Origin of the sequence: Streptomyces sp. NPDC093586 (assembly GCF_044764905.1) — a bacterium.
Lineage (GTDB): Bacteria > Actinomycetota > Actinomycetes > Streptomycetales > Streptomycetaceae > Streptomyces.
The window spans coordinates 57,385-113,808 of the sequence record NZ_JBIWJA010000009.1; the positions used below are offsets into that span (position 1 = coordinate 57,385).

The 56,424-nt window shown below is 72.0% G+C and carries 49 protein-coding genes, 2 tRNA genes and 1 pseudogene (2 of these 52 cut by a window edge); 30 read left to right on the forward strand and 22 right to left on the reverse strand.

Features of this window, described 5'->3' with window-relative positions; all coding sequences use genetic code 11:
- The 4 genes from ACIRFH_RS12450 to ACIRFH_RS12465 all read left to right on the forward strand — a co-directional run.
- On the forward strand, positions 1–406 hold the 3' portion of the coding sequence (locus ACIRFH_RS12450) for a molybdenum cofactor biosynthesis protein B (RefSeq protein WP_403519607.1). The gene continues 134 nt to the left of window position 1, outside the view; the window shows 406 of its 540 coding nt (coding positions 135–540); its start codon lies off the left edge, out of view; it ends in the stop codon at positions 404–406.
- Positions 407–432: 26 nt separating this feature from the next.
- Positions 433–1,065 (forward strand): GNAT family N-acetyltransferase, encoded by a 633-nt coding sequence (locus ACIRFH_RS12455; RefSeq protein ID WP_403519609.1) that lies wholly within the window; start codon positions 433–435, stop codon positions 1,063–1,065.
- A 173-nt stretch (positions 1,066–1,238) separates the two neighbouring features.
- Entirely contained in the window at positions 1,239–2,456 is a 1,218-nt protein-coding gene (gene glpR, locus ACIRFH_RS12460) for a gephyrin-like molybdotransferase receptor GlpR (protein ID WP_403519611.1), read from the forward strand.
- A gap of 85 nt (positions 2,457–2,541) precedes the next feature.
- A tRNA-Ala gene (locus ACIRFH_RS12465) sits at positions 2,542–2,615 on the forward strand.
- A 303-nt stretch (positions 2,616–2,918) separates the two neighbouring features.
- Here ACIRFH_RS12465 and ACIRFH_RS12470 read toward each other — a convergent pair.
- Complete coding sequence (locus tag ACIRFH_RS12470; RefSeq protein ID WP_403519613.1) at positions 2,919–3,404, reverse strand: GNAT family N-acetyltransferase; 486 nt, start codon at positions 3,402–3,404, stop codon at positions 2,919–2,921.
- Positions 3,405–3,472: 68 nt separating this feature from the next.
- Here ACIRFH_RS12470 and ACIRFH_RS12475 point away from each other — a divergent pair, with 68 nt between their 5' ends.
- Positions 3,473–4,276, forward strand: coding sequence for an exodeoxyribonuclease III (locus ACIRFH_RS12475; protein WP_403519615.1), 804 nt, complete (start codon positions 3,473–3,475; stop codon positions 4,274–4,276).
- Here ACIRFH_RS12475 and ACIRFH_RS12480 read toward each other — a convergent pair.
- Positions 4,264–4,902, reverse strand: coding sequence for a MerR family transcriptional regulator (locus tag ACIRFH_RS12480; RefSeq protein ID WP_403519837.1), 639 nt, complete (start codon positions 4,900–4,902; stop codon positions 4,264–4,266). The genes ACIRFH_RS12475 and ACIRFH_RS12480 overlap by 13 nt on opposite strands.
- Positions 4,903–5,088: 186 nt before the next feature.
- On the opposite strand from ACIRFH_RS12480, the gene ACIRFH_RS12485 reads away from it, so the two are divergent.
- The 4 genes from ACIRFH_RS12485 (at position 5,089) to ACIRFH_RS12500 (ending at position 8,739) form a co-directional block, all read left to right on the forward strand.
- Complete coding sequence (locus ACIRFH_RS12485) at positions 5,089–6,618, forward strand: flavin-containing monooxygenase (protein WP_403519616.1); 1,530 nt, start codon at positions 5,089–5,091, stop codon at positions 6,616–6,618.
- Positions 6,615–7,559 carry an alpha/beta fold hydrolase gene (locus ACIRFH_RS12490; protein ID WP_403519618.1) on the forward strand — a complete coding sequence of 315 codons (945 nt, stop codon included), beginning with the start codon at positions 6,615–6,617 and terminating at the stop codon, positions 7,557–7,559. The genes ACIRFH_RS12485 and ACIRFH_RS12490 overlap by 4 nt, the downstream gene beginning before the upstream one ends.
- Positions 7,556–8,449: an SDR family oxidoreductase gene (locus ACIRFH_RS12495; protein ID WP_403519620.1), complete on the forward strand. Its 894-nt coding sequence runs from the start codon at positions 7,556–7,558 to the stop codon at positions 8,447–8,449. Before ACIRFH_RS12490 ends, ACIRFH_RS12495 begins: the two co-directional genes overlap by 4 nt.
- 86 nt (positions 8,450–8,535) lie before the next feature.
- A complete protein-coding gene (locus ACIRFH_RS12500) occupies positions 8,536–8,739 on the forward strand; it encodes a hypothetical protein (protein WP_403519622.1) in 204 nt (67 codons plus the stop codon).
- Between the two features lie 120 nt (positions 8,740–8,859).
- Here the strand turns inward: ACIRFH_RS12500 and ACIRFH_RS12505 are convergent, their stop codons facing one another.
- A complete protein-coding gene (locus ACIRFH_RS12505) occupies positions 8,860–12,405 on the reverse strand; it encodes a S41 family peptidase (RefSeq protein ID WP_403519624.1) in 3,546 nt (1,181 codons plus the stop codon).
- Between the two features lie 150 nt (positions 12,406–12,555).
- On the opposite strand from ACIRFH_RS12505, the gene ACIRFH_RS12510 reads away from it, so the two are divergent.
- From ACIRFH_RS12510 to ACIRFH_RS12530, 5 genes are all read left to right on the forward strand, one after another.
- Entirely contained in the window at positions 12,556–13,155 is a 600-nt protein-coding gene (locus ACIRFH_RS12510; RefSeq protein WP_403519626.1) for a TetR/AcrR family transcriptional regulator, read from the forward strand.
- Between the two features lie 120 nt (positions 13,156–13,275).
- Positions 13,276–15,510 (forward strand): MMPL family transporter, encoded by a 2,235-nt coding sequence (locus ACIRFH_RS12515; protein WP_403519628.1) that lies wholly within the window; start codon positions 13,276–13,278, stop codon positions 15,508–15,510.
- A 166-nt stretch (positions 15,511–15,676) separates the two neighbouring features.
- A complete protein-coding gene (locus ACIRFH_RS12520) occupies positions 15,677–16,186 on the forward strand; it encodes a YbaK/EbsC family protein (protein ID WP_403519630.1) in 510 nt (169 codons plus the stop codon).
- Between the two features lie 576 nt (positions 16,187–16,762).
- Positions 16,763–17,110 (forward strand): DUF1330 domain-containing protein, encoded by a 348-nt coding sequence (locus ACIRFH_RS12525; protein ID WP_403519631.1) that lies wholly within the window; start codon positions 16,763–16,765, stop codon positions 17,108–17,110.
- A 131-nt stretch (positions 17,111–17,241) separates the two neighbouring features.
- A complete protein-coding gene (locus ACIRFH_RS12530; RefSeq protein ID WP_403519633.1) occupies positions 17,242–17,517 on the forward strand; it encodes a DUF1876 domain-containing protein in 276 nt (91 codons plus the stop codon).
- A gap of 43 nt (positions 17,518–17,560) precedes the next feature.
- On the opposite strand, the gene ACIRFH_RS12535 is transcribed toward ACIRFH_RS12530, so the two are convergent.
- The 4 genes from ACIRFH_RS12535 to ACIRFH_RS12550 all read right to left on the reverse strand — a co-directional run bounded on the left by ACIRFH_RS12535 (position 17,561) and on the right by ACIRFH_RS12550 (position 21,660).
- Positions 17,561–18,745, reverse strand: coding sequence for a serine hydrolase domain-containing protein (locus ACIRFH_RS12535; RefSeq protein ID WP_403519839.1), 1,185 nt, complete (start codon positions 18,743–18,745; stop codon positions 17,561–17,563).
- A 123-nt stretch (positions 18,746–18,868) separates the two neighbouring features.
- Complete coding sequence (locus tag ACIRFH_RS12540) at positions 18,869–19,618, reverse strand: energy-coupling factor ABC transporter ATP-binding protein (RefSeq protein ID WP_403519635.1); 750 nt, start codon at positions 19,616–19,618, stop codon at positions 18,869–18,871.
- A 205-nt stretch (positions 19,619–19,823) separates the two neighbouring features.
- On the reverse strand, positions 19,824–20,585 hold the full coding sequence (gene cbiQ, locus ACIRFH_RS12545; protein WP_403519637.1) for a cobalt ECF transporter T component CbiQ: 762 nt from the start codon (positions 20,583–20,585) through the stop codon (positions 19,824–19,826).
- 1 nt (position 20,586) lies between these two features.
- A complete protein-coding gene (locus ACIRFH_RS12550) occupies positions 20,587–21,660 on the reverse strand; it encodes an energy-coupling factor ABC transporter permease (protein WP_403519639.1) in 1,074 nt (357 codons plus the stop codon).
- Between the two features lie 191 nt (positions 21,661–21,851).
- Between ACIRFH_RS12550 and ACIRFH_RS12555 the strand changes: the two genes are divergently transcribed.
- Entirely contained in the window at positions 21,852–22,229 is a 378-nt protein-coding gene (locus ACIRFH_RS12555; protein ID WP_403519641.1) for an SsgA family sporulation/cell division regulator, read from the forward strand.
- Positions 22,230–22,529: 300 nt separating this feature from the next.
- Here ACIRFH_RS12555 and ACIRFH_RS12560 read toward each other — a convergent pair whose 3' ends face one another.
- On the reverse strand, positions 22,530–24,152 hold the full coding sequence (locus tag ACIRFH_RS12560) for a penicillin-binding transpeptidase domain-containing protein (RefSeq protein WP_403519643.1): 1,623 nt from the start codon (positions 24,150–24,152) through the stop codon (positions 22,530–22,532).
- 200 nt (positions 24,153–24,352) lie between these two features.
- A complete protein-coding gene (locus ACIRFH_RS12565) occupies positions 24,353–26,098 on the reverse strand; it encodes a dolichyl-phosphate-mannose--protein mannosyltransferase (RefSeq protein ID WP_403519645.1) in 1,746 nt (581 codons plus the stop codon).
- A gap of 97 nt (positions 26,099–26,195) precedes the next feature.
- Here ACIRFH_RS12565 and rsmI point away from each other — a divergent pair, with 97 nt between their 5' ends.
- From rsmI to ACIRFH_RS12590, 5 genes are all read left to right on the forward strand, one after another.
- Entirely contained in the window at positions 26,196–27,044 is an 849-nt protein-coding gene (rsmI, locus tag ACIRFH_RS12570; protein ID WP_403519647.1) for a 16S rRNA (cytidine(1402)-2'-O)-methyltransferase, read from the forward strand.
- A 241-nt stretch (positions 27,045–27,285) separates the two neighbouring features.
- A complete protein-coding gene (locus ACIRFH_RS12575; RefSeq protein WP_403519649.1) occupies positions 27,286–27,729 on the forward strand; it encodes a hypothetical protein in 444 nt (147 codons plus the stop codon).
- Positions 27,730–27,782: 53 nt separating this feature from the next.
- The gene (locus ACIRFH_RS12580; RefSeq protein ID WP_403519651.1) at positions 27,783–28,676 is read left to right on the forward strand and encodes a TatD family hydrolase; all 894 of its coding nucleotides are present in this window, start codon (positions 27,783–27,785) and stop codon (positions 28,674–28,676) included.
- 101 nt (positions 28,677–28,777) lie between these two features.
- Positions 28,778–29,638: a 16S rRNA (adenine(1518)-N(6)/adenine(1519)-N(6))-dimethyltransferase RsmA gene (gene rsmA / locus ACIRFH_RS12585; protein WP_403519653.1), complete on the forward strand. Its 861-nt coding sequence runs from the start codon at positions 28,778–28,780 to the stop codon at positions 29,636–29,638.
- A gap of 7 nt (positions 29,639–29,645) precedes the next feature.
- Positions 29,646–30,575, forward strand: coding sequence for a 4-(cytidine 5'-diphospho)-2-C-methyl-D-erythritol kinase (locus ACIRFH_RS12590; RefSeq protein ID WP_403519655.1), 930 nt, complete (start codon positions 29,646–29,648; stop codon positions 30,573–30,575).
- On the opposite strand, the gene ACIRFH_RS12595 is transcribed toward ACIRFH_RS12590, so the two are convergent.
- Positions 30,553–31,149: a Uma2 family endonuclease gene (locus ACIRFH_RS12595; protein WP_403519657.1), complete on the reverse strand. Its 597-nt coding sequence runs from the start codon at positions 31,147–31,149 to the stop codon at positions 30,553–30,555. The two genes, ACIRFH_RS12590 and ACIRFH_RS12595, sit on opposite strands and share 23 nt — an antisense overlap.
- 155 nt (positions 31,150–31,304) lie before the next feature.
- Between ACIRFH_RS12595 and ACIRFH_RS12600 the strand changes: the two genes are divergently transcribed.
- The 4 genes and pseudogenes from ACIRFH_RS12600 (at position 31,305) to ACIRFH_RS12615 (ending at position 38,080) form a co-directional block, all read left to right on the forward strand.
- Positions 31,305–33,119 carry an ABC-F family ATP-binding cassette domain-containing protein gene (locus tag ACIRFH_RS12600; RefSeq protein ID WP_403519659.1) on the forward strand — a complete coding sequence of 605 codons (1,815 nt, stop codon included), beginning with the start codon at positions 31,305–31,307 and terminating at the stop codon, positions 33,117–33,119.
- Positions 33,120–33,355: 236 nt separating this feature from the next.
- Positions 33,356–35,083 (forward strand): annotated as a pseudogene (locus ACIRFH_RS12605) (PQQ-binding-like beta-propeller repeat protein); the annotation flags it as partial.
- 148 nt (positions 35,084–35,231) lie between these two features.
- Positions 35,232–37,169: a PQQ-binding-like beta-propeller repeat protein gene (locus tag ACIRFH_RS12610; RefSeq protein WP_403519661.1), complete on the forward strand. Its 1,938-nt coding sequence runs from the start codon at positions 35,232–35,234 to the stop codon at positions 37,167–37,169.
- 236 nt (positions 37,170–37,405) lie between these two features.
- Entirely contained in the window at positions 37,406–38,080 is a 675-nt protein-coding gene (locus ACIRFH_RS12615) for a LuxR C-terminal-related transcriptional regulator (RefSeq protein ID WP_403519663.1), read from the forward strand.
- A 568-nt stretch (positions 38,081–38,648) separates the two neighbouring features.
- On the opposite strand, the gene ACIRFH_RS12620 is transcribed toward ACIRFH_RS12615, so the two are convergent.
- Entirely contained in the window at positions 38,649–38,954 is a 306-nt protein-coding gene (locus ACIRFH_RS12620) for a hypothetical protein (protein ID WP_403519665.1), read from the reverse strand.
- Positions 38,955–38,975: 21 nt separating this feature from the next.
- Positions 38,976–40,655: a sodium:solute symporter family protein gene (locus ACIRFH_RS12625; protein ID WP_403519667.1), complete on the reverse strand. Its 1,680-nt coding sequence runs from the start codon at positions 40,653–40,655 to the stop codon at positions 38,976–38,978.
- Positions 40,656–40,832: 177 nt separating this feature from the next.
- On the opposite strand from ACIRFH_RS12625, the gene galT reads away from it, so the two are divergent.
- From galT to galK, 3 genes are read left to right on the forward strand one after another with little or no spacing between them, the layout of a single operon-like run.
- Positions 40,833–41,894: a galactose-1-phosphate uridylyltransferase gene (gene galT, locus ACIRFH_RS12630; RefSeq protein WP_403519669.1), complete on the forward strand. Its 1,062-nt coding sequence runs from the start codon at positions 40,833–40,835 to the stop codon at positions 41,892–41,894.
- Entirely contained in the window at positions 41,891–42,853 is a 963-nt protein-coding gene (gene galE, locus ACIRFH_RS12635; protein ID WP_403519671.1) for a UDP-glucose 4-epimerase GalE, read from the forward strand. The genes galT and galE overlap by 4 nt, the downstream gene beginning before the upstream one ends.
- A 44-nt stretch (positions 42,854–42,897) precedes the next feature.
- Positions 42,898–44,070 (forward strand): galactokinase, encoded by a 1,173-nt coding sequence (gene galK / locus ACIRFH_RS12640; protein ID WP_403519673.1) that lies wholly within the window; start codon positions 42,898–42,900, stop codon positions 44,068–44,070.
- Here the strand turns inward: galK and ACIRFH_RS12645 are convergent.
- Positions 44,054–44,509, reverse strand: a complete 456-nt coding sequence (locus ACIRFH_RS12645) for a GNAT family N-acetyltransferase (protein ID WP_403519674.1) — start codon at positions 44,507–44,509, stop codon at positions 44,054–44,056. The genes galK and ACIRFH_RS12645 overlap by 17 nt on opposite strands.
- Before the next feature lie 291 nt (positions 44,510–44,800).
- On the opposite strand from ACIRFH_RS12645, the gene ACIRFH_RS12650 reads away from it, so the two are divergent.
- Complete coding sequence (locus ACIRFH_RS12650; protein ID WP_403519676.1) at positions 44,801–45,574, forward strand: LuxR C-terminal-related transcriptional regulator; 774 nt, start codon at positions 44,801–44,803, stop codon at positions 45,572–45,574.
- Between the two features lie 54 nt (positions 45,575–45,628).
- Here ACIRFH_RS12650 and tamR read toward each other — a convergent pair whose 3' ends face one another.
- Positions 45,629–46,126: a MarR family transcriptional regulator TamR gene (gene tamR, locus ACIRFH_RS12655; protein ID WP_403519677.1), complete on the reverse strand. Its 498-nt coding sequence runs from the start codon at positions 46,124–46,126 to the stop codon at positions 45,629–45,631.
- 118 nt (positions 46,127–46,244) lie between these two features.
- Between tamR and ACIRFH_RS12660 the strand changes: the two genes are divergently transcribed.
- The gene (locus tag ACIRFH_RS12660) at positions 46,245–47,057 is read left to right on the forward strand and encodes a trans-aconitate 2-methyltransferase (RefSeq protein ID WP_403519679.1); all 813 of its coding nucleotides are present in this window, start codon (positions 46,245–46,247) and stop codon (positions 47,055–47,057) included.
- A 149-nt stretch (positions 47,058–47,206) separates the two neighbouring features.
- Here ACIRFH_RS12660 and ACIRFH_RS12665 read toward each other — a convergent pair whose 3' ends face one another.
- The gene (locus ACIRFH_RS12665) at positions 47,207–47,881 is read right to left on the reverse strand and encodes a TetR/AcrR family transcriptional regulator (RefSeq protein WP_217143726.1); all 675 of its coding nucleotides are present in this window, start codon (positions 47,879–47,881) and stop codon (positions 47,207–47,209) included.
- A complete protein-coding gene (locus ACIRFH_RS12670) occupies positions 47,878–48,888 on the reverse strand; it encodes an acyl-CoA desaturase (RefSeq protein WP_403519681.1) in 1,011 nt (336 codons plus the stop codon). Before ACIRFH_RS12670 ends, ACIRFH_RS12665 begins: the two co-directional genes overlap by 4 nt.
- Positions 48,889–49,179: 291 nt before the next feature.
- Between ACIRFH_RS12670 and ppc the strand changes: the two genes are divergently transcribed.
- The gene (gene ppc, locus ACIRFH_RS12675) at positions 49,180–51,921 is read left to right on the forward strand and encodes a phosphoenolpyruvate carboxylase (protein WP_403519683.1); all 2,742 of its coding nucleotides are present in this window, start codon (positions 49,180–49,182) and stop codon (positions 51,919–51,921) included.
- Positions 51,922–52,033: 112 nt separating this feature from the next.
- On the opposite strand, the gene pth is transcribed toward ppc, so the two are convergent.
- From pth to ACIRFH_RS12705, 6 genes are all read right to left on the reverse strand, one after another.
- The gene (gene pth / locus ACIRFH_RS12680; RefSeq protein WP_403519685.1) at positions 52,034–52,636 is read right to left on the reverse strand and encodes an aminoacyl-tRNA hydrolase; all 603 of its coding nucleotides are present in this window, start codon (positions 52,634–52,636) and stop codon (positions 52,034–52,036) included.
- Between the two features lie 93 nt (positions 52,637–52,729).
- A complete protein-coding gene (locus ACIRFH_RS12685; RefSeq protein WP_239766082.1) occupies positions 52,730–53,320 on the reverse strand; it encodes a 50S ribosomal protein L25/general stress protein Ctc in 591 nt (196 codons plus the stop codon).
- A 210-nt stretch (positions 53,321–53,530) separates the two neighbouring features.
- Complete coding sequence (locus tag ACIRFH_RS12690) at positions 53,531–54,505, reverse strand: ribose-phosphate diphosphokinase (RefSeq protein ID WP_403519687.1); 975 nt, start codon at positions 54,503–54,505, stop codon at positions 53,531–53,533.
- 133 nt (positions 54,506–54,638) lie between these two features.
- Entirely contained in the window at positions 54,639–56,087 is a 1,449-nt protein-coding gene (gene glmU / locus ACIRFH_RS12695; RefSeq protein ID WP_403519689.1) for a bifunctional UDP-N-acetylglucosamine diphosphorylase/glucosamine-1-phosphate N-acetyltransferase GlmU, read from the reverse strand.
- A 121-nt stretch (positions 56,088–56,208) separates the two neighbouring features.
- Positions 56,209–56,282 (reverse strand) — tRNA-Gln (locus tag ACIRFH_RS12700).
- Positions 56,283–56,290: 8 nt separating this feature from the next.
- Positions 56,291–56,424, reverse strand: partial view of a hypothetical protein gene (locus ACIRFH_RS12705; RefSeq protein ID WP_403519692.1) — the final stretch only. It continues 733 nt past the right edge of the window; only the last 134 of its 867 coding nucleotides appear in the window; its start codon lies off the right edge, out of view; the stop codon is at positions 56,291–56,293.

Sequence of the window (56,424 nt, forward strand, 5' to 3'; positions counted from 1 at the left end):
CTTCGGCTTCGCCGTGGACGGCCCGCAGGTGGTCCCCGACGGCGACCCCGTCGAGGCCGTCCTGCGCGCGGGCGTCGAGGCGGGCTACGACGTGATCGTCACCACCGGCGGCACCGGCGTCTCGCCCACCGACCGCACCCCCGAGGCGACCCGGGCGGTGATCGGCCACGAGGTCCCCGGCATCGCGGAGGCCATCCGGGCGTACGGCCGCGACAAGGTGCCCACCGCGGCGCTCTCCCGGGGCCTGGCCGGGGTGGCGAACGGGACGCTGATCGTCAACCTCCCCGGTTCCACCGGCGGGGTGAAGGACGGCCTCGCGGTCCTGGAGCCCCTGCTGAAGCACGCCGTGGACCAGCTCCGCGGCGGTGACCACCCCGGTTCCGGCGTCGGCGGGGGTGCGAGCTGAACAGCCCCTCCTGGCCGGTCGAGCTGGTGGACGGCGACATCGTCCTGCGGCCCATAAAGATGCGCGACCAGCGGGCGTGGCGCGAGGTCAACCGGCGCAACCGCGACTGGCTGCGCCCCTGGGAGGCGACCATTCCGCCGCCCGCGCCCGGCGGCGCCCTCGCGCACCGTCCGACGTACCGCCAGATGGTCCGCCATCTGCGGTCCGAGGCGAACGCCGGCCGGATGCTGCCCTTCGTCATCGAGTACCAGGGGCGGCTGGTCGGCCAGTTGACGGTGGCCGGGATCACCTGGGGCTCGATGTGCTCCGGTCACGTCGGCTACTGGGTGGACGAGGCGGTGGCCGGGCGCGGGGTGATGCCCACGGCCGTCGCGATGGCCGTGGACCACTGTTTCCGCACCGTCGGCCTGCACCGCGTCGAGGTCTGCATTCGCCCGGAGAACGGGCCCAGCCGACGGGTCGTGGAGAAACTCGGATTCCGCGAGGAGGGCCTCAGGCCCCGTTATCTCCACATCGACGGCGGATGGCGCGACCATCTCGTGTTCGCGCTCACCGCGGAAGAGGTACCGGAGGGGCTGCTGCGGCGCTGGCACCGCTCACGGGAGCGCGGTACGCGCAACAGCCCGGGCAATCCGGGCCCGGCCGAGCGCCGGAATTGAATAAACGTTCGAATTTGATCGGATCGCGACCATGCGGAATGGGGATAATTCGCGAACCCGACAGTCTGCTGGTCGTACCAGTCGTAAAAAAAGTTCGAAATATCAGCCGGATCGTGCGACACACCGGCCCAATTGGCGGATGGCCCCATGCAAACCCCTCTACCGTGTGAGGCGTGAGCAGCAGCGGCCTCATCTACGCAGTCATCGTCGGGGCCTGGGCCGCCTACTTGGTGCCGATGTGGCTCCGTAGGCAGGACGAGCTGAACGAAGCCCGTCCGACGGAACGCTTCAGCACCGCCATCCGGCTGCTGTCCGGACGGGCGGGCATGGAGCGCCGGTACGCCAAGGACCTGCGGTCGCGCTCCGCCGACGACGCGGAGCCCGACGCCGACGCCCCGGACGCCGTCACCGAAACGGTGGACGTCCGGGCCTTCGCCGTGTCCAGAACCCTCCGGCACACCCAGCCGGTGCCGCAGCACACGGCGGAGCGCTCCGCACCGGCCCGCGCCGAGACGGACGAGCACGCCGACCGCGACGGACCCGCGCAGGCCGATGAGTCCGGTGCGGCGCCCGCCCGCGAGCGGGTGCCGGCCGCCCGGCGCGCCCCCGTCTCACCGGCGGCGGCCCGTGCCCGGCGCATGAAGGTGCTCGCCCGTCGTCGGCGCACCACCGTGATGCTCTTCCTGGCCTTCACCCTCGGCTCGGTCGTCGCCGCGGTCGGCGGACTGGCGTTCCTGTGGGTGCCCGGCGTACCTGCGGTGCTGCTCAGCGCCTACATCGCCTACCTGCGGTCCCAGGAACGCCGCCGGTTCGCCTTCCACATGGACCGCCGCCAGGCCGAGGCCGCCGCCCAGCGGCTGCGCGAACGCCAGTCGCGCCGGCGTACCGCCGCCGACGTCACCGGCGACCCCGACGCCGAGGAACCGGACGAGACGCCCGACGCCGCGCCCGACCCCGGACTCTCCGCGCTCGCCGCGGACCGCCGGGCACTGGTGGAGCAGACCGACCACGCCGAGTGGGTCGACCAGCAGCGCGAACGGCAGCGGCGGCCCGGCCAGGGCGACAGCTGGGACCCCGTGCCCGTCCCCCTGCCCACCTACGTCACCGCGCCGGTCGCCCCCCGCGCCACCCCCGACGTGGACCTCGCGGCGCCCGACGCGTGGAGCTCCGCCCGCTCCAGCGCCGTCGCCCCGGACCGCACGGAGCAGCGGGACGCCGCCGCCCGGCCCGCACCGGACGGCCCCGCCGACCACGCCGAGGACCGGCCCGAGGGCACCGGCCGCGGCGGCGCCCGCCGCGCCGTGTCCGCCCGCCGCGCCCGCGAGCGGGGCCGGACACCGCTGTTCGACCAGTACGAGGACGGCGACCGCCCCCGCGCGGCCAACGAGTAGCGCGCCCGGACCCCGCCCCCGCCCCGGCTCCGGGAAGGGATTTTTGAGCAGGCCGGTCGGGGTGCTAAAGTTTCACTCGTTGCAAGGGCCTGTGGCGCAGTCCGGTAGCGCACCTCGTTCGCATCGAGGGGGCCAGGGGTTCAAATCCCCTCAGGTCCACGCAGCATGAAGCCCCTGTCAGTGGTTACTGACAGGGGCTTCATCGTGTTCCCGGGAGCCGCGCCGGACCCCGGTCCGGTGCGCCGCCGTCGGTCGCCCGGCCGCCGTCCGTTGCGTACCGCCTGCTGACGGAACGCGGTTGGGCCGTACCGGTCCCGGTGCTCGCGATGCCCATGTCGCCCGCCGCCCCCACCCGCCCGGTGTCCACCGGGCCCACGAAACCCCGACGGGGCCCTCCGGGCCGGTGCGGCAGGGGCGAGAGCTGGGGAGGGGGCCGGGCCTGCCTCCCCTCCCCGATGGGTCCTACGGGGTCCGGAGGGCCTTCGCGTAGCAGAGGCTCTCCTCGTGGAAGCGGTAGTAGCCGAACTTCTCGCAGGGCTCGTAGCCGCTGGAGAGGTACAGGGCGACGGCCTCGGGCTGCTTGGTGCCGGTCTCCAGGACCATGCGGACCCGGCCGGCCGCGCGGGCGTCCTCCTCCAGGGCGGCCAGGATGCGGCGGGCCAGTCCCCGGCCGCGCATCTGCTCGATCACGAACATCCGCTTCAGCTCGGCGTCCCCGTCCAGATTGCCCTCGTCGTTGGCGTCCTGACTGCGCCAGCCGCCGGAGGCGACCGGGACGTCGTTCTCGTCGTACGCGATCAGGTAGAGGCCGTTCGGCGGCGCGAAGTCCGCGGCGTCGAGGTGCGTGGCGTCGCCGCCGTCGCCGTAGCGGAGGTCGTACTCGGCCTGGACCTCGTCGTTCAGCTTCACGGCGTCGGGGTGGTCGAAGGCGACCCGGCGTATGTTCATTCTTCCTACCGTAAATCGATGCGCATTCCGGAGACGGACATCGTCCAGTGTGCCGGTATCGTGCCCGGATGCTCACCGTGACCTCCGCAAACGTGAATGGTCTGCGCGCCGCCGCGAAGAAGGGCTTCGTGGAATGGCTCGCCGACACCCCCGCCGACGTGCTGTGCCTCCAGGAGGTACGGGCCGAGCCCCAGCAGCTGCCCGAACACGTCCGTACGCCCGAGGGCTGGCACGTGACGCACGCCCCGGCCGCCGCCAAGGGCCGCGCCGGCGTCTCCCTCTACAGCCGCCGCGAGCCGGACGCCGTGCGCGTCGGCTTCGGCTCGTCGGAGTTCGACACCAGCGGCCGGTACGTCGAGGCCGACCTGCCGGGTATGACGGTCGCCTCCCTCTACCTGCCCTCCGGCGAGGTCGGCACGGAGCGCCAGGACGAGAAGGTCCGCTTCATGGACGAGTTCCTCACCTACCTCAAGGGGCTGCGCGAGCGGGCCGCCGCCGAGGGGCGCGAGGTCGTGGTCTGCGGCGACTGGAACATCGCCCACCGCGAGGCCGACCTGAAGAACTGGCGCGCCAACAAGAAGAGCTCCGGGTTCCTCCCGGAGGAGCGGGAGTGGCTGGGGCGGGTCCTCGACCCGGCGGACGGCGGATACGTGGATGTCGTACGCGCCCTGCACCCGGACGTCGAGGGGCCGTACTCGTGGTGGTCGTACCGGGGGCGGGCCTTCGACAACGACACGGGATGGAGGATCGACTACCACGTGGCCACCCCGGGGCTGGCCGCCAGGGCCGTCAAGGGGTACGTCGAGCGGGCCGCCACGCACGCCGAGCGCTGGTCGGACCACGCGCCGGTGACCGTCGTCTACGGGCCCTGACCCTCGTCGGACCGCTTCCCCAGCCGGCGGTCCAGGGCCAGGGAGAATTCCGCCTCCACCACGCTGCGGGCCAGGGGACGCAGGCGGTGGAGGTCCTGTTCGGGGGCGTGGCGCAGGATCAGGTCGGCGAAGAGCGAGGCGAGGGCGTCGGCGTGGTCGCGGACGCGTTTGCCGGCGTCGAGGACCTCGGCGAGGGGGATGCCCTCGCGGACCAGGGCGGAGGAGACGTCCAACAGGCGGCGGCTGATGTGGACGAGTTCGTCGCCGTCGGTGCCGAGGTAGCCCAGCTCCATCGCGGCGGCGAGGTTCTCCGGGGTGACCTCGCCCTCGAAGCGGGCGGCGAGTTCCTCGGGGGTGAGGCGGACCGGGGTCTCCTCGGTGGGCTCGCCGATGCCGAGCAGGTCGCCGACGTCGCGGCCGTGGTCGAAGGCGTCGGCGAGCTCGGCGATGCCGTTCAGGGTGTGGCCGCGTTCCAGAAGGGCCGCGATGGTGCGCAGACGGGCCAGGTGGTGGTCGTCGTACCAGGCGATGCGGCCCTCGCGGCGGGGCGGCGGGATCAGTCTGCGTTCGCGGTAGAAGCGCAGGGTGCGCACCGTGATGCCGGCCAGCCGGGCCAGTTCCTCCATGCGGTACTCGCGCGGGGCGTCGGGCCGTCCAGCGTCTCCAGCGTCTTCTGCCACGCCGGAAGCCTATGTCGTACCGCCGGTAACTTTCCTTGCCGCACCCCCTACCCATCAGTACGGAGCTGCTCTACCCTCCCCATTGCGCCAGTGTTCACTGGCGGAGTTCTAGTGACGCGTGGAGGCTTCGGGATGGCCGAGCACGAGCAGGTTCACGAACACGTGCGGGTGGCGGTGATCGGGTCGGGCTTCGGCGGGCTGGGGGCCGCCGTGCGGCTGCGCCGCGAGGGGATCACCGACTTCGTCGTCCTCGAGAGGTCCGACAGCGTCGGCGGCACCTGGCGGGACAACAGCTACCCGGGGTGCGCCTGCGACGTGCCGTCCCACCTGTACTCGTTCTCCTTCGCGCCCAACCCCGAGTGGCCGCGCGCCTTCTCGGGGCAGCGGCACATCCGCGCGTACCTGGAGCACGTGGCCGACACCTTCGGGCTGCGCCCCCACCTCCGCTTCGGCTCGGAGGTGAAGCGGACGGCGTGGGACGGCGAGAACCTGCGGTGGGAGATCGAGACCGCGAGCGGGAACCTCACCGCCGACGTCGTCGTCTCCGCGACCGGCCCGCTGTCCGACCCCAAGGTCCCGGACGTCCCCGGTCTCGACACCTTCCCCGGCAAGGTCTTCCACTCGGCCCGCTGGGACCACGACTACGACCTCACCGGCAAGCGGGTCGCCGTGATCGGCACCGGCGCCTCCGCCATCCAGATCGTGCCGTCCATCCAGCCGAAGGTCGGCCGCCTCACCCTCTTCCAGCGCACCCCGGCCTGGGTGATGCCCCGCATGGACCGGCCGATCAGCGGCGCCGAGCGCGCCCTGCACCGGGCGCTGCCCGTCACCACCAAGCTGCGCCGCGGCCTGCTGTGGGGCATCCGGGAACTCCAGGTGCAGGCCTTCACCAAGCACCCCGAGGAGCTGGGCTTCGTCGAGAAGATAGCCAAGCTCAACATGGCCGCCGCGATCAAGGACCCGGCCCTGCGTGCGAAACTCACCCCCGACTACCGCATCGGCTGCAAGCGGATCCTGCTGTCGAGCACCTACTACCCGGCGCTCGCCCGGCCGAATGTCGACGTGGTCGCGAGCGGTCTCGTCGAGGTCCGCGGCAGCACCCTCGTCGCCGCCGACGGCAGCGAGGCCGAGGTCGACGCGATCATCTTCGGCACCGGCTTCCACGTCACCGACATGCCCATCGCGGAGCGGGTCGTCGGCGCGGACGGGCGGACCCTCGCCGAGACCTGGAAGGGCGGCATGGAGGCCCTGCGCGGCGCCTCGGCGGCCGGCTTCCCCAACTTCATGACGGTCATCGGGCCCAACACCGGCCTCGGCAACTCGTCGATGATCCTCATGATCGAGTCCCAGCTGAACTACCTGGCCGACTACCTGCGCCAGCTGGACGTCCTCGGCGGCAAGGTCGCCCTCGACGCCCGCCCCGCCGCCGTGCGGGGCTGGAACCACCGGGTGCAGGAGCGCATGAAGCGCACCGTGTGGAACACCGGCGGCTGCACCAGCTGGTACCTGGACCCGAGCGGCCGCAACACCACCATCTGGCCCGGCACGACAGCCGAGTTCCGGCGCGCGACGCGGCGCGTGGACCTCGCCGAGTACGAGGTGCTGCGCGCCCCGGCCGCCCGGAGGGCCCCCGCCGCGAAGAGCGCGGAGGTGGGTGCGTGAGCCGCCTCGCGCACGTCGCCGCCGGCCCCTACGCCCCGCCCCGGCCCGCCCGCGAGCTGACCGTCACCTCCGCCGACGGGGCCCGGCTGCACGTCGAGGTGCACGGCCCCGAGGACGCCCCCGCGGTCGTCCTGGCGCACGGCTGGACCTGCTCGACCGCCTTCTGGGCGGCGCAGATCCGCGCCCTGTCCGACGGCCACCGCGTCATCGCCTACGACCAGCGCGGCCACGGCCGCAGTCCGGTGAGCCGGGTGTGCGGCACCGACGCCCTCGCCGACGACCTCGAGGCCGTCCTCGTGGCCACGCTGGCGCCGGGCGAGCGGGCGGTGATCGCCGGGCACTCCATGGGCGGGATGACGGTCCTGGCCGCCGCCGGGCGGCCGGCGCTGCGCGAGCACGCCGCGGCCGTCCTGCTGTGCAGCACGGGCAGTTCGCGGCTGGTGGCGTCCGCGACGGTGCTGCCGCTGCGGGAGGGCCGGGTGCGCACCTGGCTGACCCGGCGGATCCTCGGCTCCCGGGTGCCGCTCGGGCCGGTCACGCCGCTCGCCCTCAAGGTCCTCAAGTACGCCACGATGGGCCCGGGTTCGGCCCCGCACATGGTCGAGGCGTGCGCCCGTATCGTCCACGCCTGCCCGAGCACGGCGCGCCACGCCTGGTCGCGGGTGCTCGACCTGCTCGACCTCGACCACGCCGTACGGGAGTTGACGGTGCCGGTCGAGGTGGTCGTCGGGACCGCGGACCGGCTGACCCCGCCCGTGCACGCCCGCGCGCTGGCGGCGGCACTGCCCGACTGCGTGGGTCTGACCGAGCTGGCGGGGCTCGGTCACATGACGCCGGTGGAGGCGCCGGAGCTGGTCACCGGGAAGATACGCGCGCTCGCCGCCCACATAACCGCCGCGTCCGCGACGACGGACGCCGTACACGCCGAGGAGAGCGCATGAACAGGGTGAGCCTGGAAGGACGCGTCGCCGTCGTCACCGGGGCGGCACGGGGGGTCGGGGAACTGCTGGCCCGCAAGCTCTCCGCGCGCGGGGTGAAGGTGGCCCTGGTCGGCCTGGAGCCGGACGGCCTCAAGCAGGTCGCGGCGCGGCTGCACACCGAGAGCGAGGTCTGGCACGCCGACGTCACCGACCACGAGGCGATGGCCCGGGTCGCCGGTGAGGTCGAGGAGCGGTTCGGCAGGGTCGACATCGTCGTCGCCAACGCCGGTGTCGCCACCGGCGGTCCGTTCGCCGACTCCGACCCGGAGTCCTGGCGGCGGGTCATCGAGGTCAACCTGATCGGCTCGGCGGTGACGGCCCGTGCCTTCCTGCCGGCGCTGACGAAGAGCCGCGGCTACCTGCTCCAGATCGCGTCCCTGGCCGCCATCACGCCCGCCCCGATGATGACCGCCTACTGCGCCTCCAAGTCCGGCGTGGAGGCGTACGCGCACAGCCTGCGGGCCGAGGTCGGCCACCGGGGCGTGAAGGTCGGCGTCGGCTATCTGTCCTGGACCGACACCGACATGGTGCGCGGCGCCGACCAGGACGACGTCATGCGGGAGCTGCGGCAGCGGCTGCCGTGGCCGTCGAACAAGACGTATCCGCTGGGCCCGGCGGTCGACCGGCTCGTGGAGGGCATCGAGCGGCGCGCGGCGCACGTCTACGGGCAGTGGTGGCTGCGCGGCATGCAGGGGGTGCGCGGGTACCTGCCGGCCGTCATCGGCACCGTCGGCCAGCGGGAGATGCGGCGCTTCGCGGACCGGCTGGACGGCATGCGCACGGGGCTGGTCGGGGCGGGCGGAGCGGCCGACGAACAGCACCGGACGACCTCGGCTACGGATCGTCACTGATCGACATGCGCAGGGTCACCACCCGTGTGAATCTGATCGGGCCCGGCCGATCCGGCCGGCCCGAAACACCACAGGAGTGAACCCACATGGGTATCAAGGACCAGTTCCAGGACAAGGCCGAGCGTATGCAGCAGCAGGGCAAGCAGCGTGCCGAGCAGGGCAAGCAGCGCGCCGAGCAGGGCAAGGACCAGATGCACGGCCGCGACCGCCGTCGCGGCGACGACGAGACGGACCCGGCCTCGCGCCGCCGTGACGCGGACGAGCGCTTCGAGGAGAGCTACGACGCCTGACGCGCTCCGGCGCCGAGCCGAGAAGGCGCCCTCCGTCACGGCGGAGGGCGCCTTCTCCGTGCGCCGGTGCGGGGCGTCGCCCCCGGGCCGTTCCTCCCCGGGCCGTTCCTCCCCGGGCCGTCATCCCCGCGGCGGCAGCGGCGGCCGGGAGCGGTCCGGTACGTCGTCGTAACCGGGCGGTGCCGACGGCGGGTTGGTCTCCAGCATCTCCAGCGCGCGCCGCACCGCCTCCTCCAGTACCGGGTAACGGCCCTCCGCCCAGTCCAGCGGGGTGCGCAGCACCTCCACGTCGGGGGCGACGCCGTGGTTCTCCACGGACCAGCCGTACGCGTCGAACCAGGCCGCGTTCATCGGCACCGTGATCACCGTGCCGTCGCCCAGGCGGTGCCGGCCGGTCATGCCGACCACTCCGCCCCAGGTGCGCTGCCCGACCACGGGGCCGAGGCGCAGCAGTTTGAAGGCGGCCGTGATCATGTCGCCGTCGGAGGACGTCGCCTCGTCGGCGAGCGCCACGACCGGCCCGCGCGGGGCGTTGGAGGTGTACGACACCGGCTGGGCGTCGCGCGTCAGGTCCCAGCCCAGGATCGTGCGCGTCAGCTTCTCGACGACCAGTTCGCTGATGTGCCCGCCCGCGTTGCCGCGCACGTCCACGATCAGCGCGGGCCGGGACACCTCCATGCGCAGGTCGCGGTTGAACTGCGCCCAGCCGGAGCCGCCCATGTCGGGGATGTGCAGATAGCCGCAGCGTCCGTCGCTCAACCGCCGTACCACCTCGCGGCGTTTGGCCACCCAGTCCTGGTAGCGCAGCGGGCGCTCGTCGATCAGCGGGACGACGGCGACCCGGCGGGCGGGGCCCGTGCCGTCCTCGGCCGGTGCGAAGGTCAGCTCCACGGTCGTCGCGCCCGCGCCGGCGAGCAGCGGGAAGGGACCCGCCGCCGGGTCGACCGGGCGGCCGTCCACGTGGGTGAGGACGGCACCCTCGCGGATGCCCGTGCCGGCCAGCGGGGAGCGGGCCTTGGAGTCGGAGGAGTCGCCGGGCAGGATCCGCTTGACGATCCAGCGGCCGTCCCGGCACACGAAGTTGGCGCCGAGCAGGCCCTGCCAGCGCTGATAGTGCGCCGGGCCCTCGTTGCGCCGGGCGGCGACGACGTAGGCGTGCGAGGTGCCCAGTTCGCCGAGGACCTCGCGCAGGAGGTCGGCGAACTCGTCCGGGGAGGCGACCCGTTCGACCAGCGGACGGTACTGCGCCAGCACCGCGTCCCAGTCGATGCCGCACATGCCGGGGTCCCAGAAGTAGGCGCGGGTCAGGCGGCCGGCCTCGTCGTACGCCTGGCGCCACTCGGCGGCCGGGTCGGCCTCGTGCAGGATGCGGCGCAGGTCGATCCAGGTGGTCGAGTCCCCGTCGCCCGGCTCGGTCGCCGGTACGGCGCGCAGGTCGCCCTCGTCGAGCACGACCAGCCGGGTGCCGTCGCCGCTGACCCGGAACCAGTCGAGGTGGCCGACCAGTTCGGACTTCTTCGCCTTGGCGAGGTTGAAGTGCTCCAGGGTGGGGCGCTCGCTCGGGTCGTCCGGGTTGGCGAAGGTCTCGCCGAGCGCGCCGGAGATCGGCCAGCGCAGCCAGACCAGGCCGCCGCCCGCGACCGGGTGCAGCGCCGAGTACTTGGAGGCGGCCACCGGGAACGGCGTCACCCGCGCTTCCAGCCCTTCCGTCTCCACGGTCACCGGGCCGCCGGCCTCGTCCTCCACCGGGTCCAGACCGCCGGCGGCCGGGCGGCCCTCCGGGTTCAGCGCGAAGGGGGAGGGGGTCGCCGACGACAGCGGCACCAGGTAGGGGCGGCAGCCCAGGGGGAAGGACAGGTCCCCGGTGTGCACGTCGTACACGGGGTCGAAGCCGCGCCAGGACAGGAACGCGAGATAGCGGCCGTCGCTGGTGAAGACCGGGTTCTCGTCCTCGAAGCGGCCGTTGGTCACGTCGATGACGACCGGCCCGTCCGGTTCGTCGATGTGGGCCACCTTGATCTGCCGCAACGAGCGCCCGATCCCCGGGTGGGACCACGTCAGCCAGGCCCCGTCCGGGGAGAAGGCGAGGTCGCGGACGGGGCCGTTGTCCGACCGGACCAACTCGGTGACGACGCCGGGGGCGGTGCTGTCCGGGGTGCCCGGGCCGCCGGTGCCGGCGGCTGCGGGCGTCCTGTCGTCCGGGCCGCCTGCGCCGGTGGTCGCTGTCGTCCCGTCGTCCGTGCCGTCCGTGCCGTCCGTGCCGGCGGTCGTCGCCGTCCCGTCGTCCGGGAGGCCCGTACTGCCGGCGCCCGTGTCCTCGCCGTTCGCCTCCGTGCCCGTGCCCGTGCCCGTTCCCGCGGCCCCGGGGTCCGGGCCCCCGCCGTCGGCATCCGTCCCGGCGGCCGCCTCCAGTGCCTCGGCGGCCCCCGTCTCCTCCGAGACGTCGAGCAGCAGCAGCCGTCCGTCGTGCGAGGCGATGGCGAGGCGCTCGCCCGCCGGGTCCGAGACCAGCTCCAGCACCCGGCCGAGCCTGCCGGAGGCCAGCCGCCGGGGCGCGCGGCCCCCCGTGGCCCGCGGCAGGTAGGAGATCTCGACGGCGTCCTCGCCGTCCGCGTCCGTGACGTACGCGACCCGTCCGCTGGCCCCCAGCATCTCGGGGAGCCGGACCCGTACGCCCGGGGTGTCGGCGAGGGTGCGCGCCGGGCCGTCGCGGTGGGTGAGCCAGTACAGGCTGCCGCGGACGACGACGGCGCTCGCGCGGCCCGTCTCGTCGACGGCGAGGCCGCCCACGTTCTGGGCGGCGGGCACCTGGTACGTGCGCCGTCCCGCGCGCGGTCCGCTCAGCCGGACGTCGAGGCGGCGCGGCACCGAGCCGGGCGAGAGGTCGTCGACGATCCACAGGTCGCCCGCGCACTGGTACACCACGCGCGTGCCGTCGCTGGCGGCGTGACGGGCGTAGAAGGCGTCGTGGTCGGTGTGACGGCGCAGGTCGGAGCCGTCGTGGGCGCACGAGTAGAGGTTGCCGACGCCCTCGTGGTCGGAGAGGAACGCGATCCGGCCACCGGTGAACATGGGCGAGTGGAGGTGCCCGCCGAGGTCCGCGAGCAGCCGCTGCCCGTGCAGCCACAGCCGGCCCGTGGCACCGCCCCGGTAGCGCTTCCAGGCGGCGGGTTCGTGCGGCGGGGTGCCGGTGAGAAGGAGTGTCCTGCGCTCGCCGTCCAGGTCGGCGACCTGGATGTCGGCGACCGGCCCCCAGGGCAGCTTGCGGCCGGGATCGCCGTCGGGGGAGATCTTGTAGGCCCAGGTCAGGTGGGAGAGGGGTTCGCCGTGGGAGGCGACGGCGAGGACGGCGCTGCCGCCGTCGGGCTCGGGGGGCGTCCAGCCGCAGACGCGGGTGTCGAGGCCGCCCCAGTGGGTGAGCCGGCGTCCGGGTCCGCCGTCGACCGGCACGAGGTGGACCTCCGGCACCAGGGTGCGCCAGCTGGTGTAGGCGATGTGGCGGCCGTCGGGTGAGAAGCGCGGGTGGCCCGCCTTGGCGCGGTCGACGGTGAGCCGCCAGGCGCGGCCCGGGCCGTCGAGATCGGCGAGCCAGAGGTCGTCCTCGGCCACGAAGCACAGCCGGTCACCACTGAGGTGGGGAAGGCGCAGATAACTCATCCCTCCCATGCTTTGCCGCGCCCGGGGCACCGGCAACTTATGGGGAGCTGACAACCGTGACCCACCACACGAACGAAACCGTTTCGTTTCGCTAGGGAGCCGGTGTAGATTCCTCCCGTACGAAACGGTGCCGTTCCGAACGGAGAGGGGGAGAGCGAGATGGCCGAGGCCGCCACCGCGCGCCGCAGTCGGATCACCCCCGAGCGCGAGGCCGAGCTGTACGGCGCCGTGCTCGACCTGCTCCGGGAAGTCGGCTACGACGCCCTCACCATGGACGCCGTGGCCACCCGCACCAGGTCCAGCAAGGCGACGCTCTACCGCCAGTGGGGCGGCAAGGCCGAGCTGGTCGTCAAGGCGGTCCGGCACGACAAGCCCGGCGCCGCCGCCGACATCGACACCGGGTCGCTCCGCGGCGACCTGCACGCCCTGCTGGCCCGCGAGGACGACTGCACCATGGAACAGAACTCCGCGCTGATGCGGGGCCTGGCCATGGCCCTGCACCAGAACCCGGACCTGCGCCAGGCCTTCCGGGAACAGCTCATCGAACCCGAGACGGTGGAGTTCGGGCGGATCCTGCGACGCGCGATCGACCGCGGGGAGGTCAGAGCCGACTGTCCGGCGCTGGACTTCCTCGTGCACATGATGGTCGGCGGTTTCGCCACGCGCACGCTGCTCGACGACCAGCCGCCGACCCGGGCCTTCCTCGTCTCCTACATCGACGCCGTGATCCTCCCCGCTCTCGGCGTCCCCGTCTCCTGACACGTCCCCCGGCCAGGCCCGCCTGAGCCGCCTCCGAGCCCCAGCTGACGTCACCGCTCACGTCGTCGGGCTGATCATTCCTGCCCTGAAGACCCACGACCTGACCGGGAGTACGCCCTCGTGGCCACATTCCTCTACAAACTCGGCCGGCTCGCCTTCCGGCGACGGCACCTCGCCGCCCTGATATGGGTGGCGCTGCTGACGCTCGCCGGTGTCGGCGCGGCCAGCGCCCCGTCCGCCGGCAACTCGTCCTTCTCCATCCCCGGCACCGAGGCCCAGAAGGCCTTCGACCTGCTCGAACAGCGCTTCCCGGGCCAGAGCGCCGACGGGGCGACCGCACGCGTCGTCTTCAAGGCACCGGCCGGCCAGAAGATGACGGACGCCGGCCACAAGGCGACCGTCGAGAAGACCGTCCACACGCTGTCGGACGGCTCCGAGGTCGCCTCCGTCGCCGACCCCTACCAGTCCAACGCCGTCAGCAAGGACGGCACGATCGCCTACGCCTCGGTGAAGTACGACGTCTCCGGCATGGAGCTGGAGGAGTCCACCAAGGACGCCCTGGAGGACGCCGCGCAGCAGGCGCGCGACGCCGGGCTGACCGTCGAGATCGGCGGCGACGCGCTCCAGGCGGTCCCGGAGACCGGTTCGACGGAGATCATCGGCATCGCGATCGCCGCGGTCGTCCTCGTCATCACCTTCGGTTCGCTGATCGCCGCCGGACTGCCGCTGCTCACCGCGCTGATCGGCGTCGGCATCGGCGTCTCCTCGATCACCGCGCTGGCCGGTGTGCTGGACCTGGGCTCCACCACCTCCACCCTGGCGATGATGATCGGCCTCGCGGTCGGCATCGACTACGCCCTGTTCATCGTCTCCCGCTACCGCGCGGAACTCGCCGAGGGCCGCGAACGCGAGGAGGCGGCCGGCCGGGCCGTCGGTACCGCGGGCTCCGCCGTGGTCTTCGCCGGCCTCACCGTGATCATCGCGCTCGTCGGCCTCGCGGTAGTCAACATCCCGATGCTGACCAAGATGGGCGTCGCCGCGGCCGGCACGGTCGCCATCGCGGTCCTGATCGCCCTCACGATGATCCCCGCGCTGCTCGGCTACGCGGGCCGCCGGGTCAAGCCGGCCGGTGAGAAGAGCAAGCTGCTGGGCGGCGCCCGCGCCGCCCGCAAGAAGGAGGCCGGCGAGCCCGCCAAGGCCAACATGGGCACCCGCTGGGCGAGCTTCGTCGTCCGCCGCCCCGTCGCCGTCCTCCTGCTCGGCGTCGTCGGCCTCGGTGCCGCCGCGGTCCCCGCGGCCTCCCTCCAGCTGGGCCTGCCCGACGACGGCTCCCAGCCGACGTCCACCACACAGCGCCGGGCGTACGACCTGCTGTCGGAGGGCTTCGGCGCCGGCTTCAACGGCCCGCTGCTGGTCGTGGTGGACGCGAAGGGCAGCGACGCGCCGAAGGACGCGTTCACCGACGTCTCCGACAGGATCAAGGGCCTGGACAACGTCGTGGCGGTGACCCCGCCCGCGCCCAACAAGGCCGGCGACACCGCGACGATCACCGTGATCCCCGAGTCCAAGCCGTCCTCCGCGCCGACCGAGGACCTGGTGCACGCCATCCGCGACGCGGGCGGCGACATCAAGGCGGACACCGGCGCGGAGACCCTCGTCACCGGCGCGACGGCGATGAACATCGACGTCAGCCAGAAGCTCAACGACGCGCTGCTGCCCTACCTGGTCCTGGTCGTCGGCCTGGCCTTCCTCCTCCTGATCGTGGTCTTCCGCTCGATCCTGGTCCCGCTGAAGGCGGCCCTCGGCTTCCTGCTCTCCGTCATGGCGGCGCTCGGCGCGGTCGTCGCGGTCTTCCAGTGGGGCTGGCTGTCCGGCCTGATGGGCGTCGAGGAGACCGGCCCGGTCATGTCGATGATGCCGATCTTCATGGTGGGCGTCGTCTTCGGCCTGGCGATGGACTACGAGGTCTTCCTGGTCACCCGCATGCGGGAGGCGCACGTCCACGGCGAGAAGCCGAGCCAGGCGGTCGTCACCGGCTTCAGGTACGGCGCCCGCGTCGTCACCGCCGCCGCGGTGATCATGATGGCGGTCTTCGCGGGCTTCATCGGCTCCAGCGAGTCCATGGTCAAGATGATCGGCTTCGGCCTGGCGATCGCCGTCTTCTTCGACGCGTTCGTCGTCCGCATGGCCATCGTCCCGGCCGTCCTCGCCCTGCTCGGCAAGAAGGCCTGGTGGCTGCCGGGGTGGCTGGACCGCGCCCTGCCCAACGTGGACGTCGAGGGCGAGGGCCTGCGCACGGCCGCCGACGGCAAGCACACCGACCCCGACGAGGACCGCGTCCCGGCCCGCACCTGACACCCCACCCCTGACAGCGGACCAGCCGGTGAGGGCCCCACGAACGGGCGGCCCTCACCGGCTTCCTCTGTTCCGGCCGGCCGTACGTCTCCTCACGTGTGCCGGCCCCACGGCCACTGGCCAACTCGGTCGCCTGCCACCCGCACGCACCGCTACCGTGCCGACCATGACGACGATCGACGCCTCCGGGGCCTCCGCCGCCCACCCCCGTTTCGCCGAAGCCCTGCGCGAACTCGGACTGGACGACCTGGTCGGGCGGGTCCGGCGGTTTCCGGAGGCCACCCGGACCGCCGCCGAGGCCGCCGCCGCGATCGGGTGCGAACCGAGCCGGATCTGCAAGTCGCTGATCTTCGCCGCGGACGGGGTTCCCGTGCTGGTCCTCATGGACGGCGCCTCCCGCGTCGACGTGGACCGGGTCCGTGAGGAACTCGGCGCCGAGAAGGTCACGCGGGCCAAGGCCGACGTCGTGCGGGAGACCACCGGGTACGCCATCGGCGGGGTGCCGCCCTTCGGACACCGCACGAGGACCCGGGTGCTGGCCGACCGGTCCCTCCTCGCGCACGACGTCGTCTGGGCCGCCGCCGGGACGCCGTACACCGTCTTCCCCATGGCGCCGAAGGACCTCGTCGTCCACGCCGGTGCCGTCCTCGTGGACGTGCGCGAGCGCACCGCGTGACGCCTGCGGTCACGGCGGCCGTCCTACTGGCCGCCGTCACGCACGCCGGGTAGACCGCCTTCCGCCCGACGCCCCGGCATGTGTCGGTCGACGGAGTCCATGAAGGCCACCATCCGGCGGTTGATCTCCTCCGCGTGGCCGATCCGGGACCCGGGCCGAGATCGTCGACGGCACCGGCCCGGGCGCTGGGTACGAGGCGCGGAACGCGTTCGACCTGCCTGCGCGGGTGCGCGAGGAGGCTGCGCCTGCCGGGCACCAGGTGGAGCGGGGTGCGCAGGGTGGACGGCTCGTCGTCGGACAGGGGCAGGGGGGCGGGGCGGCGGGTGCGGTGGGCGAGGACGCCTGTCCTGGTCAGGGTGCGCAGTTCCGGCACGGCGAGGACCGGCTGCTCCAGCCAGGCCGTCGGCGGGCGCAGCGCCTTGGGCGCGAAGGCCGCGAAGGGGCCGGTGAAGATCCAGAGGCATCGGACGGCCCCGCCGGGGCCGCTTACCTCTCGGGTCATCGACACCGGTACGGCCCCCTGCCACGATCACCGTCATACGCACTCCCCCTCCGACCGCCCACCGGAAGGACGCCATGCCCGCCTACGTCATAGCCCACCTGCAGGACGCCGCTCCGCACCCCGAGGTCGCCGACTACATCGAGCGGCTCCCCGCCACCTTCGAGCCGTACGGAGGCCGTTACCTCGTACACGTGACGCAGCACGAGGTGCTGGAGGGCACCTGGCCCGGTGCCGTCGTGATGATCGGTTTCCCTGGGGCCGCCGAGGCCCGCGCCTGGTGGGACTCGCCCGCCTACCAGGAGATCGCGCCGCTGCGCTCACGGCACATCGAGGGCGACATCATCCTGGTCGACGGCGTCCCCGAGGGCTACGACGCGTCCGTCACCGCCAAGGCGATGCGGGAGGCCATGTCCGCCGAGTAGTCCCGGGGAGGCCGGGGGACGGCCCCACCGGGCCGCCGGGACGCACCGGCGGGCTGCCTTCCACGATTCCGTGGGTGCGTCCGCACGCCGCGAGGAGCACCCTGGAAGAAGATGTTCCGGAGGTGATCGTCATGATGCACACCGCTGTGGGATGGCACGTCGAGCTGGAGTTCATGGAGGACGACCAGCACACGCGCGCGGTCGCGATGGTGCGGCTGCCCGACGGTTCGGAGGTGCGGGCGCACGGCCACGCCAGCCGTCACCGGGTGGACCCCCAGCAGCCCCGGGTCGGGGAGGAGGTCGCCGGTGCGCGGGCGTTGAACGAGCTCGCGATGCAGCTGCTGACCAAGGCGCACGAGGAGATCGACGAGGCGTCGGGGAGGATCTCCCACCCCATCCACGTCTGAGCGGGGGCCGGGTGCGGGCCGGTGCGTCGTCCGCCGCCGGGCCTCAGCCCGCGTCGAGCGACGCCCGCACCGCCCGCACCAGGGCCTGGGCCCGCGGATCGGCCGTCACGGTCTTGCGGAAGCCGTTGGTGACGTAGCCGAAGGCGATCCCCGTCTCCGGGTCGGCGAAGCCGAGGGAGCCGCCGCGGCCGGGATGGCCGAAGGAGCCGGGGGACAGGAGCGGTGACGCGCTGCCGTGCAGCATGTAGCCCAGGCCGAAGCGGGTGTTCACGACCAGCACGCGGTCCGGGCCCGCCGACTCCTCGGCGCGGGCCCGTTCCGTCGTCGCCGCGTCGAACAGCCGCACGCGCCGCGTCACGCCGTCGACCTCGCCGATCAGCGCCGCGTAGAAGCGGGCCAGCGCGTCGGCCGTCGCGATGCCGTTGGTCGCCGGGAGGGCCGACGCCCGGTACACCGGGTCGTTCTGGTCGGGGAACGGGGTGATCGCGGCGAAGGCGCGGCGGGTGAGCGAGTCCGGGTCCTGGTGGGCCTCGGTGACGGACCGCTTGGGGCGCAGGCGCAGCCCGCCGGAAGGCGCGGGGTCCTCGACGCGGCCGACCCGGCCGGCGCGGCCCGCGCTCTCCTCCCCGGCGGGCAGGCCGAGCCACAGGTCCAGGCCCAGCGGGCCGGCGATCTCGTCGGCGATCCACTCGCCCGTGCTCCGCCCGCCCGTCACCGCGCGCACCAGCCCGTCCAGCAGCCAGCCGTACGTCAGCGCGTGGTAGCCGTGGTCGGTGCCCGGCTCCCACACGGGTGCCTGGGCGGCGACGGCCTCGGGGCCCCGCAGCGGGTCGAGGGCCTGTGCGGGGGTGAGCGGACGGTCCAGCACCGGCAGTCCGGCCCGGTGGTTCAGCACGTGCCGGACCAGCACCCGTTCCTTGCCGTGCGCCTTGAACCCCGGCCAGTACTCGCCCACCGGCGCGTCCAGGTCCAGCTCCCCGCGCTGGTGCAGCAGCAGCGGTACGGCGGCGGCGACGCCCTTCGTCGCCGAGCGCACGACCTGCGCGGTGCCCCGGCGCCACGGTTCGGTGCCGTCGACGTCGTGCGTGCCGGCCCACAGGTCGACGACCTTGCGCCCGTCCCGATAGACGGCGACCGCCGCGCCCCGGTCCCCGAGCGCCGCGAAGTTCCGGGCGAACGCGTCCCGGACCGGCTCGAAGCCCCCGGCCACTGTGCCGTGCACGTCCACGTCCGCGTCCGCGTTCACCTTCGTACGTCCCTTCCCGATGTCCCGGCCCGCCGCCCGGCCGCCCGCCGGCCTGCGACGGTGGGTGCAACAGCCACCGACCGTCTGTGATTCCTCACGTACGCGTCACGTGCGCGTCGTCACCGACCGCGGGTCGAAGCCGAAGGGCAGTTCCAGGCGGTGGGCGCGCATCAGCGCGTCGTCGGAGAGCAGGTCGGCGGTCGGCCCGTCCGCCGCGATCACGCCGTCGCTGAGGACCAGGGAGCGGGGGCACAGCTCCAGGGCGTAGGGCAGGTCGTGGGTGACCATCAGGACCGTGACGTCGAGGGAGCGCAGGATGTCGGCGAGTTCGCGGCGGGATGCGGGGTCCAGGTTGGAGGACGGTTCGTCCAGGACCAGGATCTCCGGCTCCATGGCGAGCACGGTCGCGACCGCCACCCGGCGCCGCTGGCCGAAGGAGAGGTGGTGCGGGGGCCGGTCCTTGAACGCGGCCATGCCGACCAGGCCGAGCGCCCGGTCCACGCGCGCCTCCAGCTCGGACCCCTTCAGCCCGGCCGCCGCCGGTCCGAAGGCCACGTCCTCGCGCACGGTCGGCATGAAGAGCTGGTCGTCGGGGTCCTGGAAGACGATCCCGACCCGGCGCCGGATCTCCGCCATGTTCCGCTTGTCCACGGGCAGCCCGGCGACGGTGACCGTGCCGGTGCCGCCGGACAGGATGCCGTTGAGGTGGAGCACCAGGGTCGTCTTCCCGGCGCCGTTCGGGCCGAGCAGTGCGACCCGCTCGCCGCGGGCGACGGAGAAGTCCACGCCGAAGAGGGCCTGGTGCCCGTCGGGGTAGGCGAAGGCGAGGCCGGAGACCTCCAGGGAAGATGTCACGGGAAACGCCCACTTCTCAGCTTGCGGATGAGTATCGTCGCCCACGGCCGGTGCTTGCGAAAACCAAGCTCGCACCGCCTCTGTGGCATTACCGTCAACCGGGCTGGTCCCAACCCGGCTGGTGTTGATCGTGTCAGCCTCGGTCGTCCGCTGGACGATCGAGCAACGTGAGCCAGGAATCCCCCCGATGACCCAGGGGGATGATTCAAAGCACCCATCCCAGCAAACACACGACCAGGGCCGCACCCGGGAGGGCCAGTGCGTACGACCACTGCGCCCGGGACGCGGTCACCTCGTCGATGACCGGCATCGAACCGGCGTACCCGCGGCTGACCATGGCCAGGTGGACGCGCTCGCCGCGCTCGTAGGAGCGGATGAACAGGGCCCCGGCGGACTTGGCGAGCACACCCCAGTGGCGGACGCCCTTCGCCTCGAAGCCCCGCGACCGGCGGGCGATCCGCATCCGGCGCATCTCGTCGGTGATGACGTCCCCGTAGCGGATCATGAAGGACGCGATCTGCACCAGCAGCGGCGGCAGCTTCAGCCGTTGCAGGCCGAGCAGCAGTTCGCGCAGCTCGGTGGTGGCGGCGAGCAGGACGGAGGCGGCGACGCCCAGGGTGCCCTTGGCCAGCACGTTCCAGGCGCCCCACAGGCCGTTCACGCTCAGGGACAGGCCGAGGACGTCGACTCGCTCGCCCTCCGCCACGAACGGCATCAGCACCGCGAACGCCACGAACGGCACCTCGATCAGCAGCCGCTTGAGCAGGAAACCGGCCGGGACGCGGGCCGCGTACGCCACCACCGCCAGCAAGGCGGCGTACAGGCCGAAGGCCCACATCGCCTCGCGCGGGGTCGAGACCACGACGACCACGAAGGCGAAGGCCGCGGCGAGCTTGGTGTGCGGCGGCAGACCGTGCACGGGGGAGTGCCCGTGCCGGTAGAGCCGGTGTGCGTGCCCCGCGCCCATCTCAGACGCTCGCGTCGCCGGCGGTGCCGGCCGTCGTGCTGCTCGGCGAGGTGTCGTCGTCGCGCCGCCTGCGCACCGCCCAGAACACCGCGCTGCCCGCCACGACGGTGACGCCGACGCCGATGACGCCCGCGAGGCCGCCGGAGACGCGGGCGTTCGCGATGTCCTTGACGCCGTAGTCGGCGAGCGGGGAGTCGGCGCTCGCGTGCTCCTCGGTCTTCTCGTCGATGCCCTTGTCGGCGGCGACCTTCTCCAGGCCGTCGGGGCTGGCGGAGGCGTAGAAGCTGACGAATCCGGCGAGGACCAGGGAGGCGACCAGGCCGGTGATCCACACCTTGCGCGGCGAACGGGCGGCGACGGGCGCGGGGGCCGGCCCGGCGTCGGGGGCGTCGACGAGTTCGCCGTTCACCCGCAGCTTCAGCCGCTGCCGGAGCCCGCGCGCGCCGTGCACGAGGTCCGGGCGTACGGCGATGACGGCGCCGACGGTCAGCGCGGTGATCGCGGCCTCGCCGATGCCGATCAGGACGTGCACGCCGATCATCGCGGTGGCGACCTTGCCGATGGAGACGTCGGTGGTGCCGCCGATCCAGTAGAGGAGGGTGAAGGCGAGGGCGGCGGCCGGGACGGAGACGAGCGCGGCGACGAAGGAGGCGACGGTGACCGAGCGGCGGGTGCGCGGCAGGACCTTCACCAGGCCCCGGAAGAGGGCGTAGGCGACGACCGTCGTGACGATCGCCATGTCGGTGATGTTCACGCCGAGCGCGGTCAGGCCGCCGTCCGCGAAGAGGATGCCCTGCATGAGCAGGACGACGGAGACGCACAGGATCCCGGTGTAGGGGCCGACGAGTATCGCGGCGAGCGCGCCGCCGAGCAGATGCCCGCTGGTCCCCGCGGCGACGGGGAAGTTCAGCATCTGCACCGCGAAGATGAACGCCGCGACCAGGCCCGCCAGGGGCGCCGTCCGTTCGTCCAGTTCGCGCCGCGCGCCGCGCAGGCCGACCGCGATGGCGCCGGCGGCGACGACCCCGGTCACGGCGGAGGTCGGGGCGTTGATGAATCCGTCAGGTACATGCACGGTTCGATGATAGAGGCTTGTTGCGAATGTCTTGCAAGAGCGAGGGGCTCGTTATCTCACATGTGAGATAGGTGATCGCGCGGTGCGGGACTGGCGTACTCCCGAAAGGTGTTATTCGGGAAATATGGGACATTGGGAGGAGGGTGGGCGCACGGCTTCCGCACAGGTGACAGAGCGTGAGGGGCGATCCGATGTCCGTTGTCGAGCAGTACGCGCGAGCCCACATCCTGACGGACGCGGATCTCCCGGACGAGGAAGACGGCGGTGCCATATCCGTCGTGCTGCGCTACGACCCCGGCCACGACCCGCGCTCGGTGTGCGTGGGGCTGCCCGGACGGGGCCCCGGGGCCGCCGCCCGCGAGTGGCGGTTCTCCCGGGACCTGCTGGAACAGGGGCTGCGGGCGCCCGCCGGAAGCGGGGAGGTGCGGGTGTGGCCCTGCGGGCGGGTGCAGGCCGTCGTCGAGTTCCACTCCCCGCAGGGATGCTCGGTCGTCCAGTTCGAGACCAAGGCGCTCATCCGGTTCCTGCGCCGCACCTACGCGGCGGTGGCCGAGCCGGTCCCGCACTGAGCCGCCTGTGCTCGGCTCCCACCCGTCCGGCCGCGCGCTCGGCGGTCTGCCCGGCTACCGCCTGCCCGGCCGTGTGCCTGGCCTCCGCCTGCCCGGCCGTGTGCCTGGCCTCTGCCTGCCCGGCCGTGTGTCTGGCCTCTGCCTGCCCGGCCGCGCGTGCTCAGCCGTCTGCCCGGCCGCGCGCCTGGCCTCTGCCTGCCCGACCGTGCACCTGGCCTCCGCCTGCCCGGCCACTCGTGCTCAGCCGTCTGCCCGGCCGCCCCCTGAGCCGCCCGGCCGGCGCCCGTCGGAACCGTCCGCTCAGCCGCCCGCCCGCAGCACGTCCGCCACGATCGGCCCGGCCGCGTCGCCGCCGTGGCCGCCCTGCTCGGTCATGGCCGCCGCCGCGACGTCGTTCCGGAAGCCGGTGAACCAGCTGTTGGACGTGGTCTGCCCGTCGACCTCGGCCGAACCGGTCTTGGCGCCGATGTCGCCGCCGAGCCCGGACATGGCGTTCATGGCGGTGCCCCGGGTCGCGGTGAGCCGCATCATCTGCTTGAGCTGGGCGGCGGTGCTCTGCGGCAGCCCCTTGGCCGTGGCCAGCTTCCGGCCGTCCAGCTCCGGCGGGACCAGGTACGGCTGGCGGAACTCGCCGGTGATGGCGGTCGCCGTCACCGAGGCCATGTTCAGCGGGTTCATCTGCACCTGGCCCTGGCCGATGGCGTTCGCCGCGCGGTCGGGGCCGCTGACGGCGGGGACGCGGCCGTCGAAGGAGACGATGCCGGTCTGCCAGTTGTCGCCCTTGAGCCCGAAGCGCTCCTCGGCCTCCTGCGTCAGGGAGGCGTCCGTGAGCGGGTCCTCGTCGATGAGCTTGATGAAGCCGGTGTTGCAGGACCTGGCGAAGGTGCTCGAGAGTGTGGCGCTCATGTCGGCTTTCATGCCGGTGAGGTTCTTGAAGGTCTGGCTCTGCCAGATCGCCGTGTCCGGGCAGGGAGCCGGGTCGTTCATCGAGGTCACGCCGTTGTCGATGAGCATGGCCGCAGTGATGATCTTCATGGTGGAGCCGGGGGCGACCCGACCCTCGAACGCCGCGTTGAAGCCGTCCGCGCGGTTGTTCGCCACGGCCAGCACCTCGCCGGTGCTCGGCTTGACGGCGACCACCGAGGACTCGTCGTACCGGCCGACCGCCTGTTCGGCCGCTGCCTGCACGCTCGCGCTGAGCGTGGTGCGCAGCTTGCCGGGCCTGCCCTCGGTCACCGGCAGCAGCGGGGTGTCCGGGGCCTGGGCCGCGGTGTGCCGGACCGCCAGCTCCACGCCGGGCTCGCCGCCCGCCTTGTCGCCGTACTTCTCGCGCAGCTTGGCGAGGACCGGGCCGAGCGAGGGGTACTTCTCCTTCGTCAGCACGGCGCCGTCGCGGTCGACGGCCTGGATCTGCGGGGTCGCCGACTCCTCGGTGACCAGCGTGTCGCCGTCCTTCAGCTGCGGGTGGACGACGGACGGCTTCCAGCCGACGAGCGCCCGCCCGGAGGTCTGCCCGCGCACCACGGTCAGCTCGCTGCGGTACGTCAGCGGCTTGGACGTGCCCTTGTACGACACCTCGGCCTTCACCGTGAACGGCACCGTCATGCCGCTCACGCTCACCTCGCCGGGCGTGATCTCGACGTCGGTGATGTGGGCGTCCCGGCCGTAGGCCGTCAGCAGCGTCTCGGCGGCCGCGGCGTTGTTCGTGTACGAGGCCGCCGTCGTCGCGTCGCCCTTCTCCCAGGCGGTGAAGAACTTCTCCGAGGTCTCCTTCACCTCGTCGCCGCTCGGCGGCCCGCTCTTCCGGGACGCCCCGCCGCCCCCGTCCAGCGCCGACACGACGTTGTAGGCGCCGTACCCGGCTCCGCCCACCATCACGGCGAGCACGCCGCCTATGACGGCGGCCTTCACCCCCCTGCCCATCGGCAGTCCCCTCCCGGTCGGCCCCGTACGCGCTTTCTTGAACGCGTTCAGAAGTAGTTGTGGGGAGCACTCTATGCGCAGGAGGTGACTGAAGGTACGGATGTTTCCGGATGGTGGCCGAACGGAGACCGCCCCTCCGCTCCGGGGAGGGGCGGGACCGGGACGTTCCGTGCCAGACCTCGGACTTCAGACCTCAGGTCTCAGACCCACGTATCCAGCCACATCCGCGACCGCCACTCCTCCATGGGGATCGCCGTCCCCGTGTACAGGGGCCAGAAGTAGATGAAATTCCAGGCGATCAGCAGCACCAGCACGCCCGCCCCCGTCGCCCCCGCCACGCGCCGGGTGTCGCCGCAGCCCGGCCGGCCCACGATCGCCCCCAGCAGCATCGCCACCGCCAGGCACAGGAAGGGCAGGAAGACGACGGCGTAGAAGAGGAAGATCGTGCGCTCCTGGTACAGGAACCAGGGCAGATAGCCGGCCGCCAGCCCGCAGGCGATGGCGCCCGCGCGCCAGTCGCGGCGGAAGGCCCAGCGCCACAGGACGTACACCAGGGCGAAGCAGCCGATCCACCACAGCAGCGGCGTGCCGATCGCCAGCACCTCACGGGCGCACTTCTCGCCCGCGTCGGCCGGGCAGCCGTCCGTGCCGGGCCCCGGTGACTCGTAGAAGTAGGAGACCGGGCGGCCCAGGACGATCCAGCTCCACGGGTTCGACTGGTACGTGTGCGGAGACGTCAGGTGGGTGTGGAACTCGTACACCTGGGTCTCGTAGTGCCACAGGCTGCGCCACCAGTCGGGGAAGAGCCACGACCAGGAGCTGGTCCGGCCGTCGGCCGTCGCCCAGTCGCGGTAGTAGCCGCCGGTGCCGTCGGAGGCGGAGAGGATCCAGCCCGTCCAGGACACGAGGTAGGTGACGACGGCGACCGGCACGGTCGACAGGAACGCCCAGCCCAGGTCGTTCCTCAGGACCGCCAGATACGGCCGGCGGGCGCCCGCGACCCGGCGGGAGCCGACGTCCCACAGCACGGCCATCACGCAGAACGCCGCCATGATGTACAGGCCGTTCCACTTGGTGGCCGCGGCCAGGCCCAGCATCACCCCGGCCGCCAGCCGCCAGGGCCGCCAACCGAGCCGCAGCGTCCCGGCGACGTGCTCGTCCGGGCGGACCCGGCCGTCGGCGTCCACGGGCAGCGCGGCGGCGAGCCTCCCGCGGGCCCTGTCGCGGTCCACGACCAGGCAGCCGAACGCGGCCAGCACGAAGAACATCAGCACGCTGTCCAGCAGCGCCGTGCGGCTCATCACGAACGCCAGCCCGTCCAGGGCCATCAGCGCGCCCGCCAGGCACCCCAGGAACGTGGAGCGGAACAGCCGGCGTCCGATCCGGCACAGCAGCAGCACCGACAGCGTGCCGAGCAGCGCCGTCATGAACCGCCAGCCGAACGGATCGAACCCGAACATCAGCTCGCCCAGCCCGATCACGTACTTACCGACCGGTGGATGGACGACGTACGCCGCGTCCGCCGGGACCGGGACGTGCCCGCCCGAGTTCAGGATCAGGTCGTTGGCGTCCTTGTCCCAGTTGACCTCGAAACCGCGGTGGACCAGCGCCCAGGCGTCCTTGGCGTAGTACGTCTCGTCGAATATCACCGCCTTCGGGCTGCCCAGGTTCCAGAACCGCAGCACGCCCGCCAGCAGCGTCACCAGCAGCGGACCGCCCCAGCCGGACCAGCGCCCGATCCGGTCCGCCGCCGTCCTCGACAGGCCGAGGAAGGCCCACAGTCGCGGCCCGGGCCGCGTGTACGGCGGCACCAGCCGGTCGCGGACGTCGCCCGCCGGCAGCCCCGCCGTGTAGCCGAAACGGCGCAGCCGCTGCTGCCAGGTGGGCCCCTGGCCGGGCGGGGCCTGGTCCTGCCGGAGGTCCGTGGAGGACGCGGTACTGGTCACCGCGCCATCGTAGGGAACCGTTCTGCGCACGTCCCGCGCACGGCCCTCACCGGTCCGGATGCGTCCCCCTCCGCGCACCCCTGGGAGGATGGGGGACGTGACTGGAACCCTTGTACTGGCGGGCACCCCCATCGGCGACGTCCAGGACGCCCCGCCCCGGCTCGCCGCGGAACTCGCGGGCGCCGACGTCGTCGCCGCCGAGGACACCCGGCGGCTGCGCCGGCTCACCCAGGCCCTCGGGGTGACCCCCAAGGGGCGCGTCGTGTCGTACTTCGAGGGCAACGAGTCCGCCCGTACGCCCGAACTGGTCGAGGAGCTGGTGGGCGGCGCGCGCGTGCTGCTGGTGACCGATGCCGGCATGCCCTCGGTGTCCGACCCGGGCTACCGGCTGGTCGCCGCCGCCGTCGAGCGGGACGTCAGGGTGACCGCCGTGCCCGGCCCGTCCGCCGTGCTCACCGCGCTCGCGCTGTCCGGGCTGCCCGTCGACCGGTTCTGCTTCGAGGGCTTCCTGCCGCGCAAGGCCGGCGAACGGCTCGGCCGGCTGCGCGAGGTCGCCGGGGAGCGCCGGACCCTCGTCTACTTCGAGGCCCCGCACCGCCTCGACGACACCCTCGCCGCGATGGCCGAGGTGTTCGGCGCCGACCGGCGGGCCGCCGTCTGCCGGGAACTGACCAAGACGTACGAGGAGGTCAGGCGCGGCGGTCTCGGCGAGCTCGCCGCGTGGGCGGCCGAAGGGGTGCGCGGCGAGATCACCGTCGTGGTCGAGGGCGCCCCGGAGACCGGGCCCGAGGAGGTCGGCGCCGAGGAACTGGTGCGCCGGGTGCGGGTGCGCGAGGAGGCCGGGGAACGGCGCAAGGAGGCGATCGCCGCGGTGGCCGCCGAGGCGGGCGTGCCCAAGCGGGAGGTGTTCGACGCGGTGGTGGCGGCCAAACACGCCGGCGCGTGACGGCGCGGGGCGACGGCTCCCGCGCGTGACGCCGGGGACCGCACGCGCCCGCGCCCCATGGGCGGGCAAACAGCCCGCCCGCAAGGCAAAGCCCAGACCCGCCCGCCGGGCGCGCTCGGGCAAGGAATGTCCAAAACGGCTCCAATACTCGACAGGACCGATGCGTTCCCGTCGGGCGGGGCGTCCACTGGACGTCGGGGACGCACCCGTTCCCGACGTCCAGCGGACAGCAGGAGCCGGCATGAGTGAGATCACCGGACAGAACGGACAGGCCGAACGGACGGGCCTGCGGGCCGGAGCCACCGCCGTCGTCCACGAGTCGTACTCCTTCGCCTGCATGCGGTGCGGGCACGGCTGGGAGCAGTCGTTCGAGATAGAGCACCACCGGGACGCCGACGGCCACGAGTTCGTGCTCTACGTGGCGGACGGCCGCATCGTGCCCTCCCCGCTGAGCCGGCCCACGTGCGCCAACTGCGACAACCACGTCGTACGGATCATGCGGCCGGGGCGCGTCGCCTCGGTGCGCGGCACCGCGCACGGCGTGCACCGGGTGCCGCCGGCCGGACCGCTGGAGGCCCCCCGGGTGCCCGGACAGCCGGGACCGGCGGCTTCGGAGGCCTCGTCCGGGCACCGGCACCTGTCCGGCCTTCTCCAGGCCCTCCACCTCCAGCGCAGGGCGAGCTGACCCGGCGACCTCCGGCCGTCCGCGACGGCATGCCCCTTCCGTAGGATCGGGACATGCCTTCGAACGCCTCGGACCGGACCGACAAGAACGACGCCCCGCCGCTCCCCGAACCCCTGCGGGTACCGGTCGCCGACTCGCACACCCACCTCGACATGCAGTCGGGCACGGTGGCGGAGGGCCTCGCGAAGGCCGCGTCGGTCGGCGTCACCACGGTCGTCCAGGTCGGCTGCGACCTCGCCGGCTCCCGGTGGGCGGCCGAGACGGCGGCGGCGTACGACGCCGTCCACGCCACCGTCGCCCTGCACCCCAACGAGGCCCCGCGCATCGTCCACGGGGACCCTGGGGGAGGCTGGTCGAGGCAGGGCGCGCGGCAGCCCGGCGGGGACGCGGCCCTGGACGACGCCCTCGCGGAGATCGACCGGCTGGCCGCGCTGCCGCAGGTCAAGGGCGTCGGCGAGACGGGCCTGGACCACTTCCGTACCGGGCCCGAGGGCAAGGAGGCCCAGGAGAGGTCCTTCCGCGCCCACATCGAGATCGCCAAGCGGCACGGCAAGACCCTGGTCATCCACGACCGCGACGCCCACGCCGACGTCCTGCGCGTCCTCAAGGAGGAGGGCGCCCCCGAGCGCACCGTCTTCCACTGCTACTCCGGCGACGCGGAGATGGCGCGGATCTGTGCCGAGGCCGGGTACTACATGTCCTTCGCCGGCAACGTCACCTTCAAGAACGCCCAGAACCTGCGCGACGCCCTCGCCGTCGCCCCGCTGGAGCTGGTGCTGGTGGAGACCGACGCGCCGTTCCTGACCCCGGTGCCCTACCGGGGCCGCCCCAACGCCCCCTACCTGGTGCCGGTCACGGTGCGGGCGATGGCCGCCGTGCGCGGCATCGACGAGGACGCCCTGGCCACGGCCCTCGCGGCGAACACGGCCCGCGCCTTCGGCTACTGACCGGCACCCCGTCCGCACCGCGGGACCCGGCCGCGGGACCGGTCGGCGGCGCCCCCGCCGCCCCGGGCGGCCGGCGCGCCGCCCCCGGCTACCCTTGCGGGGTGAGCAGCCCCACCCCCGACGCCCTCCTGGGCCCCGCCGACGTCCGCGAACTCGCGGCCGCCCTCGGCGTGCGCCCCACCAAGCAGCGCGGCCAGAACTTCGTCATCGACGCCAACACGGTCCGCCGTATCGTCCGCACCGCCGAGGTCCGCCCCGACGACGTGGTGGTCGAGGTGGGACCGGGCCTCGGCTCGCTCACCCTGGCCCTCCTCGAGGTCGCCGACCGGGTCACCGCCGTCGAGATCGACGACGTCCTCGCCGCCGCCCTGCCCGCCACCGTCGCCGCCCGCATGCCCGAGCGCGCCGACCGGTTCGCGCTCGTCCACTCCGACGCCATGCGGGTGACCGAGCTGCCGGGCCCCGCCCCGACCGCGCTCGTCGCCAACCTGCCCTACAACGTCGCCGTGCCCGTCCTCCTCCACATGCTCGACACCTTCCCGAGCATCGAGCGCACCCTCGTCATGGTCCAGGCCGAGGTCGCCGACCGGCTCGCCGCCGGACCCGGCTCGAAGGTGTACGGCGTGCCGTCCGTGAAGGCCAACTGGTACGCCGAGGTCAAGCGGGCCGGCTCCATCGGTCGCAACGTGTTCTGGCCCGCGCCGAACGTCGACAGCGGGCTGGTGTCACTCGTCCGGCGCAGCGAGCCGCTGAAGACCACCGCGTCCAGGCACGAGGTGTTCGCCGTCGTCGACGCCGCGTTCGCCCAGCGCCGCAAGACCCTGCGGGCCGCCCTGGCCGGCTGGGCCGGGTCGGCCGCCGCCGCCGAGGCCGCCCTCGTCGCCGCGGGCGTGTCGCCGCAGGCGCGCGGAGAGGCGCTGACCGTGGAAGAGTTCGCGCGTATCGCCGAACACAAGGAGTGACGAACACGTGAGCGTGACGGTCCGCGTCCCCGCCAAGGTCAACGTCCAGCTCGCGGTCGGTGCCGCCCGCCCCGACGGCTTCCACGACCTGGCCAACGTCTTCCTCGCGGTCTCCCTGTACGACGAGGTCACCGCGACCCCTTCACCGGGGGGCCTGCGCGTCACCTGTGAGGGCCCGGACGCCGACCAGGTCCCGCTCGACCGGACCAACCTCGCCGCCCGCGCCGCCCTCGCCCTCGCCGAGCGCCACGGCCGCGAGGCGGACGTGCACCTGCACATCGCCAAGGACATCCCCGTCGCCGGCGGCATGGCGGGCGGCAGCGCGGACTGCGCCGGCGCCCTGGTCGCCTGCGACGCCCTGTGGGGCACCGGCGCCTCCCGCGCCGAGCTGCTGGAGATCTGCGCCGAGCTGGGCAGCGACGTGCCGTTCAGCCTGGTCGGCGGGGCGGCGCTCGGTACCGGGCGTGGGGAGAGGCTGACGGAGCTGGAGGTCGGCGGCGACTTCCACTGGGTCTTCGCGTTGGCCGCGCGGGGGCTGTCCACGCCGGCCGTCTTCCGCGAGTTCGACCGGCTGGCGGAGGGGCGGGAGATCCCGGAGCCGGCCGCCGACCAGGCGGTGCTCGACGCCCTCGCCAAGGGCGACCCGGCCGCGCTCGCCGTGGCCGTCTCCAACGACCTCCAGCCGGCCGCGCTCTCCCTCTACCCCGAACTGTCCGACACCCTCGCGGCGGGCCGGGCGGCGGGGGCGCTGGCGGCACTGGTCTCGGGCTCGGGGCCGACCACGGCCTTCCTGGCCCCGGACGCCAGGTCCGCGTCCGACATCGCCGGGGTGCTGCGGGCGTCGGGGACGTGCCGGGACGTGCGCACGGCGGTGGGGGCGGTGGCGGGGGCTGTGGTGGTTCGAGAGGGCGGGGTCAGAGATTGTCGACGGCCGTGAGGTCGATGTCGATGACGTAGGGCTTTTCGACCTTGATCCGGTCCCGGTGCATGCCCACGTGTACGTAGGCCTTGGTCATCGGGTCGAGTTCGTAGACGTGGACGACCGGCCTGCCGTCCGTGCCGCCCTGCTCGACGCGCCAGAAGTTGGGGATGCCGGCGGCGGCGTACTTCTGGGGCTTGGTCGTGCGGTCGCGGGACTCGGAGTCGGGGGAGACGACCTCGACGGCGAGGAGGACGTCCTCGGCCTTATAGCTTGTCTGGGTCGGTCCGGTGACCGCCTCGGCCCGGATGACGCTCACATCGGGCTCCGGGCCGTTGTGCCGGTCGAGGATGGTGGTCATCTCCCGACTGACCCTGAGGTCGGCAGGCAACCCCGCGCGCAGCCCCCAGACCAGCAGGTCGATCACGTTCGCGTGGAAACGACGCTGTGGACTCACGAAAACCAGGCTCCCGTCGATCAGCTCTGTGTGCGGCGGGAGATCCGGCAGCGTGAACAGGTCGTCCACGGTGTATCCGTCCTGCGGCGGGACCGGCCAGCGAGAGGGGCGGTGCTCTACGGACTCGGCGGTCATGGTTCCTCCCATGGACGGGATCCTGCTGCCTGCCCTCCAAGGTAACCGGGGGATACGACACACGTCACCACAAAGAGTGACGACCCCCGTCCGCGTCACCCCACCCCCCGGAGGGCCTACGCTTGAAGGCTGATCGTCCCCCAGGCAGGAGAGAAATGGCCGTCAATCTGGTCAATGTCGAGAACGTCAGCAAGGTGTACGGCACCCGTGCGCTCCTCGACGGCGTGTCCCTCGGCGTCTCCGAGGGGGACCGCATCGGCGTCGTCGGCCGCAACGGCGACGGCAAGACGACCATGATCCGGATGCTCGCCAGGTTGGAGGAGCCCGACACCGGCCGGGTCACCCACTCCGGCGGGCTGCGGCTCGGCGTGCTCACCCAGCACGACTCCCTCGACCCGAAGGCCACCGTCCGCCACGAGGTCATCGGCGACATGGCCGACCACGAGTGGGCCGGCAACGCCAAGGTCCGGGACGTGCTGACCGGCCTGTTCGGCGGGCTGGACCTGCCCGGGTTCCCGCAGGGCCTCGACACCGTCATCGGGCCGCTCTCCGGCGGCGAGCGGCGCCGGATCGCGCTCGCCAAGCTGCTCATCGACGAACAGGACCTGATCGTCCTCGACGAGCCCACCAACCACCTCGACGTCGAGGGCATCGCCTGGCTCGCCCGGCACCTGCGCGAACGCCGCTCCGCCCTCGTCTGCGTCACCCACGACCGCTGGTTCCTCGACCAGGTCTGCACCCGCATGTGGGACGTGCAGCGCGGTGACGTGTACGAGTACGAGGGCGGCTACTCCGACTACGTCTTCGCCCGCGCCGAACGCGAGCGCATCGCCGCCACCGAGGAGACCAAGCGGCAGAACCTCGTCCGCAAGGAGCTGGCCTGGCTGCGGCGCGGCGCCCCCGCCCGGACCTCCAAGCCCCGCTTCCGCGTCGAGGCCGCCAACGAGCTGATCGCCGACGTGCCCCCGCCCCGCGACAGCAGCGAGCTGATGAAGTTCGCCTCGTCCCGGCTCGGCAAGACCGTGTTCGACCTGGAGGACGTGACCGTCCAGGCCGGCCCCAAGGTGCTGCTCAAGCACGTCACCTGGCAGCTCGGTCCCGGCGACCGCATCGGCCTGGTCGGCGTCAACGGCGCCGGCAAGACCTCCCTGCTGCGCGCCCTCGCCGAGGCCGCGTACAGCGACGGCGAGCGGCAGCCGGCCGGCGGGCACGTGCGGGTCGGCAGGACCGTCAAGCTGGCCTACCTGTCCCAGGAGGTCGCCGAACTCGACCCCACCTGGCGGGTGCTGGAGGCCGTGCAGCGCGTCCGCGAGCGCGTCGACCTCGGCAAGGGCCGCGAGATGACCGCGGGCCAGCTGTGCGAGACGTTCGGCTTCGGCAAGGAGAAGCAGTGGACGCCGGTCGGCGACCTGTCCGGCGGTGAGCGGCGGCGGCTCCAGCTGCTGCGCCTGCTCATGGACGAGCCCAACGTCCTCTTCCTCGACGAGCCCACCAACGACCTCGACATCGAGACCCTGACCCAGCTGGAGGACGTCCTCGACGGCTGGCCCGGCTCGATGATCGTCATCTCCCACGACCGGTTCTTCATCGAGCGCACCACCGACCGGGTCTTCGCCCTGCTCGGCGACGGCGCGCTCCGGATGCTGCCGCGCGGCATCGACGAGTACCTGGAGCGGCGGCAGCGGATGGAGGAGGCCGCGGCGGCGGCCTCCCCCGCACCGGCGGCGAAACCGGCCACGGAGGTCCCCGAGAAGAGCGCCGCCGACGTGCGCGCCGCGAAGAAGGAGCTCCAGAAGATCGAGCGGCAGCTCGACAAGATCTCCGAGAAGGAGACCAGGCTGCACGCTCAGATCGCCGAGAACGCCACGGACTTCGCGAAGGTGGCCGAACTGGACGCCGAGCTGCGCGCCCTGTCGGGGCAGCGCGACGAGCTGGAGCTGCGCTGGCTGGAATTGGCGGAGGACGCCTGAGCCGCGCGCACAGGGGGCGCGCGTGGCGTGAAGAGGACGTGAAAGCGCATAACGGAGGCGTCACGGGCCGGTCCTCCCTTGGGAACAGGGGCGGACGCGGCCCGGTGTGCTGTCGGCACCGGGTGATAGAAAGGGCCGTCTGAGACTGTCTGAGCAACCGCCCGATGACGTCCCGAGGCCAGCGCGTACCTCGGGACGTGGCGGAAAATCAGTGAGCAATAAGGGGGAACGCGCTGATGAGCCAGCCGCCCAACCAGCCGCCGCAGCCGGGTGGCTTCGGCCCGCCGCAGGACCCGCCGCCGGGCGGTGGTTTCGGGGCGCCGCAGACGCCGCCGCCCCCGCAGGGTCCGCCCCAGAACCCCCAGCCCCCGCAGGGCCCGCCACCCGGAGCACCGCAGCCCGGGTACGGGTACCCGCAGCAGCCCGGTCCGTACGCGCAGCCGGGCCCGTACGCCTCCGGTCCGTACGCCCAGCCCCAGCAGCCGGGCCCCTACGGGCAGCAGCCCGGCTACGGCTACCCGCAGCCCCAGTTCCCCGGCGGCCCCGGCACCCCGCCGCCCGGCGGCTCCCGCAACCCCTTCAAGGGCAAGCCGGCCCTCGCGATCGCCGCCGCGGTCACGGCCCTGCTCGTCATCGGCGGCACCGTGTGGGCGGTCACCGGCACCGGGGACGACGGCAAGGACAAGAAGCCGGTCGCCGAGAAGAGCGACGACGCCAAGCCCACCGCCACCGGCGGCGCCCCGGTCGACCCGGGGGACGGCAGCGGCGACGGCGACGAGGACCCCCAGGACCTCAACGAGGGCCGCCAGGCCGGCGAGGCCAAGGTGCTCTGGTACAAGGAGGCACCCGACGCCCCCGCATCCGGCGCCGACGCCGACGGCATGTGGATCACCGACAGGACGGCGGTGAAGGCCGCGTACAAGCAGGTCTTCGCCTACGACGTCGACGACGGCAGACCCACCTGGGACCCGATCACCTTCCCGCAGAAGATCTGCGCGGTCACCCCGGACAAGACGGCGCAGAACACGGTCGTCGTCGCCTACATGAGCGGTTCCAGCGACCGCGCCAAGTGCAACCAGCTCCAGCAGATCGACCTCGCCACCGGCAAGCAGGGCTGGAAGGAAGTGGTCGCGGACGGCGAGCTGTTCGACTCGGTGACCTCCATCGAACTCTCCGTCAGCGGCGGCACCCTGATGGTCGGCCGCTCCCAGTCCGGCACCGCCTACGACGTGACCAGCGGCAAGAAGCTGTACGACAAGAAGCGGTACGACGACGACTGCTTCCCCGCCGGATTCGCGGGCGGCGCGACGAAGCTCGTCCAGGTCGCCTCCTGCGGCGCCGGCGGCGACAACGAGCACGACGAGGTGCAGGGCCTCGACCCGAAGACCGGCAAGGTCCTGTGGACCTACCGGTACGGGAAGGGCTGGCGGGTCGAGCGGGCCTACTCCGTCGACCCGCTCGTCATCTACGCCAGCAACGAGGACAAGAAGGTCTGGAACATCTCCGGCTTCACCGCCGCCGGCCGGGTCCAGGCACAGGTCGGCGTCGACGAGGACTTCGCCCCCGAGTGCGGCTGGGGCATCCTCGACCGCGACCTCCAGGGCTGCACGGGCGTCGTCGTCGCCGACAACACCCTCTACCTGCCGACCAAGGCGACCACCGGCGCCAACGAGATCGTCGCGATCAACCTCGCCGACGGCAAGGAGAAGTGGCGCACGAAGTCCCCCGCGGACGAGTCGATGCTGCCGGTGAAGGCCGAGGGCGGCGCGCTCGTCGCCTATGTGGAGCCGTCGTACGACACGGGCGGCCAGGTCGTGTCGATCCCGACGGGCGGCGGCAGCCACACCCCGTCCAAGCTGCTGCAGAACCCGCAGGGCACCGCGGAGATCGAGGACAGCTTCTTCTCACGGGACATCGACTGGGCCGACGGGCGCTTCTTCATCTCCAGCACCCACCTGAACGGGACACCCCCCGCTATTTTTTTTTTTTGCCCCCCCACCGTAATGTCACCACTTCCCCCCCCCCCCCCCCCCCCCCCCCCGGCGGCGCCGGGGGGGCCGGCCGCCCCCCCCGGCCCCCCCCCACGACTCCGCTCCCCGAGGTACTCACGCCATGACCCAGCCACCGCCCCCGCCGCCCCACCAACCTCCGCAGGGCGGAGGCTTCGGCCCTCCGCAGGACCAGCCGCCGCAGCCGCCGCAGCCGCCGCAGCCGTCCACGCCCGCCACCCCGCCGCCGTCCGGCGCGCCGGACCTCGGCAAGGCCCCCGCGCCGGGGTACGGATACCCGCAGGCGCCGACGACTCCGGCGGCACCGCAGTCACCCCCTGCCGCGCCGCAGGCACCCGCGGCCCAGCCGACGCCTCCGGCGGGACCGCCGCAGCCGGGGTACGGCTATCCGCAGACGCCGCCGCAGCCCCAGCCCGGTTACGGCTACCCCGGCCGGCAGCAGCCGGGTCCGTACGGGCAGCCGACGCCCCCCTACGGCCAGCAGCCGCCCTACGGGCAGCCGACGCCGCCTTACGGGCAGTACCCCGGCCAGCCCGGACACGGGTATCCGCAGGCGACCGTGCCGATGCAGGCGCAGTCCGGCGGGCCGGGCGGTGGACGGAAGCTCAACGCACAGGTCGCGATCATCGTGTCGGCCGTCGTCGCGATCGCACTGATCATCGGCGGCGGTGTCTGGTACGCGGGTTCCACGGGCAAGGACGACGACAAGAAGCCCACCGCGAACGGCAAGGGCGGCACGGAGAACAAGGGCGGAGGCGGCGGCGCCTCCTCCGGCGGCAAGGAGAAGGTGCCCGCCGACCCCGCCGCCAAGGTGCTCTTCCAGGTCCCGGCCCCCGCCGTCACCAAGGAGCAGTCGACCATCACGGTCACTGGCTCCTGGCTCACCGACACGGTGTACGCCAAGAGCGGCATCGGCGAGGTCGTCGGCTACGACCCGGCCAAGGGCACCAAGAAGTGGACGATCGACCTGCCCGGCCCCGTGTGCGAGGCCACCAAGCACGTCACCGCGGACAACAAGACGGCGATCCTCTACAAGCCCGCCATGCCCACCAAGGACGACCCGCAGTCCTGCACGCAGGTCGCCGTGATCGACCTGGCCGCGGGCAAGCAGGTGTGGTCCAGGAGTGCCAAGGAGGGTGACCGGCCGATCGCCTTCGACAACGTCACCGTCAGCGGGGGCACCGTCGCCGCGGGCAGCAGCAGCGGCGGCGTGGCCTGGGACATCGCCACCGGCAACGTGCTCTGGTCCCCGAAGGTCACCGACTCCTGCTACGACATGGGGTACGGCGGCGGCGAGAAGCTGGTCGCGGTGCGCAGGTGCGGCAGGTACGACGCGCCGCAGCTGAACATCCAGACCCTCGACCCGAAGAGCGGCAAGGTGCTCTCCGAGTACAAGATGGACCGGGGCATCGAGTACGCGGGCGTCGTCTCGACCAATCCGCTCGTCGTCGTCGCCGACGTCGCCGACTCCGCCGGCGACGGCAGCGGCATCTCCGACTTCTTCTCCGTCGACAACAAGACCGGCAAGCTGCGCATACGCATCTCCGCCCCCGGCGACGCCTTCGCGGCCAGCTGCGAGACGATCACCGAGGTCGAGGACTGCCACGGACTGGCCGTCGGCGGCGACCGGCTCTACATCCCGACCGAGGAGCACGAGGGCGGCGGCGAGTCGTACGGCCGGACCAACGAGGTCGTCGCGTTCGACCTGGCCACCGGCAAGCAGACCGGACAGCGTGCCGACGCCGGTGACGGCTACACGATCACCCCGCTGCGCATGGACGGCACCAACGTGATCGCCTACAAGCGCTCGTACTCCAAGGGCGGCCAGATCGTGAGCATCGACGGCGGGACGTTCGAGCAGACGACCCTGCTGGAGAACCCGGAGAACGAGGCCGTGCATGACGCGGAAACGTCCATGTCGCCGGATTACTCCGAGATCCTCTACTCGCAGGGGCGCCTGTACATGTCGGAGGTGTTCGCCAGCGATCAGAGCAACGGGCGGAAGGAGTACCTGGCGGTCGCGTTCGGCACGAACGGCTGACGCCGGGTCGCCGGGTCGCCGGTCGGCTGTGCTTCACGGCCTCGTCCCCGTCGGGGGCGGGGCCGTGCGTCGTCTTGCGGGGGATTTCGGCGTTCCGGGGCGGTTCTTGCCGGTAGGGGCAGCGCGACGTCGGACTAGCGTGTAGCTTCCGGGGGCATGAGGGTCGGGCCGGGGGAACCGGGAGGGGGTTCCGCCGGCCGTCTGCCGGGGGTCTGGGGTGACTGGGGGGTTGCTCGATGGGAGTACGGCTCATGGTGGTCGACGACCACCGATTGCTCGCCGAGGCACTGGCCTCGGCGTTGAAGCTGCGGGGGCACCGGGTGCTCGCCGCGGCGGCGCCCGCCGCGGGGGCGGCGGAGCTGGTGATCAGCCGGGCGCCGGAGGTGTGCCTGCTGGGCACGGCGACACCGGCCGAGCCGGGGATCTTCGACCCGGTGGTGCGGATCAAGCGGGAGCGGCCGCAGGTGGCGGTGCTGGTGCTGGGGCCGGTGCCCAGTCCGCGCGGGATCGCGGCGGCGTTCGCGGCGGGGGCGTCGGGGTACGTCCGGCACGACGAGCGCATCGAAGGGGTCGAGCGGGCGATCATGAAGGCGCGGGTGGGTGAGGCGGCGGTGGCGCCGGCGCTGCTCCAGGGGGCGTTCGGGGAGCTGCTGAACCCGGCGGCCCAGCCCGACGACGAGGGGCAGCGGCTGCTGTCGATGCTCACCCCGAGGGAGGTCGAGGTCCTGGTCCGGGTCGCCGAGGGCGAGGACACCCGGCTGATCGCGGCCGGTATGGGCATCGCACCGTCCACGGCGCGGACGCATGTCCAGCGGGTCCTGATGAAACTGGGCGTGGGTTCCCGCCTGGAGGCTGCCGCCCTGGCCGCGCGGACGGGGTTGCTGGACCGAGCGGGTGCCTCCGGCGGTTGAGCGTCGTGCCTGCGGTGCGTGGGCGGGTGTGCCTGCGGGTGCCTGCGGTGCGTGGGCGGGTGTGCCTGCGGCGGCCTGTGCGGGGTGGGTGGGGGTGCGGGTGCCTGCGGCGGCTTGTGCGGGTGGGTGGGGTGCGGGGTGCCTGCGGCGGCCTGTGGCGGGTTCGGTGGGGGTGCGCGTAGCGCCTTCGGTGGGCTGTGGGTCGGGGCCGCGCCGGGGGGTGTCCGTCCTCGGAACGGCGCGGAATCGGTTCCTTACGAGCAGGCGGGGCGTCGACGCGCCAACCGCTGCGGGCGGACACCCCCCGACACGTCCCCTTCCCGCCGTACGCGGCTGACCCCCGTCACCCCGTCCCGCGTAGCTGCGGGCAGTTGTGCCTCCCCCAGTGCCTGAACGGCCTGGGAGGTGCCCCCGTGCGAGCGAAGCCGAGCGTGGGGGAGGGTGGGCGCTGGGGGCACCCCCTCCGGGGGAGGCACCCCGGCAGCGCCGGGCCGCGTCACCCACCGCGCCGGGTGCCCGTGGACGCCGGGTCGGGACACGTCCCCGCCCGGCGTTCACGGACCCGGCGTCACCCCTGCGGGGGTTCCTCCGTGGTGGCCGGCGGTGCGATCGGCCGCAGTTTCAGCCAGGCCAGGAAGAACAGGCCCAGCACCAGCATCCCCAGCCCGGTCCACAGGTTGATGTTCACCCCCTGCGCCTTGTCGATGTCGTCGTCGGACGCCACGAAGCCCGCGATCGTCACGATGACGCCGTAGACCACGAACAGCCCGCCGATGATCCGCCGGATGTCGAACAGCCGTGCCGCGGTCGCGGACTTGCTCTCCAGCTCGGAGACCTCGTCCTGGACGTTCTTGTCGGAGTGGGAATCGGACATGTTCTCTCAATCCTCCCGCGATCAGAACGAGAACGGGATGTAGCAGGCGGCGGCCAGCACGACCGCGCCCCAGCCCAGCAGGGCCGGCTTGCGGTACCACGCGTCGTCGCCCTCGGCGGGCGCCTCGGTCATGCCGGGGGAGGTGGTGCCGTAGACCAGGCCCTGGAGTTCGGCGGCCGGCTTCGGCGCGGTGAGCAGGGACACGGCGACCATGACGACCGCGCCGGCCACGAAGCCCGCGATCGCGGAGACGAAGTTGGCGCCCTGGTCGGAGGGGATGTCGACGATGCCCTGCTTGTAGATGACGAAGTAGTTCACCATCGCCGCGGTGGTGCCCGCGAGCAGGCCCCAGAAGCCGGACTTCATGGACGCCCGCTTCCAGAACATGCCGATGATGAAGACCACGAACATCGGCACGTTGAAGAAGGAGAAGAGCGTCTGGAGGTAGCTCATGATGTTCGAGAACGACGACGCGAGGAACGCCGTGCCGATCGAGGCCAGGACGCCGATCACGGTGATCAGGCGGCCGAAGCGGACGTAGTAGCCGTCCTCGCGGTCCTTCACGACGTACTTCGCCCAGATGTCGGTGGTGAACACCGTGTTGAACGAGGAGACGTTCGCCGCCATGCCCGCCATGAAGGCGGCCAGGAGGCCGGTCACGGCGATGCCGAGGACGCCGTTGGGCAGCAACTGCTGCATCAGGTACGGGATCGCGTCGTTGTACTGGAGGTCCGAACCGGAGGTGCCGATCTTCGGGACGAGGACCGCCGCGACCAGGCCCGGGATCATGACGACGAAGACGATGAAGATCTTCGGGAAGGCGGCGATGAGGGGGGTGCGCTGGGCCGCCGAGAGGTTCTTCGCGGACAGGGCGCGCTGCACCTCGGCGAAGTTCGTCGTCCAGTAGCCGAAGGACAGGACGAAGCCGAGGCCCAGGACGATGGTCAGCCAGTTGGCGCCCAGGGGGTTGGCGCTGCCGATGCCGGTGCCGCCCCACGCCGTCATGAAGTCGCCGCCGTGGGTCTTGGTGAGGGAGTCGGACAGGCCGTCCCAGCCGCCGACCTTCTTCAGGCCCAGGACGGTGATCGGGATGAGGCCCGCCAGGATGACGAAGAACTGCAGGACCTCGTTGTAGATCGCCGAGGACAGGCCGCCCAGGGTGATGTACGCGAGGACGAAGAAGCCGGCGACCACGATGGCCACCCACTGCGGCCAGCCGAGGAGGGCCTCGACGACGATCGCGAGGGCGTAGAGGTTCACACCGGCGATGAGGATCGCGGCGACGGCGAACAGAACCGAACTCAGCAGGTGCGACGCCCGGTCGAAGCGCAGGAGCAGGAATTCCGGCACCGAGCGGACCTTGGAGCCGTAGTAGAACGGCATCATCACCAGGCCGAGGAAGACCATCGCCGGGATGGCGCCGATCCAGTACCAGTGGGTCGTGTAGACGCCGTACTGGGCGCTGTTGGCGGCCATGCCGAGGATCTCGGTGGCGCCCAGATTGGCCGCGACGAAGGCGAGACCGGTGACCCAGGCGGGCAGCGACCGGCCGGACAGGAAGAAGTCCAGGCTGGTCCTGACCGAGCGGCGGGCGGCGAAACCGATGCCGAGGACGACGACGAAGTAGATCCCGAGGATCGTGTAGTCGAGCCAGTTGGTGGGGAGTCGAAGCTCCGCGGCTAGATATGTGGGGGTATGCATGCGAACTCGCTTCGTTGCGCGAACTGATCCGAGCGGAACCTACGCCTCCGCGTTCATTATTTGAACACTTCTGGTGATGTTCTTTGTTTGATTGTGATGATCGGAACCCTGGTCGGTTGTGATGTGTTATGTTTGATTGTGTTGAGTGATTGGGTGTGGGTGTAGAGGAGTGCGGCAGTGAAGAAGACCTCGACCCGGCTGGCCGACGGTCGCGAGCTCATCTACTACGACCTGCGCGACGACACCGTGCGGGACGCCGTGGACCGCCGCCCGCTGGAGCGGACCGTCACCACTTCGGAGATCCGCCGCGACCCGCTGCTCGGTGACTCGGTCGCCGTCGCCTCGCACCGCCAGGGCCGCACCTACCACCCGCCCGCCGACGAGTGCCCCCTGTGCCCGTCCGCGGGTGAGCGGCTGAGCGAGATCCCCGACGCGTCGTACGACGTGGCGGTCTTCGAGAACCGCTTCCCCTCGCTGGCCGGCGACTCCGGCCGCTGCGAGGTCGTCTGCTTCACCTCCGACCACGACGCCGCGTTCGCCGATCTGAGCGAGGAGCAGGCCCGGCTCGTGCTCGACGCCTGGACGGACCGCACCTCGGAGCTGTCGCATCTGTCCTCCGTCGAACAGGTCTTCTGCTTCGAGAACCGCGGCGCCGAGATCGGCGTGACGCTCGGTCACCCGCACGGGCAGATCTACGCCTACCCCTTCACCACTCCCCGCACCGCCCTGATGCTCCGTTCGCTCGCCGCGCACAAGGAGGCGACCGGCGGGGAGAACCTGTTCGACGCGGTGGTGGAGCGGGAGCTGGCCGGCGAGCGGGTCGTCCTGGAGGGCGAGCACTGGGTCGCCTTCGTGCCGTACGCGGCGCACTGGCCCTACGAGGTGCACCTCTACCCCAAGCGGCGCGTGCCCGACCTGCTCGGCCTCGACGAGGCGGCGCGCACAGAGTTCCCCCAGGTCTATCTGGAACTGTTGAGGCGCTTCGACCGGATCTTCGGGGAGGGCGAGCCCCCGACGCCGTACATCGCGGCCTGGCACCAGGCCCCGTTCGGCTCGCTGGAGGAGTTCGACGGCGTGGCGCGGGACGACTTCGCGCTGCACCTGGAGCTTTTCACGATCCGCCGTACGTCCGGCAAGCTGAAGTTTCTCGCGGGCTCCGAGTCCGGCATGAACGTGTTCATCAACGACGTGCCCCCGGAGCGCGCGGCCGAGCGACTGCGAGAGGTAGCGAGTTCATGAGTGGCAAGTACCTGGTGACGGGCGGCGCGGGCTATGTCGGCAGCGTGGTCGCCCAGCACCTGCTGGAGGCGGGTCACGAGGTCACCGTCCTCGACAACCTCTCCACCGGTTTCCGGGAGGGCGTCCCGGCGGGCGCCGCGTTCGTCGAGGGCGACATCCGCGACGCCGCCAAGTGGCTGGACGCCTCCTTCGACGGCGTGCTGCACTTCGCCGCGTTCTCGCAGGTCGGCGAGTCGGTCGTGAAGCCCGAGAAGTACTGGGACAACAACGTCGGCGGCACCATGGCCCTGCTGGAGGCCATGCGCACGGCGGGCGTGCGCCGCCTCGTCTTCTCCTCCACGGCCGCCACCTACGGCGAGCCGGAGCAGGTGCCGATCGTCGAGACCGCGCCGACGAGGCCCACCAACCCCTACGGCGCCTCCAAGCTCGCCGTCGACCACATGATCACCGGCGAGGCGGCAGCCCACGGGCTGGGCGCGGTCTCCCTGCGCTACTTCAACGTCGCCGGCGCCTACGGCGAGTTCGGCGAGCGGCACGACCCCGAGTCGCACCTGATCCCGCTGGTCCTCCAGGTCGCGCAGGGCAGGCGCGAGGCGATCTCCGTCTACGGCGACGACTACCCGACGCCGGACGGCACCTGCGTGCGCGACTACATCCACGTCGCCGACCTGGCCGAGGCCCACCTCCTCGCCCTGGACGCGGCCGTCCCCGGCGAGCACCTGATCTGCAACCTGGGAAACGGCAACGGCTTCTCGGTCCGCGAGGTCGTCGAGACCGTCCGCCGGGTCACCGGCCACCCGATCCCCGAGGTCGTGGCCCCCCGCCGGGGCGGCGACCCGGCCACCCTGGTGGCGTCGGCCGCCACCGCCCGCGAGAAGCTGGGCTGGAACCCGACCCGCGCGGACCTCGCGGGAATCGTCGCCGACGCGTGGGAGTTCGCGCGGCGGCACGCGAAGTAGACCTGCAGGACGTGGAGAAGTACGGAAGGGCGAGGGGTCAGGGCATGAGCGAGGCTGTCGCGCAGACGGTCGGGGAGCGGTTCCGCGAGCTGTACGGGACCGAGCCGCAGGGGGTGTGGGCGGCGCCGGGCCGGGTCAACCTCATCGGCGAACACACCGACTACAACGACGGCTTCGTCATGCCGTTCGCCCTTCCGCACACCGCGGTCGCCGCGGTCTCCCGGCGCGACGACGGCGTCCTGCGCCTGCACTCGGCGGACATCGACGCCGGCGTCGTCGAGCTGCGCGTCGCCGAGCTGACCCCCGGGGCGGACCGGTCCTGGACGGCGTACCCCTCGGGTGTCGTCTGGGCGCTGCGCGAGGCCGGGCACGAGATCACCGGCGCCGACGTCCACCTGGCCTCGACGGTCCCCTCGGGCGCGGGCCTGTCCTCGTCGGCGGCCCTGGAGGTCGTCGTCGCCCTGGCCCTGAACGACCTGTACGACCTCGGCCTGCGCGGCTGGCAGCTGGCCCGCCTGTGCCAGCGCGCCGAGAACGTCTACGTCGGCGCACCGGTCGGCATCATGGACCAGACGGCGTCCGCGTGCTGCGAGGCGGGCCACGCCCTGTTCCTCGACACCCGCGACCTCTCCCAGCGCCAGATCCCCTTCGACCTGGCCGCCGAGGGCATGCGCCTGCTCGTCGTCGACACGCAGGTCGAGCACTCCCACAGCGAGGGCGAGTACGGCAAGCGCCGCGCCGGCTGCGAGAAGGGCGCCGCCCTGCTGGGCGTCGACGCGCTGCGCGACGTGCCGTACGCCGAACTGGACGCGGCGCTCGAGCGGTTGGGCGACGAGGAGGAGGTGCGTCGCCTGGTCCGCCACGTGGTCACGGAGGACGAGCGCGTGGAGCGGGTGGTGGCACTGCTGGAGTCCGGCGACACCCGCGCCATCGGCCCGGTCCTCGTCGAGGGCCACGTCTCCCTGCGGGACGACTTCCGCGTCTCCTGCCCGGAGCTGGACCTGGTCGTCGACACGGCCCTGGAGGCCGGCGCCCTCGGCGCGCGGATGACCGGCGGCGGCTTCGGCGGCTCGGCGATCGTGCTGGTGGAGGCGGCGGACGTGGACGGCGTCACCAAGGCGGTCGAGGAGGCGTTCGCCGCGGCCGGTCTCACCGCCCCCCGCGTGTTCGAGGCGGTGCCGGCGGCGGGCGCGCGGCGGCTCAGCCCCACCGCTTGACCAGCGTGTACTCCGTGATCCCTGGCGGATAGTCGGGGATCACGCACGCCACCTCGTAGCCCCGCCCGCGGTAGAAGTCCGGCGCCTGGAAGTCCCAGGTCTCCACGCGCGCCGCCGCGCAGCCCCGTTCGTCGCGGGCCGTCCGTTCCGCCTCGTCCAGCAGTGCGGTGCCCAGCCCCGCGCCCCGGCACCGGCCGTCCACCCACAGGTAGGTCACGTGCAGCCAGGTCGCCCAGGTGTGCCCGACGAGACCGCCCGCGAGGCCGCCCGCGTCGTCCAGGGCCCAGACGTGCAGGGGGGATTCGCGCGCGTGAGGGGTGCCGCGCAGGGAACGCAGGACCGGGGAGGCGGCCGTGTTCGTCTCCCGCAGGCGGGTGCGCAGAAGATCGCGCCGTGCTTTGTCTACTTCTGTCACAAGACGAAACATGCGGCTCACCATAAACGCGCCCGGCTGTCAGTTCTGCAAATGTCCTTCCGCTCCCGGCGCCCGCCCGTACTCTGATGGGCAGCACCGGTGGGGGCCGGTGCCGTTCAGGGGGCGAGACAGCCGGGTACGGGGCCCGGGACGGGGGTAGTGGTGATCGCACGGCGGCGGCCGTGCGGCTGCGGCGACCCGTCCCCGGCACCGAACGCGAGGACGGCTACGGGGGCTTCGGGCTCCGTGCCCGCGCCGGTGTCGTCCTTTGGCGACGTATCCCCTGCTCCTCGGGAGCGCGGGGAAGGGGGTTTCGTGGTGCGCATCCGGGTCCTGGTCGTCGACGACCACCGCATCTTCGCCGAGTCGCTGGCCGCCGCGCTGGCCGTCGAGCCGGACGTCGACGTCTCCGCGGCCGGCAGCGGTCCGGCCGCGCTGCGCTGCCTGGAGAGGGCCGCGGCCGAGGGGCGGCGGTTCGACGTGCTGCTCGTCGACGCCGACCTGGGCGGCCGGGGGCCCGCCGCCCGCCCGGCCGTGCCCGTGCGGGACGGCGACGAGGACGGGCTGGTGGACGGCATCTCGCTGGTCGCCGGGGTGCGGTCGGCGCAGCCCGGGGTGCGGATCGTCGTCCTCGCCGAGAAGGACGACCCCCGGCGGGCCGCCCTGGCGCTGGCGGCCGGTGCCTGCGGGTGGGTCGCCAAGGACTGCTCCCTGTCGCGGCTGCTCAGCGTCATCCGGGGGGTGCTGCGCGACGAGACGCATCTGCCGCCCGCGCTGCTCACCGGCGTCCTGCGGGAGCTGACGGCCGCCCGCAAGCACCGGACCGAGAGCGAGCGGCTGGTGGAGTCGCTGACCCCGCGCGAGCGGGAGGTGCTGCGCTGCATGGTCGCCGGCCTCGGCCGCAAGGCCGTCGCCGAGCGGCTGTACCTGTCCCCGCACACGGTGCGTACCCACATGCAGAACGTCCTGGGCAAACTGGGCGTCCACTCCACCCTCGCCGCCGTCGCCCTGGCGCGCCGGGCCGGGGTGGGGCCCGCGGATCTGGGGTCTGCCGGGCGGATCGGGCCGCAGGAGAGCAACAGCGCCTGATCGACGCGGACGCGTGCACCGGCCCCCGCGTCCGCGGCCCGGTCCGGGCGGCCCCTAACCGGGGATGTTGTCGAACGGGGCGGTCAGCCGGCGTAGCAGGGCCGCCAGTTCCCCGCGCTGGGCGCGGGAGAGCTCGGCCAGGATCGCGCGCTCCTGGTCCAGGAGACCGGCGAGGGCCTGGTCGGCGCGGTCCCGGCCCTCGTCCGTGAGCCGGACCAGCACACCGCGCCGGTCACTGGGGTCCGGCAGGCGCTCCACCAGGCCCTTCTTGGCGAGGCGGTCGATACGGTTGGTCATCGTGCCGGAGGTGACCAGGGTCTGGGTGAGCAGCTGGCCCGGCGAGAGCTGGTACGGGCTGCCCGCGCGGCGCAGCGCCGTCAGGACGTCGAACTCCCACGGCTCCAGCTGATGCTCGGAGAAGGCCAGCCGACGTGCGCGGTCCAGATGCCGGGCGAGCCTGCTCACCCGGCTCAGCACCTCGAGCGGTTCCACGTCGAGGTCCGGGCGCTCCCGGCGCCACGCTGCGACCAGCCGATCGACCTCGTCCTCCATGACGATCAGTGTAGTGGTTGTGTCGACGTGAAGTCTCTTGACGTCAATCATCTTGACGTCAAGAGAGATGTGGGGTCACGCTGGGTACCCGCCCCGCACGGCCACCCCTGGAGGCACCATGCCCGCCGCCCCCGCCTGGGACCCCGCCCAGTACCTGCGTCACGCGGGCCACCGCGCCCGCCCCTTCACCGACCTCCTCGCCCGGGTCCCCGAGCTCCCCACCGCCCGCCCCCGCATCGCCGACCTCGGCTGCGGCCCCGGCAACGTCACCACCCTGCTCGCCGACCGCTGGCCCACCGCCCGCATCACCGGCTACGACAACTCCGCCGAGATGCTCGCGCGGGCCGAGGAGCACGCCGGCCCCACCCCGGGCGGCGGCCGCCTCGACTTCGCCCGCGCCGACGCCCGCACCTGGGCCCCGGCCGAGCCGCACGACCTGATCATCAGCAACGCCACCCTCCAGTGGGTCCCCGGCCACGCCGAACGCTTCGCCGACTGGATCACCGCCCTGCGGCCCGGCGGCACCCTCGCCCTCCAGGTCCCCGGCAACTTCGACGCCCCCAGCCACCGCCTGATGCGCGAGCTGGCGGACTCCCCCCGCCACCGGGGCCGACTGGCCGGCGTCCTGCGCCACGGCGACGCCGTCCACGCCCCCGGGACCTACCTGGAGCGGCTGACCGGCCTCGGCTGCACCGCGGACGTCTGGGAGACGACGTACCTCCACCTGCTGACCGGCGACGACCCCGTCCTCGACTGGGTCAGGGGGACCGGACTGCGCCCCGTCCTCGCCGCGCTCGACGACGACCCGCGGGCCCGGGACGCGTTCGTCGAGGAGTACCGCACCGCCCTCCGCGCGGCCTATCCGGCGGGCCCCCACGGCACCCCGTTCCCGTTCCGCCGCATCTTCGCCGTCGCCCGGAAGGAAGGGTGACTCAGGGGGTGCGTCCCAGGTGGGTCACGAGGATGCGGATCACGTCGTCGTCGATGACGGGGGGCACCCGGTAGCCGCCGACGCGCAGACGACGGAAGTCCGGCGATCCGTAGGGGATCGATCCTGCTGGACGAGGGCTTTCCGCAGGTTCAGCTCTTCCGGTGCCCGATCAGCCGCGGCTTCGGCTCCAGGCCGTCCAGGCCGTGCCACGCCAGGTTCACCAGGTGCGCCGCCACCTCCGCCTTCTTCGGGCGGCGCACGTCCAGCCACCACTGGCCCGTCAGCGCCACCATGCCGACCAGCGCCTGCGCGTACAGCGGGGCCAGCTTGGCGTCGAAGCCGCGGTTCTTGAACTCACGGCCCAGGATGTCCTCCACCTGGGTGGCGATGTCGGAGATCAGCGAGGCGAACGACCCCGTCGACTGCGGGATGGGGGAGTCGCGGACCAGGATCCGGAAGCCGTCCGTGTACTCCTCGATGTAGTCCAGGAGCGCGAACGCCGCCTGCTCGCACAGTTCACGCGGATGGCCGGCGGTCAGCGAACTGGTCACCATGTCCAGCAGCCGCCGCATCTCACGGTCCACCACCACCGCGTACAGGCCCTCCTTGCCGCCGAAGTGCTCGTACACCACCGGCTTGGACACCCCGGCCTTCGCCGCGATCTCCTCCACCGACGTGCCCTCGAAGCCCTTCGCGGCGAAGAGGGTGCGACCGATCTCCAGCAGTTGCTGGCGACGCTCGGCACCGGTCATCCGGGTACGGCGCGCACGCCGCGGCTTGTCATTGCTGGGTGTGCTGGAGTCGGTCGCCACAGCGACCATCATGCCGCCTCGACGGTTTCCCTCCGGCGCCGGGAGCCGCCTTCGTCCGTGTTGCGGCGCGAATCGATACGCGAGCGTGACGGCCACCGCACGTCGTACGCCCACCCCAGCCGCTCGAACCAGCGGATCAGCCGGGCGCTCGAATCCAGCTGGCCCCGCATCACGCCGTGCCGCGCCGACGTCGGGTCCGCGTGGTGCAGGTTGTGCCAGGACTCACCGCAGGACAGGATCGCCAGCCACCACACGTTGCCCGAGCGGTCCCGCGACTTGAACGGACGCTTGCCGACCGCGTGACAGATCGAGTTGATCGACCACGTCACGTGGTGCAGCAGCGCCACCCGTACGAGTGAACCCCAGAAGAACCCGGTGAACGCCCCCCACCAGGACATCGTGACCAGCCCGCCGATCAGCGCCGGAAGGGCCAGGGACACCGCCGTCCACAGCACGAACTGGCGGGAGACCGCACGCAGCGCCGGATCCTTGATCAGATCCGGCGCGTACTTGTCCTGCGGAGTCTGCTCCTCGTCGAACATCCAGGCGATGTGCGCCCACCACAGACCCTTGATCAACGCCGGAACCGTCTCGCCGTACCGCCACGGCGAATGCGGGTCGCCCTCGGCGTCGGAGAACTTGTGGTGCTTGCGGTGGTCGGCGACCCAGCGGACCAGCGGCCCCTCGACCGCCATCGAGCCCGCGATCGCCAGCGCGATCTTCAGCGGCCGCTTCGCCTTGAACGAACCATGAGTGAAGTGCCGGTGGAACCCGATCGTGATGCCGTGGCAGCCCAGGAAGTAGAAGAACACCAGCAGGCCCAGATCCAGCCAGCTCACCCCCCACCCCCACGCCAGCGGCACCGCCGCCACCAGCGCGAGAAAGGGAACGGTGATGAACAGCAGCAGAGTGACCTGCTCGATCGAACGCTTCTGCTCGCCACCCAGCGTGGCCGGGGAATCGGTGGTACCACCGGGCGCCTTCGGCGCCTCATCGATCACATCGGAACTTGAGGTCATGCGCGTCCCCTGTGGGGTCGAGGGTCGAGTCCATGCCGAGGCCGCGGTACCCGTGCACACTTTCCTACGGTTCCGTAACCTACGGCGACGTAAGTATGGCAGTGCGTCATCCCACGGCAAGAGCCCGAGAGCCTGCGCGTCCCGGTCGACACCTATCCTGGAGAGCGGTCGGACAGCGCGGTCCGCTCAGATTTCTTCCCGGACGTCCAGCCCCGTAAGCGGCGCCCGCCGCGCGAGACGCCGTCCGGGTTCCCTCCCAGACGAGCTTCAACACTGCAAGGAGCCGCACCTGTGAGCAGTGCCGACGACCAGACTGTGTCCCAGGCGACCACCAGCACCGAACTGCGGGCCGACATCCGCCGACTGGGCGACCTCCTCGGGGAGACCCTCGTCCGGCAGGAAGGCCCCGAACTGCTGGACCTCGTCGAGAAGGTACGCCGACTCACCCGAGAGGACGGCGAGGCCGCGGCCGAACTGCTGCGCGGCACCGAACTGCAGACCGCCGCCAAGCTGGTCCGCGCCTTCTCCACCTACTTCCACCTCGCCAACGTCACCGAGCAGGTCCACCGCGGCCGCGAACTGCGCGCCCGCCGCGCCGCCGAGGGCGGACTGCTCACCCGGACGGCCGACCGCCTCAAGGACGCCGACCCCGAGCACCTGCGCGAAACGGTCCGCAACCTCAACGTGCGCCCCGTCTTCACCGCACACCCCACCGAGGCCGCCCGCCGCTCCGTCCTCAACAAGCTGCGCCGCATCGCCGCCCTCCTCGACACCCCCGTCATCGAGACCGACCGGCGCCGCATCGACACCCGCCTCGCCGAGAACATCGACCTCGTCTGGCAGACCGACGAACTCCGCGTCGTACGCCCCGAACCCGCCGACGAGGCCCGCAACGCCATCTACTACCTCGACGAACTCCACGCCGGCGCCGTCGGCGACGTCCTCGAGGACCTCACCGCCGAACTCGAACGCGCCGGCGTCAAGCTCCCCGACGACACCCGCCCCCTCACCTTCGGCACCTGGATCGGCGGCGACCGCGACGGCAACCCCAACGTCACCCCCCAGGTCACCTGGGACGTCCTCATCCTCCAGCACGAACACGGCATCAACGACGCCCTGGAGATGATCGACGAACTGCGCGGCTTCCTGTCCAACTCCATCCGCTACACCGGAGCCACGGAAGAACTCCTCACCTCCCTCAAGGCCGACCTCGACAAGCTCCCCGAGATCAGCCCCCGCTACAAGCGCCTCAACGCCGAGGAGCCCTACCGGCTCAAGGCCACCTGCATCCGGCAGAAGCTCGAGAACACCAAGCAGCGCCTCGCCAAGGGCACCCCCCACGAAGACGGCCGCGACTACCTCGGCACCGCCGAACTCCTCGCCGACCTGCGCATCATCCAGACCTCCCTGCGCGAACACCGCGGCGGCCTCTTCGCCGACGGCCGCCTCGCCCGCACCATCCGCACCCTCGCCGCCTTCGGCCTCCAGCTCGCCACCATGGACGTCCGCGAACACGCCGACGCCCACCACCACGCCCTCGGCCAGCTCTTCGACCGCCTCGGCGAGGAATCCTGGCGCTACGCCGACATGCCCCGCGAGTACCGCACCAAGCTCCTCGCCAAGGAGCTCAGGTCCCGGCGCCCGCTGGCCCCCACCCCCGCCCCCGTCGACGCGGCCGGCGAGAAGACCCTCGGCGTCTTCCAGACCGTCAAGCGCGCCCTGGAGGTCTTCGGACCCGAGGTCATCGAGTCCTACATCATCTCCATGTGCCAGGGCGCCGACGACGTCTTCGCCGCGGCCGTCCTCGCCCGCGAAGCCGGCCTCATCGACCTGCACGCCGGCTGGGCCAAGATCGGCATCGTGCCCCTCCTGGAGACCACCGACGAACTCAAGGCCGCCGACACCATCCTCGAGGACCTCCTCGCCGACCCCTCCTACCGGCGCCTCGTCGCCCTGCGCGGCGACGTCCAGGAGGTCATGCTCGGCTACTCCGACTCCTCCAAGTTCGGCGGCATCACCACCAGCCAGTGGGAGATCCACCGCGCCCAGCGCCGCCTGCGCGACGTCGCCCACCGCTACGGCGTACGCCTGCGCCTCTTCCACGGCCGCGGCGGCACCGTCGGCCGCGGCGGCGGCCCCACCCACGACGCCATCCTCGCCCAGCCCTGGGGCACCCTGGAGGGCGAGATCAAGGTCACCGAACAGGGCGAGGTCATCTCCGACAAGTACCTCATCCCGTCCCTGGCCCGCGAGAACCTCGAACTGACGGTCGCCGCCACCCTCCAGGCCTCCGCCCTGCACACCGCGCCCCGCCAGTCCGACGAGGCCCTCGCCCGCTGGGACGCCGCCATGGACGTCGTCTCCGAAGCCGCCCACCAGGCCTACCGGCGCCTCGTCGAGGACCCCGACCTGCCCGCCTACTTCTTCGCCTCCACCCCCGTCGACCTCCTCGGCGCCCTCCACCTCGGCTCCCGGCCCTCCCGCCGCCCCGACTCCAACGCCGGACTCGACGGACTGCGCGCCATCCCCTGGGTCTTCGGCTGGACCCAGTCCCGCCAGATCGTCCCCGGCTGGTTCGGCGTCGGCTCCGGCCTCAAGGCCCTGCGCGAAGCCGGCCTCGACACCGTCCTGGAAGAAATGCACCAGCAGTGGCACTTCTTCCGCAACTTCATCTCCAACGTCGAGATGACCCTCGCCAAGACCGACCTGCGCATCGCCCAGCACTACGTCGACACCCTCGTCCCCGACGAACTCAAGCACGTCTTCGACACCATCAAGACCGAACACGAACTCACCGTCGCCGAGGTCCTCAAGGTCACCGGCGAGAACGAACTACTGGACGCCGACCCCGTCCTCAAGCAGACGTTCGCCATCCGCGACGCCTACCTCGACCCCATCTCCTACCTCCAGGTCGCCCTCCTCGGCCGCCAGCGCGAAGCCGCCGCCGCCGGCCAGGAACCCGACCCGCTCCTCGACCGCGCCCTGCTCCTCACCGTCAACGGCGTCGCCGCCGGCCTGCGCAACACCGGCTGACACCCCGCACCCGGACACGACGGTGCCCCCGCACTCACCACGAGCACGGGGGCACCGCCCTTTCCGCATCACACCGCCACGAACGCCGGGACCCGGCCGGACCCGCGACACGTCACGAGTTGTACGCGCTCTGCGCCCGCTCCAGCCCCTCGGTCACCAGGCACTCCACCGCGTCCGCCGCACGGTCCACGAAGTAGTCCAGCTCCTTGCGCTCCGCCGACGAGAAATCCCTCAGCACGAAATCCGCCACCGGCATCCGCCCCGGCGGCCGGCCGATCCCGAACCGCACCCGGTGATAGTCCGCACCCAACGACTTCGTGATCGACTTCAACCCGTTGTGCCCGTTGTCCCCGCCACCCAGCTTCAACCGCAGCACGCCGTAATCGATGTCCAGCTCGTCGTGCACCGCCACGATGTTGCCCACCGGCACCTTGTAGAAGTCCCGCAACACCGTCACCGGACCGCCCGACACGTTCATGAACGACATCGGCTTCGCCAGGACCACCCGCCGGTTCCCCGGCCCCACAGGCCCGATCCGCCCCTCCACCACCTGCGCCTGCGCCTTGCCGTGCCGCTTGAACCGCGCCCCGATCCGCTCCGCCAGCAGATCCACCACCATGAAACCGACGTTGTGCCGGTTCCCCGCGTACTCGGGGCCCGGATTGCCGAGACCGGCCACCAGCCAGGGCGCACCCGCGTCCGTCGTCACGTCCATGTCTCCTTAACCGCCCGTCCGTCCCTGCATACACGTCGGCCGCTGCCCCCGCACGGGAACAGCGGCCGACCACACGATGACCGTGGGAGAGGATCAGGCCTCCGCGGCCTCTTCGCCCTCACCCTCGGCGGCGGGCTCCTCGGCCTGCGCGGCCAGGACCTGCAGGACGACCGTGTCCTCGTCGACGGCCAGCTTGGTACCGGCCGGGAGCGGGATGTCCTTCGCCAGGATGGAGGCGCCGGCCTCCAGACCCTCGACGGAGACGGTGACCGACTCGGGGATGTGCGTGGCCTCGGCCTCGACCGGCAGCGCGTTCAGGACGTGCTCCAGCAGGTTGCCACCCGGGGCCAGTTCACCCTCGGTCTGCACGAAGATCTCGACGCTGACCGTCTCGCCACGCTGCACCAGCTGCAGGTCGACGTGCTCCAGGAAGCCCTTGATCGGGTCACGCTGAACCGACTTCGGGATCGCCAGCTCGTTCGTCTTGCCGTCGATGTCCAGCGCGATCAGCACGTTCGGCGTACGCAGCGCCAGCAGCAGCTCGTGACCCGGAAGCGTCAGGTGGATCGGGTCCGAACCGTGCCCGTACAGAACACCCGGAACCTTGTTGTCACGACGGATACGACGCGCGGCACCCTTGCCGAACTCGCTGCGCGTCTCGGCGGTGAGCTTCACCTCGGACATGATCACTCCTCGTAGAGGTAGAAACGGACGTGGTCACCCGGCCACGAACGGCCTGCTACGAAGAGCGCGTCGATAACGGACAGCCACACCCACGTCTTCACGAAGACGAGTACGGCCTCCCTCGCCGAGCAACTTCAGCAGTCTACTCGGAGAGGAAGGCCGTACCCAAAACGATCTCGGGAACCCCCGAGAGGACCCCCGGAGGAACCCCTACTGCTCGTCGAACAGGCTCGTCACCGAACCGTCCTCGAACACCTCACGCACCGCACGCGCGATCGTCGGCGCGATCGACAGCACCGTGATCTTGTCCAGCTCCAGCTCACCCGGCGTCGGCAGCGTGTTCGTGAACACGAACTCACTCACCTTCGAGTTCTTCAGCCGGTCCGCCGCCGGACCCGACAGCACACCGTGCGTCGCCGTCACGATGACGTCCTCCGCACCATGCGCGAACAGCGCGTCCGCCGCCGCACAGATCGTGCCGCCCGTGTCGATCATGTCATCGACCAGAACACAGATCCGGCCCTTCACATCACCGACGACCTCGTGCACCGTGACCTGGTTCGCCACGTCCTTGTCACGCCGCTTGTGCACGATCGCCAGCGGCGCACCCAGACGGTCGCACCAACGGTCCGCCACCCGCACCCGGCCCGCGTCCGGAGACACCACCGTCAGCTTCGAACGATCCACCTTCGCACCCACGTAGTCCGCCAGCAGCGGCAGCGCGAACAGGTGGTCCACCGGGCCGTCGAAGAAACCCTGGATCTGATCCGTGTGCAGATCCACCGCCAGGATCCGGTCCGCACCCGCGGTCTTCATCAGATCCGCCACCAGACGCGCCGAGATCGGTTCACGCCCCCGGTGCTTCTTGTCCTGCCGCGCGTAACCGTAGAACGGCACGATCACGGTGATGGAGCGGGCCGACGCGCGCTTCAACGCGTCGATCATGATCAACTGCTCCATGATCCACTTGTTGATCGGAGCCGTATGGCTCTGGATCAGAAAACAGTCCGCACCGCGCGCCGACTCCTGATACCGCACATAGATCTCGCCGTTCGCGAAATCGAAGGCCTTCGTCGGGACGACCCCGACACCCAACTGCTGGGCGACCTCCTCGGCAAGCTCGGGGTGGGCGCGGCCGGAGAAGAACATCATCTTCTTCTCGCCGGTCGTCTTGATCCCGGTCACAGCACTTTCTCCTCAGAGGTTTCGCAGCTGAGCCTCACAGGCTCTTTCCGGCTGGGTGCCGGAGGCGTCTCAGCTGGTGGGGTGCGGATGTGCACTTATCACGGTACGCCGTGTTCGACGCGCCGGTTTCCGGTCAGCCCTCGCCACCGGACTCCCGGGACACCGCCTCGGCCGCCTTCGCCGCCGCGCTCCCCGGACGCTTACGAGCCACCCAACCCTCGATATTCCGCTGCTGACCGCGGGCCACGGCCAGCGAACCGGGCGGCACATCCTTCGTGATCACCGAGCCGGCGGCCGTGTAGGCACCGTCCCCGACCGTGACAGGAGCCACAAACATGTTGTCCGACCCCGTCTTGCAGTGCGAACCGACGGTCGTGTGATGCTTGCTCTCCCCGTCGTAGTTCACGAACACGCTCGCCGCACCGATGTTGGTGTACTCACCGATCGTCGCGTCCCCCACGTAGGAGAGGTGCGGGACCTTCGTCCCCTCGCCGATCGACGCGTTCTTCGTCTCGACGTACGTACCGATCTTCGACCTCAGCCCCAGCCGGGTGCCCGGACGCAGATACGCGTACGGACCCACCGTCGCCTCCGGACCCACCTCGGCGCCGACCGATACCGTGTTGTCCACCCGCGCGCCCGCGCCCACGCGGGTGTCCGTGAGCCGCGAGTTCGGCCCGACCTCCGACCCCTCGGCAAGGTGCGTGGAACCGTGCAGCTGCGTCCCCGGGTGGACGATCACGTCCTGCTCGAACGTCACCGTCACGTCCACCCACGTCGTCGCCGGGTCGACCACCGTCACGCCGGCCAGCATCGCGCGCGTCAGCAGCCGGTCGTTCAGGATCCGACGGGCCTCCGCCAGCTGCACCCGGTTGTTGATCCCCGCGATCTCCCGGTGATCCCCCGCCACCGAGGCGCCGACCCGGTGACCGGCCTCACGCAGGATGCCGAGCACGTCGGTCAGGTACTCCTCGCCCTGGCTGTTGTCCGTCCGCACCTTGCCCAGCGCGTCCGCGAGCAGCTGCCCGTCGAACGCGAACACCCCGGAGTTGATCTCACGGATCGCCCGCTGCGACTCCGACGCGTCCTTGTGCTCCACGATCGCCGTGACGGCACCCGAGGCCCCGTCCCGCACGATCCGGCCGTACCCCGTCGCGTCCGGCACCTCGGCCGTCAGCACCGTCACCGCGTTGCCGTCGGCGGAGTGGGTGGCGGCCAGCGCCCGCAGCGTCTCGCCGGTCAGCAGCGGAGTGTCACCGCAGACGACCACGACCGTGCCGTCCACGGCACCGCCCAGGGCCTCCAGCCCCATCCGGACGGCGTGCCCGGTGCCGTTCTGCTGCTCCTGCACGGCGGTCCGCACGTCGGGGGCGACCTCGGCGAGGTGTGCGGTGACCTTCTCGCGGGCGTGCCCGACGACGACGACCAGGTTCTCGGGCTCCAGCTCACCGGCGGCGGCGAGCACATGGCCGACGAGGGAACGTCCGCACAGCTCGTGCAGGACCTTGGGTGTGGCCGATTTCATACGGGTGCCCTCACCCGCTGCGAGAACGACGACGGCTGCCGGGCGAATGGCGCTCACGGGATGCCCTTCGGCTTTGAGGGGGAGGGGGTGGACATCCGCAGGATACCGGGGTGGCTGGTGGGGGGTATGAGTGCGGGCCCTGACGGCGTCCGAAGCGCCGGTCAGAGCCCGCTGGCAGCTCCGCCGCTAGGACTCGAACCTAGACCGAAACACCTCCAAAGGGTGCCGTGCTGCCAATTACACTACGGCGGATCGCTGCCTCAGACCTTACCGGAGCCTGGCAAGCTGCCAAGAACGATTCCGCTCCACCAGCCTTCGATCCGTCGGTACAGATCAGCGCTCTGAACGACGCTGATCACCAGGCAGCCGCGGTAGTTCTCGCCCACGTTCTTGC

What these genes read in the sequence shown, in the direction of transcription:
- ACIRFH_RS12510 (WP_403519626.1), top strand. Translation starts at nt 12,556, where the DNA reads ATGGCCGAGGCCGCCACCGCGCGCCGCAGTCGGATCACCCCCGAGCGC.
- pth (WP_403519685.1), bottom strand. Translation starts at nt 52,636, where the DNA reads ATGGACGTGACGACGGACGCGGGTGCGCCCTGGCTGGTGGCCGGTCTC.
- galE (WP_403519671.1), top strand. Translation starts at nt 41,891, where the DNA reads ATGAGTGGCAAGTACCTGGTGACGGGCGGCGCGGGCTATGTCGGCAGC.
- ACIRFH_RS12495 (WP_403519620.1), top strand. Translation starts at nt 7,556, where the DNA reads ATGAACAGGGTGAGCCTGGAAGGACGCGTCGCCGTCGTCACCGGGGCG.
- ACIRFH_RS12505 (WP_403519624.1), bottom strand. Translation starts at nt 12,405, where the DNA reads ATGGGAGGGATGAGTTATCTGCGCCTTCCCCACCTCAGTGGTGACCGG.
- ACIRFH_RS12660 (WP_403519679.1), top strand. Translation starts at nt 46,245, where the DNA reads ATGCCCGCCGCCCCCGCCTGGGACCCCGCCCAGTACCTGCGTCACGCG.
- ACIRFH_RS12485 (WP_403519616.1), top strand. Translation starts at nt 5,089, where the DNA reads ATGGCCGAGCACGAGCAGGTTCACGAACACGTGCGGGTGGCGGTGATC.
- ACIRFH_RS12575 (WP_403519649.1), top strand. Translation starts at nt 27,286, where the DNA reads ATGAGTGAGATCACCGGACAGAACGGACAGGCCGAACGGACGGGCCTG.
- ACIRFH_RS12615 (WP_403519663.1), top strand. Translation starts at nt 37,406, where the DNA reads ATGGGAGTACGGCTCATGGTGGTCGACGACCACCGATTGCTCGCCGAG.
- ACIRFH_RS12480 (WP_403519837.1), bottom strand. Translation starts at nt 4,902, where the DNA reads ATGGAGGAACTGGCCCGGCTGGCCGGCATCACGGTGCGCACCCTGCGC.
- ACIRFH_RS12470 (WP_403519613.1), bottom strand. Translation starts at nt 3,404, where the DNA reads ATGAACATACGCCGGGTCGCCTTCGACCACCCCGACGCCGTGAAGCTG.
- ACIRFH_RS12665 (WP_217143726.1), bottom strand. Translation starts at nt 47,881, where the DNA reads ATGATGGTCGCTGTGGCGACCGACTCCAGCACACCCAGCAATGACAAG.
- ACIRFH_RS12555 (WP_403519641.1), top strand. Translation starts at nt 21,852, where the DNA reads ATGTCCGTTGTCGAGCAGTACGCGCGAGCCCACATCCTGACGGACGCG.
- ACIRFH_RS12620 (WP_403519665.1), bottom strand. Translation starts at nt 38,954, where the DNA reads ATGTCCGATTCCCACTCCGACAAGAACGTCCAGGACGAGGTCTCCGAG.
- ACIRFH_RS12520 (WP_403519630.1), top strand. Translation starts at nt 15,677, where the DNA reads ATGACGACGATCGACGCCTCCGGGGCCTCCGCCGCCCACCCCCGTTTC.
- ACIRFH_RS12560 (WP_403519643.1), bottom strand. Translation starts at nt 24,152, where the DNA reads ATGGGCAGGGGGGTGAAGGCCGCCGTCATAGGCGGCGTGCTCGCCGTG.
- ACIRFH_RS12625 (WP_403519667.1), bottom strand. Translation starts at nt 40,655, where the DNA reads ATGCATACCCCCACATATCTAGCCGCGGAGCTTCGACTCCCCACCAAC.
- ACIRFH_RS12475 (WP_403519615.1), top strand. Translation starts at nt 3,473, where the DNA reads ATGCTCACCGTGACCTCCGCAAACGTGAATGGTCTGCGCGCCGCCGCG.
- ACIRFH_RS12600 (WP_403519659.1), top strand. Translation starts at nt 31,305, where the DNA reads ATGGCCGTCAATCTGGTCAATGTCGAGAACGTCAGCAAGGTGTACGGC.
- ACIRFH_RS12645 (WP_403519674.1), bottom strand. Translation starts at nt 44,509, where the DNA reads ATGGTGAGCCGCATGTTTCGTCTTGTGACAGAAGTAGACAAAGCACGG.
- ACIRFH_RS12595 (WP_403519657.1), bottom strand. Translation starts at nt 31,149, where the DNA reads ATGACCGCCGAGTCCGTAGAGCACCGCCCCTCTCGCTGGCCGGTCCCG.
- ACIRFH_RS12580 (WP_403519651.1), top strand. Translation starts at nt 27,783, where the DNA reads ATGCCTTCGAACGCCTCGGACCGGACCGACAAGAACGACGCCCCGCCG.
- ACIRFH_RS12530 (WP_403519633.1), top strand. Translation starts at nt 17,242, where the DNA reads ATGATGCACACCGCTGTGGGATGGCACGTCGAGCTGGAGTTCATGGAG.
- cbiQ (WP_403519637.1), bottom strand. Translation starts at nt 20,585, where the DNA reads ATGGGCGCGGGGCACGCACACCGGCTCTACCGGCACGGGCACTCCCCC.
- galK (WP_403519673.1), top strand. Translation starts at nt 42,898, where the DNA reads ATGAGCGAGGCTGTCGCGCAGACGGTCGGGGAGCGGTTCCGCGAGCTG.
- ACIRFH_RS12685 (WP_239766082.1), bottom strand. Translation starts at nt 53,320, where the DNA reads ATGTCCGAGGTGAAGCTCACCGCCGAGACGCGCAGCGAGTTCGGCAAG.
- ACIRFH_RS12610 (WP_403519661.1), top strand. Translation starts at nt 35,232, where the DNA reads ATGACCCAGCCACCGCCCCCGCCGCCCCACCAACCTCCGCAGGGCGGA.
- ACIRFH_RS12670 (WP_403519681.1), bottom strand. Translation starts at nt 48,888, where the DNA reads ATGACCTCAAGTTCCGATGTGATCGATGAGGCGCCGAAGGCGCCCGGT.
- ACIRFH_RS12500 (WP_403519622.1), top strand. Translation starts at nt 8,536, where the DNA reads ATGGGTATCAAGGACCAGTTCCAGGACAAGGCCGAGCGTATGCAGCAG.
- tamR (WP_403519677.1), bottom strand. Translation starts at nt 46,126, where the DNA reads ATGGAGGACGAGGTCGATCGGCTGGTCGCAGCGTGGCGCCGGGAGCGC.
- ACIRFH_RS12525 (WP_403519631.1), top strand. Translation starts at nt 16,763, where the DNA reads ATGCCCGCCTACGTCATAGCCCACCTGCAGGACGCCGCTCCGCACCCC.